The sequence below is a fragment of the Paracoccus sp. SJTW-4 genome, assembly GCF_047716885.1.
Lineage (GTDB): Bacteria > Pseudomonadota > Alphaproteobacteria > Rhodobacterales > Rhodobacteraceae > Paracoccus > Paracoccus solventivorans.
Genome location: NZ_CP136681.1, coordinates 2,061,647 through 2,116,859, shown reverse-complemented (window position 1 = coordinate 2,116,859; position 55,213 = coordinate 2,061,647). Strand labels below are relative to the sequence as shown.

General features: G+C 69.7%; 57 protein-coding genes (2 of these 57 cut by a window edge). 31 read left to right on the top strand and 26 right to left on the bottom strand.

Going from position 1 to position 55,213, the window contains the following annotated elements:
* Together ltnD and otnK are read left to right on the top strand one after the other, a co-directional pair.
* Positions 1-49, top strand: partial view of an L-threonate dehydrogenase gene (gene ltnD / locus RSP45_RS10325; RefSeq protein WP_415391875.1) — the 3' portion only. 881 nt of this gene lie to the left of the window's left edge; 49 of the gene's 930 nt are visible here — the last part of the coding sequence; the start codon falls outside the window, past its left edge; its stop codon occupies positions 47-49.
* Positions 46-1,305 (top strand): 3-oxo-tetronate kinase, encoded by a 1,260-nt coding sequence (gene otnK, locus RSP45_RS10320; protein WP_415391874.1) that lies wholly within the window; start codon positions 46-48, stop codon positions 1,303-1,305. The genes ltnD and otnK overlap by 4 nt, the downstream gene beginning before the upstream one ends.
* 557 nt (positions 1,306-1,862) lie before the next feature.
* On the opposite strand, the gene RSP45_RS10315 is transcribed toward otnK, so the two are convergent.
* The 5 genes from RSP45_RS10315 to RSP45_RS10295 form a co-directional block, all read right to left on the bottom strand.
* Positions 1,863-2,582 carry a sulfate/molybdate ABC transporter ATP-binding protein gene (locus RSP45_RS10315; RefSeq protein ID WP_415394045.1) on the bottom strand — a complete coding sequence of 240 codons (720 nt, stop codon included), beginning with the start codon at positions 2,580-2,582 and terminating at the stop codon, positions 1,863-1,865.
* Between the two features lie 11 nt (positions 2,583-2,593).
* Entirely contained in the window at positions 2,594-3,466 is an 873-nt protein-coding gene (gene cysW, locus RSP45_RS10310) for a sulfate ABC transporter permease subunit CysW (RefSeq protein ID WP_415391873.1), read from the bottom strand.
* Positions 3,459-4,295, bottom strand: a complete 837-nt coding sequence (gene cysT / locus RSP45_RS10305) for a sulfate ABC transporter permease subunit CysT (protein WP_415391872.1) — start codon at positions 4,293-4,295, stop codon at positions 3,459-3,461. Before cysT ends, cysW begins: the two co-directional genes overlap by 8 nt.
* Before the next feature lie 8 nt (positions 4,296-4,303).
* Complete coding sequence (locus RSP45_RS10300) at positions 4,304-5,353, bottom strand: sulfate ABC transporter substrate-binding protein (RefSeq protein ID WP_415391871.1); 1,050 nt, start codon at positions 5,351-5,353, stop codon at positions 4,304-4,306.
* 268 nt (positions 5,354-5,621) lie between these two features.
* On the bottom strand, positions 5,622-6,074 hold the full coding sequence (locus tag RSP45_RS10295) for an Rrf2 family transcriptional regulator (protein WP_303729624.1): 453 nt from the start codon (positions 6,072-6,074) through the stop codon (positions 5,622-5,624).
* 207 nt (positions 6,075-6,281) lie between these two features.
* Between RSP45_RS10295 and RSP45_RS10290 the strand changes: the two genes are divergently transcribed.
* A complete protein-coding gene (locus RSP45_RS10290; RefSeq protein ID WP_303729623.1) occupies positions 6,282-6,755 on the top strand; it encodes an Lrp/AsnC family transcriptional regulator in 474 nt (157 codons plus the stop codon).
* Positions 6,756-6,807: 52 nt separating this feature from the next.
* On the opposite strand, the gene RSP45_RS10285 is transcribed toward RSP45_RS10290, so the two are convergent.
* Entirely contained in the window at positions 6,808-7,380 is a 573-nt protein-coding gene (locus RSP45_RS10285; RefSeq protein WP_415391870.1) for an NADPH-dependent FMN reductase, read from the bottom strand.
* A 173-nt stretch (positions 7,381-7,553) separates the two neighbouring features.
* A complete protein-coding gene (locus tag RSP45_RS10280) occupies positions 7,554-9,029 on the bottom strand; it encodes an MFS transporter (protein WP_415391869.1) in 1,476 nt (491 codons plus the stop codon).
* Between the two features lie 112 nt (positions 9,030-9,141).
* Between RSP45_RS10280 and RSP45_RS10275 the strand changes: the two genes are divergently transcribed.
* From RSP45_RS10275 to RSP45_RS10240, 8 genes are all read left to right on the top strand, one after another.
* Entirely contained in the window at positions 9,142-9,822 is a 681-nt protein-coding gene (locus tag RSP45_RS10275; RefSeq protein ID WP_415391868.1) for a GntR family transcriptional regulator, read from the top strand.
* 22 nt (positions 9,823-9,844) lie between these two features.
* Entirely contained in the window at positions 9,845-10,831 is a 987-nt protein-coding gene (locus tag RSP45_RS10270; protein ID WP_415391867.1) for a TRAP transporter substrate-binding protein, read from the top strand.
* A gap of 65 nt (positions 10,832-10,896) precedes the next feature.
* Positions 10,897-11,403 (top strand): TRAP transporter small permease, encoded by a 507-nt coding sequence (locus RSP45_RS10265; RefSeq protein WP_415391866.1) that lies wholly within the window; start codon positions 10,897-10,899, stop codon positions 11,401-11,403.
* Positions 11,404-11,407: 4 nt separating this feature from the next.
* Entirely contained in the window at positions 11,408-12,688 is a 1,281-nt protein-coding gene (locus RSP45_RS10260; protein WP_415391865.1) for a TRAP transporter large permease, read from the top strand.
* Between the two features lie 3 nt (positions 12,689-12,691).
* A complete protein-coding gene (locus tag RSP45_RS10255) occupies positions 12,692-13,735 on the top strand; it encodes an L-idonate 5-dehydrogenase (protein WP_415391864.1) in 1,044 nt (347 codons plus the stop codon).
* A gap of 4 nt (positions 13,736-13,739) precedes the next feature.
* A complete protein-coding gene (locus RSP45_RS10250) occupies positions 13,740-14,897 on the top strand; it encodes an L-lactate dehydrogenase (protein ID WP_415391863.1) in 1,158 nt (385 codons plus the stop codon).
* Positions 14,898-14,917: 20 nt separating this feature from the next.
* Positions 14,918-16,126 carry a mannonate dehydratase gene (gene uxuA / locus RSP45_RS10245; protein ID WP_415391862.1) on the top strand — a complete coding sequence of 403 codons (1,209 nt, stop codon included), beginning with the start codon at positions 14,918-14,920 and terminating at the stop codon, positions 16,124-16,126.
* Positions 16,123-17,577, top strand: coding sequence for a mannitol dehydrogenase family protein (locus RSP45_RS10240; protein ID WP_415391861.1), 1,455 nt, complete (start codon positions 16,123-16,125; stop codon positions 17,575-17,577). The genes uxuA and RSP45_RS10240 overlap by 4 nt, the downstream gene beginning before the upstream one ends.
* Positions 17,578-17,655: 78 nt before the next feature.
* Here the strand turns inward: RSP45_RS10240 and RSP45_RS10235 are convergent, their stop codons facing one another.
* The 4 genes from RSP45_RS10235 to RSP45_RS10220 form a co-directional block, all read right to left on the bottom strand.
* Positions 17,656-18,429, bottom strand: coding sequence for a hydroxypyruvate isomerase family protein (locus RSP45_RS10235; protein WP_415391860.1), 774 nt, complete (start codon positions 18,427-18,429; stop codon positions 17,656-17,658).
* Positions 18,429-19,070, bottom strand: coding sequence for a 3-oxo-tetronate 4-phosphate decarboxylase (gene otnC / locus RSP45_RS10230; protein ID WP_415391859.1), 642 nt, complete (start codon positions 19,068-19,070; stop codon positions 18,429-18,431). The genes RSP45_RS10235 and otnC overlap by 1 nt, the downstream gene beginning before the upstream one ends.
* Positions 19,067-19,924, bottom strand: coding sequence for a fumarylacetoacetate hydrolase family protein (locus RSP45_RS10225; RefSeq protein ID WP_415391858.1), 858 nt, complete (start codon positions 19,922-19,924; stop codon positions 19,067-19,069). Before RSP45_RS10225 ends, otnC begins: the two co-directional genes overlap by 4 nt.
* Before the next feature lie 97 nt (positions 19,925-20,021).
* Positions 20,022-20,663 carry a carbonic anhydrase gene (locus tag RSP45_RS10220; RefSeq protein ID WP_415391857.1) on the bottom strand — a complete coding sequence of 214 codons (642 nt, stop codon included), beginning with the start codon at positions 20,661-20,663 and terminating at the stop codon, positions 20,022-20,024.
* Positions 20,664-20,819: 156 nt separating this feature from the next.
* Here RSP45_RS10220 and RSP45_RS10215 point away from each other — a divergent pair, with 156 nt between their 5' ends.
* On the top strand, positions 20,820-21,200 hold the full coding sequence (locus RSP45_RS10215) for a hypothetical protein (protein WP_415391856.1): 381 nt from the start codon (positions 20,820-20,822) through the stop codon (positions 21,198-21,200).
* Between the two features lie 9 nt (positions 21,201-21,209).
* Here RSP45_RS10215 and RSP45_RS10210 read toward each other — a convergent pair whose 3' ends face one another.
* The 4 genes from RSP45_RS10210 to RSP45_RS10195 form a co-directional block, all read right to left on the bottom strand.
* A complete protein-coding gene (locus RSP45_RS10210) occupies positions 21,210-21,824 on the bottom strand; it encodes a glycosyltransferase family 29 protein (RefSeq protein ID WP_415391855.1) in 615 nt (204 codons plus the stop codon).
* Entirely contained in the window at positions 21,821-22,870 is a 1,050-nt protein-coding gene (locus RSP45_RS10205; RefSeq protein ID WP_415391854.1) for a glycosyltransferase family 4 protein, read from the bottom strand. The genes RSP45_RS10210 and RSP45_RS10205 overlap by 4 nt, the downstream gene beginning before the upstream one ends.
* Complete coding sequence (locus RSP45_RS10200) at positions 22,863-24,050, bottom strand: MFS transporter (RefSeq protein WP_415391853.1); 1,188 nt, start codon at positions 24,048-24,050, stop codon at positions 22,863-22,865. Before RSP45_RS10200 ends, RSP45_RS10205 begins: the two co-directional genes overlap by 8 nt.
* Positions 24,051-24,127: 77 nt before the next feature.
* Positions 24,128-25,072 carry a glycosyltransferase gene (locus RSP45_RS10195; RefSeq protein WP_415391852.1) on the bottom strand — a complete coding sequence of 315 codons (945 nt, stop codon included), beginning with the start codon at positions 25,070-25,072 and terminating at the stop codon, positions 24,128-24,130.
* Between the two features lie 75 nt (positions 25,073-25,147).
* Here RSP45_RS10195 and RSP45_RS10190 point away from each other — a divergent pair, with 75 nt between their 5' ends.
* A complete protein-coding gene (locus tag RSP45_RS10190) occupies positions 25,148-26,053 on the top strand; it encodes an ornithine cyclodeaminase family protein (protein ID WP_415391851.1) in 906 nt (301 codons plus the stop codon).
* Between the two features lie 5 nt (positions 26,054-26,058).
* Here RSP45_RS10190 and RSP45_RS10185 read toward each other — a convergent pair whose 3' ends face one another.
* The 6 genes from RSP45_RS10185 to RSP45_RS10160 form a co-directional block, all read right to left on the bottom strand.
* Positions 26,059-27,315, bottom strand: a complete 1,257-nt coding sequence (locus RSP45_RS10185) for an MFS transporter (RefSeq protein WP_415391850.1) — start codon at positions 27,313-27,315, stop codon at positions 26,059-26,061.
* 84 nt (positions 27,316-27,399) lie between these two features.
* Positions 27,400-28,626: an NAD(P)/FAD-dependent oxidoreductase gene (locus RSP45_RS10180; RefSeq protein ID WP_415391849.1), complete on the bottom strand. Its 1,227-nt coding sequence runs from the start codon at positions 28,624-28,626 to the stop codon at positions 27,400-27,402.
* The gene (gene holA, locus RSP45_RS10175; RefSeq protein WP_415391848.1) at positions 28,623-29,651 is read right to left on the bottom strand and encodes a DNA polymerase III subunit delta; all 1,029 of its coding nucleotides are present in this window, start codon (positions 29,649-29,651) and stop codon (positions 28,623-28,625) included. Before holA ends, RSP45_RS10180 begins: the two co-directional genes overlap by 4 nt.
* A gap of 3 nt (positions 29,652-29,654) precedes the next feature.
* The gene (lptE, locus tag RSP45_RS10170) at positions 29,655-30,152 is read right to left on the bottom strand and encodes an LPS assembly lipoprotein LptE (RefSeq protein ID WP_415391847.1); all 498 of its coding nucleotides are present in this window, start codon (positions 30,150-30,152) and stop codon (positions 29,655-29,657) included.
* Complete coding sequence (gene leuS, locus RSP45_RS10165; RefSeq protein WP_415391846.1) at positions 30,139-32,676, bottom strand: leucine--tRNA ligase; 2,538 nt, start codon at positions 32,674-32,676, stop codon at positions 30,139-30,141. Before leuS ends, lptE begins: the two co-directional genes overlap by 14 nt.
* Before the next feature lie 129 nt (positions 32,677-32,805).
* The gene (locus RSP45_RS10160) at positions 32,806-33,273 is read right to left on the bottom strand and encodes a DUF3576 domain-containing protein (RefSeq protein ID WP_415391845.1); all 468 of its coding nucleotides are present in this window, start codon (positions 33,271-33,273) and stop codon (positions 32,806-32,808) included.
* A 300-nt stretch (positions 33,274-33,573) separates the two neighbouring features.
* On the opposite strand from RSP45_RS10160, the gene RSP45_RS10155 reads away from it, so the two are divergent.
* Positions 33,574-34,662: a porin gene (locus RSP45_RS10155; RefSeq protein WP_415391844.1), complete on the top strand. Its 1,089-nt coding sequence runs from the start codon at positions 33,574-33,576 to the stop codon at positions 34,660-34,662.
* Between the two features lie 83 nt (positions 34,663-34,745).
* Positions 34,746-35,405 carry a YggS family pyridoxal phosphate-dependent enzyme gene (locus tag RSP45_RS10150; protein ID WP_415391843.1) on the top strand — a complete coding sequence of 220 codons (660 nt, stop codon included), beginning with the start codon at positions 34,746-34,748 and terminating at the stop codon, positions 35,403-35,405.
* A gap of 771 nt (positions 35,406-36,176) precedes the next feature.
* On the opposite strand, the gene RSP45_RS10145 is transcribed toward RSP45_RS10150, so the two are convergent.
* Together RSP45_RS10145 and RSP45_RS10140 are read right to left on the bottom strand one after the other, a co-directional pair.
* The gene (locus RSP45_RS10145) at positions 36,177-37,763 is read right to left on the bottom strand and encodes a PAS-domain containing protein (RefSeq protein ID WP_415391842.1); all 1,587 of its coding nucleotides are present in this window, start codon (positions 37,761-37,763) and stop codon (positions 36,177-36,179) included.
* Positions 37,764-37,840: 77 nt separating this feature from the next.
* A complete protein-coding gene (locus RSP45_RS10140) occupies positions 37,841-39,214 on the bottom strand; it encodes an ActS/PrrB/RegB family redox-sensitive histidine kinase (RefSeq protein WP_415391841.1) in 1,374 nt (457 codons plus the stop codon).
* A gap of 72 nt (positions 39,215-39,286) precedes the next feature.
* Between RSP45_RS10140 and RSP45_RS10135 the strand changes: the two genes are divergently transcribed.
* From RSP45_RS10135 to RSP45_RS10125, 3 genes are all read left to right on the top strand, one after another.
* Positions 39,287-39,913, top strand: coding sequence for an SCO family protein (locus RSP45_RS10135; protein ID WP_415391840.1), 627 nt, complete (start codon positions 39,287-39,289; stop codon positions 39,911-39,913).
* 60 nt (positions 39,914-39,973) lie between these two features.
* Positions 39,974-40,558, top strand: a complete 585-nt coding sequence (locus RSP45_RS10130; RefSeq protein ID WP_415394044.1) for an ActR/PrrA/RegA family redox response regulator transcription factor — start codon at positions 39,974-39,976, stop codon at positions 40,556-40,558.
* A gap of 74 nt (positions 40,559-40,632) precedes the next feature.
* Positions 40,633-40,965: an H-NS family nucleoid-associated regulatory protein gene (locus RSP45_RS10125; protein ID WP_415391839.1), complete on the top strand. Its 333-nt coding sequence runs from the start codon at positions 40,633-40,635 to the stop codon at positions 40,963-40,965.
* A 38-nt stretch (positions 40,966-41,003) separates the two neighbouring features.
* On the opposite strand, the gene RSP45_RS10120 is transcribed toward RSP45_RS10125, so the two are convergent.
* The 3 genes from RSP45_RS10120 to RSP45_RS10110 all read right to left on the bottom strand — a co-directional run bounded on the left by RSP45_RS10120 (position 41,004) and on the right by RSP45_RS10110 (position 42,832).
* Complete coding sequence (locus RSP45_RS10120; protein WP_415391838.1) at positions 41,004-41,597, bottom strand: HD domain-containing protein; 594 nt, start codon at positions 41,595-41,597, stop codon at positions 41,004-41,006.
* A gap of 103 nt (positions 41,598-41,700) precedes the next feature.
* Positions 41,701-42,240, bottom strand: coding sequence for a protein-export chaperone SecB (secB, locus tag RSP45_RS10115; RefSeq protein WP_415391837.1), 540 nt, complete (start codon positions 42,238-42,240; stop codon positions 41,701-41,703).
* 55 nt (positions 42,241-42,295) lie between these two features.
* The gene (locus tag RSP45_RS10110) at positions 42,296-42,832 is read right to left on the bottom strand and encodes an FxsA family protein (RefSeq protein WP_415391836.1); all 537 of its coding nucleotides are present in this window, start codon (positions 42,830-42,832) and stop codon (positions 42,296-42,298) included.
* Positions 42,833-42,956: 124 nt separating this feature from the next.
* Here RSP45_RS10110 and RSP45_RS10105 point away from each other — a divergent pair, with 124 nt between their 5' ends.
* The 13 genes from RSP45_RS10105 to RSP45_RS10045 form a co-directional block, all read left to right on the top strand.
* Entirely contained in the window at positions 42,957-43,601 is a 645-nt protein-coding gene (locus RSP45_RS10105) for a Tim44/TimA family putative adaptor protein (protein WP_073065344.1), read from the top strand.
* Position 43,602: 1 nt separating this feature from the next.
* On the top strand, positions 43,603-44,226 hold the full coding sequence (locus tag RSP45_RS10100; RefSeq protein WP_415391835.1) for a Smr/MutS family protein: 624 nt from the start codon (positions 43,603-43,605) through the stop codon (positions 44,224-44,226).
* A gap of 116 nt (positions 44,227-44,342) precedes the next feature.
* Entirely contained in the window at positions 44,343-45,236 is an 894-nt protein-coding gene (locus RSP45_RS10095) for a calcium-binding protein (RefSeq protein ID WP_415391834.1), read from the top strand.
* Positions 45,237-45,383: 147 nt separating this feature from the next.
* Positions 45,384-45,653: a 30S ribosomal protein S15 gene (rpsO, locus tag RSP45_RS10090; protein WP_073065350.1), complete on the top strand. Its 270-nt coding sequence runs from the start codon at positions 45,384-45,386 to the stop codon at positions 45,651-45,653.
* Positions 45,654-45,817: 164 nt separating this feature from the next.
* Positions 45,818-46,315, top strand: a complete 498-nt coding sequence (locus RSP45_RS10085; protein ID WP_415391833.1) for a hypothetical protein — start codon at positions 45,818-45,820, stop codon at positions 46,313-46,315.
* 244 nt (positions 46,316-46,559) lie between these two features.
* Positions 46,560-48,704 carry a polyribonucleotide nucleotidyltransferase gene (gene pnp / locus RSP45_RS10080; protein ID WP_415391832.1) on the top strand — a complete coding sequence of 715 codons (2,145 nt, stop codon included), beginning with the start codon at positions 46,560-46,562 and terminating at the stop codon, positions 48,702-48,704.
* Positions 48,705-48,734: 30 nt separating this feature from the next.
* Positions 48,735-49,520, top strand: coding sequence for a glycosyltransferase family 25 protein (locus RSP45_RS10075; protein WP_415391831.1), 786 nt, complete (start codon positions 48,735-48,737; stop codon positions 49,518-49,520).
* Between the two features lies 1 nt (position 49,521).
* Positions 49,522-50,418: a hypothetical protein gene (locus RSP45_RS10070; protein WP_415391830.1), complete on the top strand. Its 897-nt coding sequence runs from the start codon at positions 49,522-49,524 to the stop codon at positions 50,416-50,418.
* Positions 50,419-50,446: 28 nt separating this feature from the next.
* The gene (locus RSP45_RS10065; protein ID WP_415391829.1) at positions 50,447-51,175 is read left to right on the top strand and encodes a hypothetical protein; all 729 of its coding nucleotides are present in this window, start codon (positions 50,447-50,449) and stop codon (positions 51,173-51,175) included.
* Positions 51,172-51,981, top strand: a complete 810-nt coding sequence (locus RSP45_RS10060; protein WP_415391828.1) for a glycosyltransferase family 2 protein — start codon at positions 51,172-51,174, stop codon at positions 51,979-51,981. The genes RSP45_RS10065 and RSP45_RS10060 overlap by 4 nt, the downstream gene beginning before the upstream one ends.
* 9 nt (positions 51,982-51,990) lie before the next feature.
* Positions 51,991-52,905 (top strand): ROK family protein, encoded by a 915-nt coding sequence (locus RSP45_RS10055; protein WP_415391827.1) that lies wholly within the window; start codon positions 51,991-51,993, stop codon positions 52,903-52,905.
* Positions 52,893-54,014, top strand: a complete 1,122-nt coding sequence (locus RSP45_RS10050) for an N-acetylglucosamine-6-phosphate deacetylase (RefSeq protein WP_415391826.1) — start codon at positions 52,893-52,895, stop codon at positions 54,012-54,014. The genes RSP45_RS10055 and RSP45_RS10050 overlap by 13 nt, the downstream gene beginning before the upstream one ends.
* A gap of 48 nt (positions 54,015-54,062) precedes the next feature.
* Positions 54,063-55,213, top strand: the 5' portion of a protein-coding gene (locus tag RSP45_RS10045; protein ID WP_415391825.1) for an efflux RND transporter periplasmic adaptor subunit. The gene runs 94 nt beyond the window's last position; 1,151 of the gene's 1,245 nt are visible here — the first part of the coding sequence; it begins with the start codon at positions 54,063-54,065; its stop codon lies off the right edge, out of view.

The window sequence follows — 55,213 nt, the reverse complement described above, 5'->3', positions numbered from 1 at the left end:
GGGCGTGACCCTGCCTGGCGCGCAGGCCGTGGAAGGAGAGGCGCAATGAGCCGCCTGGCCCTGGGCTGCATCGCCGACGACATCACCGGCGCCTCGGACCTTGCGGCGCTGGTGGCGCGCTCGGGCGCGGCGGTGTCGCTGCGGATCGGGCTGCCGGCCGCGGACCCCGACCCCGCCGAGCTGGCTGAGGTCGAGGTGATCGCGCTCAAGATCCGCTCGATTCCCGCGGATCAGGCGGTGGCCGCGGCGATGGCGGCGCGGGACTGGCTGATCCGCGCCGGGGCCGCACGGCTGTACTGGAAATACTGCTCGACCTTCGACAGCACCGCGCAGGGCAATATCGGCCCGGTGGCGCAGGCGCTGCTGGCGGCGGGAGCGGGCGCGCATACGCTGCACGCGCCGGGGTTTCCCGAGAACGGCCGGCGGGTGTTCATGGGCAATCTGTTCGTCGGCCGCCAGCCGCTGGCCGAAAGCCCGATGCGCGACCACCCGCTGAACCCGATGCGCGACAGCGACCTGACGCGGCTGCTGTCGGCGCAGCTGGGGCAGGCGGTGGGGCTGGTGGACTGGCCGACCATCGCCGCCGGGCCGGACGCCATCGCCGCGGCCATCGCCGCAGGTCCGGCGCATCTGATCGCCGACACCATCCGCGACGAGGATCTGGCGGCGCTGGCGCAGGCGGGGGCGGGGCTGCCCCTGCTGTGCGGCGGCAGCGCCTTTGCCGCGCAGCTGCCAGCGGTGCTGCGCGCGCGCGGCGAGCTGCCGCAAGCCAGCCCGGGCAACATCCCCGATCTGCCCGGCGGGCCGGCGCTGGTGCTGTCGGGCAGCTGCTCGGCGATGACCCGGCGTCAGGTTGCAGCATTCGCCCCGCTTGTGCCGACGCTGCGGCTGGACCCGCTGCGGCTGGCCGAGACCGGCCCGGCCGAGGCCGTCGCCTGGGTGCGCGCCCAGACCGGCACCGCGCTGGTCCACGCCGCGGCCGAGCCCGACCAGGTTGCCGCCGCCCAAGATGCGCTGGGGGTCGAGCGTGCCGGAAATCTGGTCGAAGAGGCGCTGTCCGCCGCCGCCGCGGCCGGTCGCGCCCGCGGCGTCACCCGCTTTGTGGTGGCGGGGGGCGAATCCTCGGGGGCGGTGGTGCAGGCGCTGGGGGTGTCCGGCTTGCAGATCGGCGCCGAGATCGCGCCCGGCGTGCCGTGGTGCGTCGCCCGCGACCGCGAAGGCCCCTTCGCCATCACCCTCAAATCCGGCAATTTCGGGGCCGAGGATTTCTTTGCCCGCGCCCTGCAACTCTCGGGCGGGCTGTAGCCGCAGCCCCGATTGCGGTGCTGTCTTGCGCCATGAGCCCCGCGACCTCGGACGGGGCATCGGCGTGGCGCCCGTTGTTCCGGGCTATGGGCCGGAGCAGATGCGGGCGGTAATTTCAGCCTCTCCGGCCCCTTTTTCGCGGCCGGGGCGCCGTTCCTGATGCCGCCGAACAGGGTTCCCACCACCGGCGAAATCATCCGCCGGGCGGACCGGAGCGATCCGCGTCGCGGGTGCCTGCACAGCGGCGGGGACAGACCCGCCCCAGCACTTGGCCTTCTCGCATCGCTGGGGCGGGCGTGCCTGCACCGGCCGTGGGCTCCCGCGCCGCCCCCGTGAACGGCAGCGGGCGGTGCTCGTCCAGCAATGCCTCGCGGCGATGCGGGCAAGGCGCCGTATTACGGTGGGCGTGGCTGCACCGGGGCCGTGGGCTCCCTCGCCGCCCCGTGAACGGCAGCGAGCGGTGTTCGTCCCAGCAGCGCCTCGGCGATGCGGGCAAGGCGCAGTGCCGCAGGGCGGTTGCGCCAGGCGATGCCGCAGCAACCGCCCGCCCCGCCTCCTCAGGCGCTGATGAAATCGCGCACGAACTCGGTGGCCGGACAGGCGCGGATGTCCTGCGGCTTGCCGATCTGCTCGATCCTGCCCATCGACATCACCACCACCAAGTCGGCCAGCTCCATCGCTTCTTCCTGGTCGTGGGTGACGAAGACGGTGGTCAGGCCGGTCTCGTCGTGGATATGGCGCAACCCCTGGCGCAGTTCCTTGCGGACCTTGGCGTCCAGTGCCCCGAAGGGTTCGTCCAGCAGCAGCATCCGCGGCTCGATCGCCAGCGCGCGGGCCAGCGCCACCCGCTGGCGCTGGCCGCCGGACAGCTGGCCGGGATAGCGGCGGCCGATGTCGGGCAGCTGGATCAGCTCGAGCAGCCGGCCGACGCGGCGGGCGATCTCGGCCCGGGGCGGGCGGCTGGCGCGGGGGCGGGCGCGCAGGCCATAGGCGATGTTTTCGAACACCGTCATGTGCCGGAACAGCGCATAGGACTGGAACACGAAACCCGCGCGGCGGTCCTGCACCGACATGCCGGTGGCGTCCTTGCCGTCGAACAGCACCCGCCCCGAGCTGGGGAACTCAAGCCCGCCGAGGATGCGCAGCAGCGTGGTCTTGCCCGACCCCGATGGTCCCAGCAGCGCCACCAGCGCCCCCGAGGGGATGGACAGCGACACCGGTTGCAGCGCCGCGGTGGTGCCGAAGGATTTGGCGATCTCGTCGATCTCGATGAACATGGGGGACCTCTTCATCGGTGGGATCTGGCGGCAAGCTGGTCGGCGTGGCACAGCTCCAGCGCGCCCTTGACCAGCAGGGTGGCGACGGCAAGCAGCGTCAGCAGCGCCGCCATGCTGAAGGCGGCGACCGACAGATATTCGTTGTAAAGCATCTCGATGGTGATCGGCATGGTCGCGGTCTGGCCGCGGATCTTGCCCGAGACGACCGCGACGGCGCCGAATTCGCCCATGGCGCGGGCGTTGCACAGCAGCACCCCGTAAAGCAACGCCCAGCGGATGTTGGGCAGCGTCACCGTCAGGAAGATGCGCCAGCCCGAGGCGCCCAGCGTCAGGGCGGCTTCCTCTTCGGCGCGGCCCTGTTCGATCATCACCGGGATCAGCTCGCGCGCGACAAAGGGGAAGGTGACGAACAGCGTCGCCAGCACGATGCCCGGCAGCGCAAAGACGATGGGCATTCCCTGCGCCACCAGCCAGCCCCCGACCAGCGAGTTGGCGCCGAACATCAGCACGATGCACAGCCCCGCCACCACCGGAGAGACCGAGAACGGCAGGTCGATCAGCGTGATCAGGAACGCCTTGCCGCGAAAGTCGAACTTGGTGATGAACCAGGCCGCCGCGATGCCGCAGGCGGCGTTCAGCGGCACCACGATCGCCGCGATCAGCAGCGTCAGCCGGATCGCCGCGCGCGCGTCATGGTTGGAAAGACTGCGGACCGCGGCAGCCCAGCCATCGGCCAGCGCCTCGATAAAGACCACGATCAGGGGTGCGGCGACAAGGATCCCCAGGCCCGCGACCGCAATCGCGATCAGGATGCGGCGGGCCAGGGGCGCTTCTTCGGTGGCGGCGCGATGACGGACGGCGGGGGCAAGGCTTGCGTCAGACATCACCGATCCTCCGCCGGCTCCAGACCTGGATGAGGTTGATGGCCAGCAGCATCGCAAAGCTGATCAGCAGCATGGCGATGCCGATGGCGGCTGCGGCGTCATGGTTGAACTCTTCAAGCTGGATCACGATCAGCAGCGGCGCGATTTCCGTCACCAGCGGGATGTTGCCGGCGATGAAGATGACCGAGCCGTATTCCCCGACCGCCCGCGCCAGCGCCAGCGCAAACCCGGTCAGCGCCGCCGGCATCAGCATCGGCAGGATGACATGGCGCAGCGTATGGGGGCGGCTGGCGCCGAGGGTGGCCGAGGCTTCCTCGACCTCGCGCTCGATCTCGTGGATGACCGGCTGCACGGTGCGGGTGACGAAGGGCAGCCCCACGAACACCAGCGCGATGAAGATGCCCCATTGCGTATAGGCGATGCGCCAGCCGATTTCGGCGGCCAGCGCCCCGAAGGCGCCATTGGGCGCGTAAAGCGCGGTCAGCGCGATGCCTGCGACCGCGGTCGGCAGCGCAAACGGCAGGTCCACCGCCACATCCATGACCCGGCGCCCGGGAAAGCGATAGCGCACCAGCACCCAGGCCAGCAGCACGCCGAACACCAGGTTGAACAGCGCCGCCAGCAGCGACAGCCGGAACGACAGCAGCAGCGCCGCCCAGACCCGTTCGCGGTTCACCGTCGCCCAGATGTTGCCCAGCCCGTAGCCGGCGCCCTGCAGGAACAGGGCGCCGATGGGCAGCAGCACGACGATGGACAGCATCGCCAGGGTGATCCCCATCGACAGGCCAAGGCCCGGCATCGGGGATCGGTAGATCAGGGGCCTGCCCATCGCCTGCCTCACTTCGCCACGTAAATCTGGTCGAAGATGCCGCCGTCGCCGAAATGCTCGGGCTGCGCCTTGGCCCAGCCGCCGAAATGGCCGATGTCCACCAGTTCAAGATCGGGGAAGCGCGCCACGTCCGCCGGGTCGGCGGCCGAGGGGTCCCAGGCGCGGTAGAAATGCTTGAAGGCCAGCGCCTGCCCCTCGGGCGAATAGAGATAGTCCAGATAGGCCGTCGCCAGCTCGCGGCTTTCCGGCGTCCTGATGTTGCCGTCGACCAGCGCCACCGGCGGTTCCGCCAGGATCGAGATCGACGGCACCACGATGTCGAACTTGTCCTCGCCCAGCTCTTTCAGCGCCAGATAAGCCTCGTTTTCCCAGGCCAGCAGCACGTCGCCGATGCCGCGCTGCGCAAAGGTGGTGGTCGATCCGCGCGCCCCGGAATCCAGCACCGGCACGTTGCGGAACAGCTTGCCCACGAATAGCTGCGGGTCCTGGCCGTTGCGCTCGGCCCAGGCCCAGGCGGCCAGATAGTTCCAGCGCGCCCCGCCCGAGGTCTTGGGGTTCGGGGTGATGACCTGAACGCCGTCCTTGACCAGATCGCCCCAGTCGGCCAGCCCCTTGGGGTTGCCCTCGCGCACCAGGAACACGATCGTCGAGGTATAGGGCGACGAGTTGTGCGGCAGCCGGGATTGCCAGTCGGTGGGCAGCTTGCCGGAATCGGCGATGCGGTCGATGTCGCTGGCCAGCGCCAGTGTGACCACCTGCGCCCCCAGCCCGTCGATCACCGCCCGCGCCTGCGAGCCCGAGCCGCCGTGGCTGGTCTCGATCTGGGGCGCCTCATGACCCTGCGCCTGCCAGTGCCGGGCGAAGGCCTCGTTGAACTCGCGATAGAGCTCGCGCGTCGGGTCGTAGCTGACGTTCAGCAGCGTTTCCGCCCCGGCCTGCGGCGCGGGGCCGAACCCGGCGAGCACAAGGGCCAGCGCCAGCGTGGCGCCCTTGAGGAGATGCGATGCCGGCCGGCCGGTCCGGCGGTCCGCCTGTGGGGCGGTGCAGGCTTGGGACATGCGCCGGACCCGGGGGAGTGGGGCGGGAACGAAGCCAGGTCGGGTGAGGGATTTGCCCATCTGCGGTTTCCTCTGTCCTTTCCGGGGGCAGATTGCCGCGCCGGTCGGATAAATAACGACTAGGAAGGTCGAGTATGGCAAGGGCAAATTATCGCCAAACTCGGTCGTGATTTTGGAAAATTATTCTCTGCCCGCCATGGCTTGTCGACGCGGGGATGCCGCCTGCGGGCGGGAAAACATGGGGGAAATCAACAGGACAGGTCGTGGCTTAAAAGCCGACGACCTGGTCCAGCACCTCGTCCGAGCGCAGCATGTCTTCCAGCGTCAGCGAGTCGATGATCAGCAGATAGGACCAGAACACCTCGGCAAACACCTTGCGAATGCGGCAGGTGGCCTCGTCGGTGCAGTCGGCGCAGCGCTGATAGGCGCTGCGCGACAGGCAGGGCAGGGGGGCGATGGGCCCGTCGATGCGGCGCAGCAGATCCGACAGGGAAATCTCGGCCGGAGGCTTGGCCAGCGTATAACCCCCGGCGCGGCCGCGGATCGAGGTGATCACCCCGGCGTTGCGCACCTCGAGCAGGATATGTTCCAGGAACCGCTTGGGCGTGCCGGCGCGGCGGGCGATCTCTTCGATCGTCAGCGGGCGCGGCTTGGCCTGCGCGGCCTCATCGGCCAGCACCAGCAGGGCCTTGAGGGCGTATTTCATCTTCTGGGTGATCATTGCCGATCAGCCTAGCAGGGAAAGCACGCGAATCAAGGTCGTGATTTCGCGGATTCCCAACCTGCTGCAACCGATTTCGCGCAACCTGTTGTAGCATAGGTATTCATCCGCCTGAAATAATGACGACAAACCTAATAGACATTCACCTTCCATCTGTCATGCTTCCCCAGCGCCCCGGGTTCGGGCGGCCAGAACGAGGAAGATCCGATGGATACGCTCGATCTCATCGACCGCAAGATCGTCGCCGAGCTGATGCGCGACGCCACCCTGCCCATCGCGCAGATCTGCGAACGGGTCGGCCTGTCGCAGACGCCGTGCTGGAAGCGGATCCAGAGGTTGCAGGACAGCGGCGTGCTGACCGGCCGCGTCGCGCTGGCCGATCCCGACCGGCTGGGCTTCGGCCTGACCGTGTTTGTCGGCGTCGAGGCCGTCGACCATTCCGCCGCCTGGCGCGAGGGCTTCGCCGCCGCCGTCGAGACCTTCCCCGAGATCATGGAGGTCTATCGCATGGCCGGAGAGATGGATTATCTGCTGCGCGTGGCCGTGCCCGACATGGCGGCCTTCGACAGTTTCTACAAGCGTCTGACCGAGGCGGTGCCGATCAAGAACCTGACCTCGCATTTCGCGATGGAGCGGATGAAGTTCACCACCGCTTATCCGGTGGATACCCGCAACCGCTAGGGCCGGCCCTGCCGGACGCTTTCGCCGGCAGGGCCGCGCGTGATTGCCGCGCCTACGCCGGGGCGCGCATCGGCTTCAGCGCCACGCTCCAGCGGTGCAGCTCGTCCAGCATGGTGGCGGCGGCAGTGTCGATCAGCGCGTTCGAGCCGAAGCGGCCCGCGTCGTCCAGCAGCGTGCCGACCATGGGGATCGCCACCCCCTCGACCATCGGCATCATCTTCAGCGTGGTGGCCTGCAGCTTGGCCGCCTGCACCGCGCGCAGCCCGCCCGACAGCCCGCCGTAGCTGACGAAGCCGCAGGGCTTGTAGTTCCATTCGCGGTACACATAGTCCCAGGCGTTCACCAGCGCCGGCGGCGGAAAGTAATTGTATTCCGGCATCACGAACACATAGGCGTCGGCCGCCGCCACGCTTTCGGACCAGCGCCTGGTGTGGTCGTGGCGATAGTCCTGGCGGGCGGGGTGCACCGGCTCGTCATAAAGCGGCAGGTCGAAATCCTGCAGGTCGACCAGCGCCACCTCGAACCCCTCATGGGCGCGGGCGAAGCCGGCGAACCACTCGGCGACCGAGGGGCCGACACGGCCGGGGCGGGTCGAGGCGATGATGACGTGAAGCGTGGGTTTCAAGGCGGGTTCTCCGGTTCTGGCGTCGAGGCTGCGCCCGCGGGTATTTGGGCCAGAAAGACGCCCCATGCGCCCCTGAACCGGGGTGGGGATTCTTTCTGGTCCAAATACCCATGCGGCCGCGCCCCGGGTGCGGTCCCGGGCATAGTCCGGGCGCGGCGGGGACGGAAGGGGGCTCAGCCCGCCGGGCGGCCGCGGTCGCGGGTGCGCTGGCGCTGGTCCTTGATGGCGACGACCAGCGCCGCCAGGATCACCAGCCCGATCAGCGTGAAGCCGACGGTGACCGCCACCGGCCAGCCCGACACCGCCAGCACCGCGAACACCGCCGCGGTGATCATCGCGATCCCGACCGAGGTGCCGATGCGCTGACCGGTCTGCATGACCGCGCCCGAGCTGCCGGCATAGTCCAGCGGTACCTCTTCCAGGGTCAGCGTCTGGTTGGGGCTGATCACCGCCCCCTGCGCCAGCCCGATCAGCGACAGCGTGACCAGCAGCCACCAGACGCTGAGCCCGTGGCGCTGCGCCGCCACCACCACCGCGATGCTGGCCGCCAGCCCGGCCAGCGCCAGCACCAGCCCCCAGATCACGATGGCGCGGCCCCAGCGCCCGACCCGCCGCCCGGCCCAGTTCGCCGCCCAGGCCGACAGCAGTGCCGCCGGGATCCCGACCAGCCCCGATTCAAAGGCGGATTTGCCCTCGCCCTGCTGCAGATACAGCGCCACCAGCACCCAGATGCTGGTCATCCCCAGGAAATACAGCGCCATCACCAGCGAGCCGTTGGTGAAGCTGCGGGTGCGGAAGATGCGCAGGTCGACCATCGGGCTGCGCCCCAGCCGCGCCTGCCGCCGTTCCCAGCGCACCCACAGCCACAGCAGCGCGCCCGCCACCGGCAGCAGCCCCCAGGTCCGCGCCGATCCGCCCGATTCCATGAACGGCCACAGCACCGCCAGGATCGCCAGCGCCAGCAGCACCGCCCCCACCGGGTCCAGCGCCCGCCACAGCCCGGCGGGGGCGGGGTGGAACAGCGGCCGGGGGAACCAGGCCATTCCCAGCAGCATCGCGCCGATGCCGATGGGGACGTTGACGAGGAATGTCAGCCTCCACCCCAGGTCGGGGCCGCCGAACTGGATCAGCACGCCGCCCAGCACCGGGCCGATGGCGACCGAGAACCCCACCGCCGTGCCCAGCAGGCCAAAGGCGCGGCCACGCTCGGCCCCGCGGAAATGCTGCTGGATCATCCCCAGCCCCTGCGGGTTCAGCAGCCCCGATCCGATCCCCTGCGCCAGCCGCGCCGCGTTCAGCCAATGCGCATCCGGCGCCAGCCCCGCCGCGACCGAGGCGGCGGTGAACACGCCGACCCCGACCAGGAAGAACCCGCCGCGTCCCAGGATGTCGCCCGCCCGCCCCGCGGCGACCAGGATCACCCCGAAGGTCAGCGCATAACCCGACAGCACCCATTGCATGTCCGAGCGCTCGGCGCCCAGGTCGTGCTGGATCGAGGGCAGCGCCACGTTCACGATGCTGACCCCGACCAGCGACATGAAGATCACCGCCAGCAGCACCGCCAGGATGCGCCCGCGATCCCGGTCGGAAAGTGGCCGGTCCGCTGCAAGTTCCGCGTCCGTTCCGCGTGAGGTGGGGGAGAAAGCCATTGCCGCCGGATATCATGGTGTTGCCGGACTGTCACGCGGGGTGGGGGCGGCAAGCGGGTTTACTGGCATACAAGTATGCGTTATCATGGTTGCCGTGGGAGCGAGGGAATCAATGCAGGCCGATCCGAGCATCGACTTTACGCAGCCGACCGTGCCGCAGCTGCATGAATGGCTGCGCGGCGCCATCATCCGCGGCGAGCTGCCCCCCGCCGCGCGGCTGAGCGAGACCGAGATCGGCAACCGCCTGGGCGTCAGCCGCCAGCCGGTGCGCGAAGCCTTCATCCGCCTGACCGCCGAGGGGCTGACCGAGGTCCGCCCCCAGCGCGGCACCTATGTCAGCCCGATTTCCCTGTCCGCCGTGCTGTCGGCGCGGCTGATCCGCGAGGCGGTGGAAAGCGACCTGGTGCGGATGCTGGCCGAGACCGCGGACGATGCGCTGCTGGATCGGCTGGATGCCGAGATCGACCAGCAGCGCGCCGCCGTCTCCCGCCAGGATGTTGCCGGCTTCGTGGCGCTGGACGACCGTTTCCACCGCCTGCTGGCCGAGGCCGCCGGGCACGAGGCCGTGTGGCAGGTGCTCGAGGGGCTGAAATCCCAGATGAACCGGCTGCGCCATATCTCGGCGCGCGCCTTCGACACCGGCAAGCTGATCGCCCAGCACCAGGCCATCGTGCAGGGGCTGCGCGCCCGCGATCCCGCGCAGGCCGAGGCGGCGATGCGCCGCCACCTGCGCGAGCTGCTGATCGACATGCCCGAGATCACCAGCGCGCATCCCGAAATCTTTGCCCCCTGAATCGGTCAACCCGGAGGAGACCATGACCAGACTGAACCGCCGCCAATTCGCCGCCCTCGCCGGTACCGCCGTGCTGGCCGCGCCCTTCATCGGCCGCGCCCATGCCGCCGCCGATGTCACGCTGAAGCTGGGCCACCTGGCGAACGAACAGAACTCGTGGCACAAGGGCTCGCTGAAATTCGCCGAGGAAGTCGCCGCCCTGACCGAGGGCCGGGTCGCCGTCGAGGTGTTCCCCAACGATTCGCTGGGGCGCGAGATGGACCTGATCAACGGGATGCAGCTGGGCACCGTCGAGATGACCATCACCGGCGAAAGCCTGCAGAACTGGGCGCCGATGGCGGCGCTGCTGGCAGTGCCCTACGCCTATCGCTCGCTTGAACAGATGGACGCGGTGGCCAGCGGCGACATCGGCAAGCAGATCGAGGCCCAGATCATCGAGCGCGCCCAGGTCCGCCCGATCGGCTATTTCGCCCGCGGCCCGCGCAACCTGACCGCGAACCGCGCCATTACCACCCCCGCCGAGCTGAACCGGATGCGGCTGCGGGTGCCGAACGTGCCGCTGTTCGTCGACACCTGGACCGCGCTGGGCGCGCAGCCGACGCCGATGGCGTTTTCCGAGGTGTTCACCTCGTTGCAGAACGGCACCATCGACGGGCAGGAAAACCCGCTGGCGCTGATCCAGTCCGCCTCGCTGAACGAGGTGCAGAGCCATGTGAACATGACCGAGCATGTGCGCTCGTGGATCTATATCGCCATTGCCGAGCAGGTCTGGCAGCGCCTCCCTGAGGCCGACCGCGAGCATGTGCTGGAAGCCGCCCGCCGCGCGCAGGAGTTCGAGCGCGCCCAGTTCCTGCAGGACGAGGACGCGATCCGCGCCGACCTGGAAGCCAAGGGCATGACCTTTGTCGAGGTCGACCAGGCCGCCTTTGCCGCAGGCTCGCGCGATGCGGTGATCGCCAGCGTCGGCGACGAGCTGCGCCCGATCGTGGAAGAGCTGCTCAACAACTGATCTTGCCGGCTGCGGCGCCGCCGATGCGTGCGGCGCCGCAACCGCCCATGAGGGGACGGGAACCGATGCAAACCCTTGCCAAGCTGCAACACGCCGTGTCCGCGCTGTGCCGCGTCGCGATGGCGGCGGTGTTCTTTGCGCTGATCGCGGTGGTGACGATCCAGATCACCACCCGCACCTTTGGCCTGTATTCGCCGGTCTGGACCGAAGAGCTGTCGCGCTACCTGCTGCTTTACATGACCGCGTTCGGCATCGGCCTGTCGCTGCTGTCGGGCGATCTGGTCAACGTCGACCTGCTGCAGGAATCGGTGCCAGAAAGCCTGGCCTGGTGGCTGCGGCTGCTCGCGGCCGCGGCGACGGCGGTGATGGGCGCGGTGATGATCCTGCCCGCGTGGAAGTTCACCGCCATCGGGGCGCTGCAACGCGCGCCCAGCCTGCGGATCCCGATGCATTACGTGCACGCCTCGATCCTGCTGCTGGCGGTGCTGCTGTTCCTGTTCGCCCTGCTGCGGGTGATCGGCATGATTGCCGGCACCCAGGACGGGCGCCCCCATTTCGACGAAGAGGGCTGATCTCGTGGATCTTTTCCTGCTGCTGACCACATTCGCCGTCACGCTGGCCGTGGGCGTGCCGGTCGCGATCTGCCTGGGCCTGTCGTCGCTGGCCTATATCCTGGCCGCCGGGCTGCCGGTGGTCACCATCCCGCAGCGGATGTTCGCGGGCATGGACGTGTTCGTGCTGCTGTGCATCCCCGGCTTCATCCTGGCCGGCAACCTGATGAACTTTGGCGGCATCACCGAGCGGATCATCCGGCTGGCCAATGCGCTGGTCGGCTGGATGCGCGGCGGGCTGGCCATGGCCAACGTCGCGGATTCGATGATGTTCGGCGGCATTTCCGGGACCGCGGTCGCCGATGTCGCGGCCACCGGGGGGGTGATGATCCCGGGGATGAAGAAATCCGGCTATCCGGGCGATTTCGCCGCCGCGATCACCGCCGCCTCGTCCACGGTGGGGCCGATGATCCCGCCCAGCGTGCCGATGATCATCGTCGGCGCGCTGTCGGGGATTTCCGTCGGCAAGCTGTTCCTGGCCGGGGCGGTGCCCGGGGTGCTGATGGGCATCGCCATGGGGATCACCTGCTATATCCTGGCCGTGCGCCGCAACTATCCCCGGCAGGAATGGCAAGGCTTCGGCGAGCTGTTCCTGGCCTTTCTGGGGGCGTTCTGGGCGCTGGCGATGACCGGGCTGATCATCGGCGGGCTGCTGACCGGCATCGCCACCCCGACCGAGACCGCCATCGTCGCCTGCATCTACGCCTTTGTCGTGGGCGCCTTCGTCTATCGCGAGCTGCCGGTGCGCGCAGTGCCGCGGATCGTGGCGACCAGCGCCGTCACCTCGGCCGGGATCCTGGCGCTGGTGGGGTTCGCCAACGTCTTCGGCTCGATCCTCGCCTCCGAGCGGATCCCGCAGCTGCTGGTCAGCAGCGTGCTGGCGATCACCGACAACCCGATCCTGGTGATCCTGCTGATCAACATGCTGCTGCTGGTCGTCGGCATGTTCATGGAAACCATCGCCGCGCTGATCATCCTGTTCGTGCCGCTGCTGGGCCTTGCGACCAGCGTCGGGATCGAGCCGCTGCATTTCGCCACCTTTGCGGTTCTGAACCTGATGATCGGCCTGACGACGCCGCCGGTGGGGGTCTGCCTGTTCGTCGCCTGCAACATCGCGCGCGAGCCGCTGGCCAAGGTGATCAGCGCGGTGATCCCGTTCCTGATCTCGAACATCATCGTGCTGCTGCTGGTGTCCTATTACCCGCCGTTTGCAACCTGGCTGCCCAATACGCTGATGGGGAACTGACCGATGACCCAAGAGCTTGCCTGCCGGCTTCACGCCGCCCACGACCTGCGCATCGAGCCGCTGCCCGACCCCGTGCCGGAACCCGGCGCGGCCCTGATCCGGGTGGCGCGGGGCGGGATCTGCGGATCCGACCTGCATTACTATCACGACGGCGGCTTCGGCCCGGTGCGGGTGCGCCAGCCGATCATCCTGGGCCACGAGGCCACGGGGGTGGTCGAGGCCGCCCCCGAGGGCTCGGGGCTGGTGCCGGGGCAGCTGGTGGCGCTGTCGCCCTCGCGCCCCTGCGGGACCTGCGAATACTGCCGCGCGGGGATCGAGCGGCATTGCCTCGAGATGCGGTTCAACGGCTCGGCCATGCGGCTGCCGCATGAGGATGGGTTCTTCCGCCATCGCCTCTATCATCCGGCCAGCCAGTGCCTGCCGCTGCCCGCGGGGGCCAGCGCCGCCGATGCAGCGGGCGCCGAGCCGCTGGCCGTCTGCCTGCACGCGCTGAGCAAGGCCCCCGAGCTGGCCGGCCAGCGGGTGCTGGTTACCGGCGCCGGTCCAATCGGCGCGATCTGCACCGCGCTGGCCCGACTGCACGGCGCGGCCGAGATCGTGGTGACGGATGTGCAGGACTTCACGCTGGGGATCGCCCGCCGCATGGGCGCCGACCGCTGTGTGAACGTGGCCGAAAACCCCGAGGGGCTGGCCGATTACGCGCAGGGCAAGGGCCGCATCGACGTGGTGCTGGAATGCTCGGCCAACCCGCACGCCATCGCCCAGGCGATCGCGGTGGCGCGGCCGCAGGCAACCATGGTGCAGATCGGCGTCGGCGGCGTGACCCCGGTGCCGTTGAACCTGATCGTCGGGCGAGAGCTGCATCTGGTCGGCACCCACCGCTTCGATGTCGAGTTCGCGCAGGCCGTGGCCATGATCGGCGCGGGCCGGATCGACCTGTCGCCGATGGTCACCCAGGTGCTGCCCGCGGCCGAGGCGCAGTGCGCCTTCGACCTGGCCGGCGACCGGACGCAGGCGGTCAAGGTGCAGCTGGATTTCGGGGCCTGAGCCCATGCCGGTGATCACCGAGATCGAGGACCTGCGGCGCCTGCACCGGCGCCGGGTCCCGCGCATGTTCTACGACTATGTGGATGTCGGCGCCTGGACCGGCGGCACCTATCGCGCCAACCGCGCCGATTTCGAGCGCATCTGCTTTCGCCAGCGCGTCGCCCGCAATATCGAATCGCGCAGCTTGGCCACCACCATGCTGGGGCAGCCGGTCTCGATGCCCTTGGCGCTGGCCCCGGTCGGGCTGCTGGGAATGCAGCACCCCGACGGCGAGATCCACGCCGCCCGCGCGGCCGTGGCGGCGGGCGTCCCCTTCACCCTGTCCACCATGTCGATGTGCTCGCTGGAAGACATCGCGCAAGCGACCGGCGCGCCCTTCTGGTTCCAGCTCTACACGCTGCGGGACGAGGAGTTCCTGGACAACGTGCTCGAGCGTGCCCGCCGCGCCGGGGTGACGGTGCTGGTGCTGACGCTGGACCTGACCATCCAGGGCCAGCGCCACAAGGACCTGAAGAACGCCATGACCGCGCCGCCGCGACTGACGCTGGGCAACCTGCTGAACATCGCCCTGCATCCGCGCTGGGCGCTGGGGATGCTGGGCACCCGCCGGCGCAGCTTTGGCAATATCGTCGGCCATGCCCGCGGCGTGGACAGTCTGGGCGACCTGATGGACTGGACCTCGCGCCAGTTCGACCAGCGGCTGGACTGGGCGCGGGTGGAACGGATCATCCGCAAATGGGGCGGGCCGGTGATCCTGAAGGGCATCAACGACCCCGAGGATGCGCGCCGGGCGCTGGACACCGGCGCCGACGCGATCCTGGTCTCGAACCACGGCGGCCGGCAGCTGGACGGCGCGCCCTCGACCATCCGGGCGCTGCCGGCGATCCGCCGCGCGGTGGGGCCGGATTTCCCGCTGTATCTCGACAGCGGCATCCAGTCCGGGCAAGAGGCGCTGAAAGCCATCGCCACCGGCGCCACCGGCGTCTTTGTCGGCCGCGCCTTTACCTATGGGCTGGGGGCGATGGGGCAAAAGGGCGTGGAGACCGCGCTTGAGATCCTGCGCCGCGAGATGGACCTGACCATGGCGCTTTGCGGCATCAACGACATCGGCGATTTCGGCCCCGATTGCCTGTGGTCGGACGACCTCGGGCTTGCGGCCTGACAGACAAGGACACTGACTTAATGCGACATACCTGGCGCTGGTTCGGCCCCAAGGATCGGGTTTCGATCGACGACATGATGCAGGCGGGGGTGCAGGGCGTCGTGACCGCCCTGCACCACGTCCCCACCGGGACGGTCTGGACCCCGGCGGAGATCGCCCGCCGCCAGGCCGAGATCGCTGCGATGGCCGACGGCGCACCCTCGGGGCTGAAGTGGGAGGTGGTCGAAAGCCTGCCGGTCAGCGAAGCGATCAAGACCCAGACCGGCGACTGGCGCGAGCATATTGCCAACTGGATCACCTCGATGCGCCACCTGCGCGACGCTGGCATCGAGGTGCTGTGCTACAACTTCATGCCGGTGCTGGACTGGACCCGCACCGACCTGGCGTGGCGGCGCCCCAACGGCGCGCGCTGCATGCGCTTCGACTTCACCGATTTCGCCGCCTTCGACATCCATATCCTGCAGCGCAAGGGCGCGGCCGAGGACTTCCCCGAGGAGATCCGCGACGAGGCCGCCCGCCGCTTTGCCGCCATGGACGACGCAAGGCGCGAAGAGCTGGCCGGCAACGTGGTCTTCGGTCTGCCCGGCGCGGCCGAGCATTTCACGCTCGAGGACGTGCGGGCGCTGCTGGACAGCTATGCCCCCGTCACCGACGCGGTGCTGCGCCGCAATTTCCACGACTTCCTGGAACAGGTGGCCCCGGTCGCGCAGGACATCGGGATGCGGCTGTGCTGCCACCCCGACGACCCGCCCTTCCCGCTGCTGGGCCTGCCCCGCGTCATGTCGACCGAGGCCGATTACGCCGAGCGCATGGCCGCGGTGGACCTGCCCGCGAACGGGATCACGCTGTGCTCGGGCTCGCTGGGGGCGCGACCGGACAACGACCTGCCGGGCATGATGGAGCGGCTGGGTGACCGCGTGCATTTCCTGCACCTGCGCAACGTCCGCCGCGACAGCGACGCGATCCGCGGCTCGTTCTTCGAGGATGAGCATCTGGCCGGCCAGACCGACATGGTGGCGCTGGTCGCCGCCGTCCTGCGCGAGGAAAAGCGCCGTCGCGAGGCGGGCCGCGCCGACTGGAACATTCCCATGCGCCCCGACCACGGGCAGGACATCCTGGACGACATCGGCCGCGGCGGCCAGCCCGGCTATCCCGCCATCGGGCGGCTGAAGGGGCTGGCCGAGCTGCGCGGGGTGGAAATGGCGCTGGCCCACGGGGCGCGGGTATGAGCCCGCGCCTGACGCGGCTCGACGACCTGCCGCCGGGGGTGGCCCGCCCCGGCTATGACCGCGCGGCGCATGGGTTCGGCATCCTGCATCTGGGTCTCGGCGCATTCCACCGCGCCCATCAGGCGGTCTATACCGACGACGCGCTGGCGGCCGAGGGCGGCGATTGGCGCATCCTTGGCGCCAACCTTCGCAGTCGCGACATCGCGCAGGCGCTGAACGCGCAGGACGGGCTGTACACGGTGCTGGAACGCGGCCCCCAGAACCGTGCGCGGGTGATCGGCGCCCATGGCCCCGCGATCGGCGGCGACCCCGCGACGATCCTGCGCGCCGCCTGCGACCCCGCGATCCGCATCCTGTCGCTGACCGTCTCGGAAAAGGCCTATGGCATCGACCGCGCCGCGATGGACGCGGACCCGGCGCATCACGCGGTGGCACATGACCTGGCGCAGCCGCAGGCGCCGCAGGGGGTGCTGGGGATCATCACCGCCGCGCTGGCCGCGCGATTGGCGGCGGGGGTGGCGCCGTTCACCGTGCTGTGCTGCGACAACCTGCCCGACAACGGGGCGCTGCTGCGCGCGGGCGTGCTGGGCTTTGCCCGCCGCCGCGACCCGGACCTTGCGGCCCGCATTGCCGATCTCGTGGCCTTTCCCGCCACCATGGTCGACCGCATCACCCCGGCGGTGACCCGGCAAACCCTGGCCGACGTGCAGGCGCTGACCGGCCACCGCGATCTTGCCTGCGTCGAGACCGAGCCCTTCAGCCAATGGGTGATCGAGGATCACTTCCCCCAGGGCCGCCCCGCGTGGGAGGCCGGCGGCGCCCAACTGGTCACCGACGTGCGCGCGCATGAGGCGATGAAGCTGCGGATGCTGAACGGCGCCCATTCGCTGATCGCCTATGCCGGGCAGCTGCTGGACCTGCCGCATGTGCGCGAGGCGGTGGCCGACCCGGAGCTGGCGCCGCTGATCCGCCGCCACATGCAGGCCGCGGGCGCGACGCTGCCCCGCGGCGCCGGGCTCGACCCCGCGGCCTATGCACGGGCACTGATGGCGCGTTTTGCCAACCCCGCCATCGCCCACCAGACCCGCCAGATCGCCATGGACGGGACCGAGAAACTGCCGCAGCGCTGGTTCGCCCCCGCCGCCGAGGCGCTGTCTGCGGGCGCTGACCCGCGCCCGTTTGCCTTTGCCACCGCCGTCTGGCTGGCGTGGCTGGTGCAGCTGGCGACCGCGGGCCAGACCCCCGACGACCCCCGCGGCGCGGCGCTGCTGGATCTGGCGCAGCGGGCCGGGGCGGATGACGGCGCGCTGGTCGCCTCGGTGCTGGCGCTGCCCGGGTTGGCGCCCGCGGCGCTGACCGGCAACCGCGGCTTCAACGACACCACCCGCGACCTGCTGGGAACCATCCGCCGCGATGGCCTCCGCGTCGCCCTGGCCGCGGAACCGCGCTAGCAGCCCTCAACCCGACAGGGACTTCTTTCTGGCCCAAATACCCGCCTTGGGGCCCAGCCCGACCGCCTGCGCGACGGCTCACACCGCGCGCAGCGCCGCCAGCCAGCCCAGGCTGTCCCCGGTCGGCCCCGGGGGCCGGTATTCCGCCCCCAGCGGCCGGTCCCAGCCCAGCCCGTCCAGCAGCGCGCAGACATGGCGGTAGTCCAGCTCGCCATGGTCGGGCGGGCCGCGGTCGGGGACCGAGGCGATCTGCACATGGCCGATCACCGGCAACAGCCGCTGCAAGCGGCGCGAGATGTCGCCCTCCATCACCTGCAGGTGGTAGCAGTCGAACATCAGCCGCAGGTTGTCGTGGCCCAGCTGCGCGATCAGCGCTGCCGCCTGATCCGAGCGGTTGAGGAAATATCCCGGCGCGTCGTAATGGTTCAGCGGCTCGATCAGCACCAACGCCCCCTGCGCCGCGGCGGCGCGGCAGGCGTAGTCGAGGTTGTCGCGGAACGCCGCCTCGGCCTGTGCACCTTGCGCAAACCCGGCCATCACATGCACGGCGCGGCAGCCGATGCCGGCGGCGAACGCCAGTGCGCGGTCGATCTCGGCCCGCGCCTCGGCCTCGCGCCCGGGCAGGGCGGACAGGCCGTTCTCGCCCGGATCGCCGCGCAGGGTGTTCAGGCCCAGCATTTCCAGCCCGGTCTCGGCCAGCGCCGCGCGGATCGCGGCCGGGTCGGCCGCCGGGTCGGCATGGGGCCAGTGGCATTCCACCGCGTCGAAGCCGGCGCGGGCGGCGGCGCGGATCGCGTCGGGCAGCGGCAGTTCCGTCCACAGGAAGCCCAGATTGGCCGAAAACCGCGCCATCAGCCCGTATCCCCGCGCGCGGCCAGCAGCTCGGCCACCTGCGCCGAGGTCAGCCCGCGCGCGGGCAGCCCGTGCAGCATCAGCGCCAGCCTTGCGGTGGCCTCCAGCTCTTCGATGGCGTCGCAGGCGGCCTCGACGCTGCGGCCGGCGACAACGGGGCCGTGGTTGGCCAGCATCACCGCCGCGTGGCGCCCGCCCAGCTCGCGCACCGCATCCCCCATCGCCGGGTCGCCGGGGCGGAAATAGGGCAGCAGCCGCACCCGCCCCAGCTGCATCACGGCATAGGGGGTCAGCGGCGGCAGGAAATCCCCGGGGTCGGCCACCGGCAGCGCCGACAGCGCGACCGAGTGGCAGGAGTGCAGATGCACCACCGCCCCCGCCCCCTCGCGAGTGTCGTAAAAGGCGCGGTGCAGCGGCATTTCCTTGGTCGGCCTGTCGCCGCCGATGTGTCGCCCGGCCGCGTCGAACCGCGCCAGCCGCGCCGGGTCCAGCCGTCCGAAGCTGGTGCCGGTGGGCGAGACCAGCAGCCCGCCATCCGCCGTCCGCGCCGAGATGTTCCCGGTCGAGCCATGCGTCAGCCCGCGCGCGAACAGCGAGGCGGCCAGCTCGCACAGGGTCTCGCGCAGCCGGGCCTCGGTCATCTGGGCGCCACGACCCGCTGCGTCTGCCGGCCCAGCCCCTCGATCCCCAGGGTGACGGTCTCGCCGCCCTTCAGATAGACCGGCGGCGTCTGCCCCATGCCGACGCCCGGGGGCGTGCCGGTGGTGATGATGTCGCCCGGCATCAGCGTCATCAGCCGCGAGCAATAGCTGACCAGCGCCGCCACCCCGAACACCATGGTCGCGGTCGAGCCGTCCTGAAAGCGCCGCCCGTCCACCTCGAGCCACATTGCCAGCGCCTGCGGGTCGGCGATCTCGTCGGCGGTGACCATCCAGGGACCGATGGGGCCGAAGCTGTCGAAGCCCTTGCCCTTGTCCCAGGTGGCGCCGCGTTCCAGCTGCCAGTGGCGCTCGCTGACGTCGTTGACCACGCAATAGCCGGCGACATGGGCCATGGCCTCGGCCTCGGACACGTCGCTGGCCGGGGCCCCGATGACCACGCCCAGCTCGACCTCCCAATCGGTCTTTTCCGAGCCGCGGGGGATGCGGATGTCGTCGTCGGGGCCGGTGATGCAGCTGGACCACTTGTTGAACACCACCGGCTCGTCCGGGACCGGCATCCCCGATTCGGCGGCGTGGTCGGCGTAGTTCAGCCCGATGGCGATGAACTTGCGCACCAGCCCGACGCAGGGGCCCAGCCGCAGCTCCTGCTGCGGCGTGCCCGCGACCAGCGGCAGCGCCTGCGGGTCCAGCGCGCGCAGCCGCGCCAGCCCCTGCGGGGTCAACACCTCGTCCGCGATGTCGGCGACATGCCCCGACAGGTCGCGCACCTGCCCCTGATCATCCAGCATCCCCGGCTTTTCCCGGCCCGCCGGTCCATAGCGCAGCAGTTTCACGAAACACCTCTTGCCCGTTGTCCGGCGAACCCTAGCGCGGCCCGGGACAACGCGCAATCTGGCATACCAGATTTGCGGCAGAGAGGATGCGGGTGCCTCAGACCGGCACGAAGCGCCCGTCCTCGCCGATCATGGTCAGCTGGCCGGTGCGGATGTCGTGCAGCAGCCCGTGCAGCGACAGTTCGCGCGCCTCGACCGCCGCGGCGACAAAGGGAAAGGTCAGCAGGTTTTCCAGCGACACCCGCACCGCCACCTGTTCCAGCGCCGGGATCTGCTCCTCGGGCGGCAGGTTGGCCACGCGTTCGTAGCCGGGGCGCAGGATGTCCATCCAGCGGCCGACGAAGCTGGTGGCCTCGTCCAGCTCGGGCGCCTGTCCCGAACACATCGCATGGCAGCCGGCGATGCCGCCGCACTGGCTGTGGCCCATCACGATCAGATGCGACACATGCAGCTCGCGCACCGCATATTCCACCGCCGCCGAGGTGCCGTGCTGTTCGCCGTCCGGCGCATAGGGCGGCACCAGGTTGGCGATGTTGCGGTGGATGAAGAACTCGCCCGTGTCCGCCCCGAAGATCGAGGTGACATGCACCCGCGAATCGCAGCAGGAAATCACCATCGCCCGCGGGCGCTGCCCCTCGTCCGCCAGTCGCCGGTACCATGCGCTGTTGTCGGCATAGGTGGTGGCGTGCCAGCCATGGTAGCGCTGGACGAGGTATTGGGGCAGCGGACGGATCGTCATGGGGGCCTCGTTTTGCTTGTCGCGGTTCTGGATAGTGTCCCGATCCCTAAACTGCGAGCGATTTCTGCCGGTTCCGGTAAGGATTTCTTGAGGCACCCGCGCCTAGTCTGCCCGGACGTGTGGGGACACGGGGCGCAAGGATTGGCGGGGTGGGCGATGGCGGAGCTGACGGTTCTGACCATGACGGAAAAGGTGCAGATCGATTCGCGCCGGCTGGCCGAGATCGTGGACGAGCTGGGCGAGACCGCGGCGCATGACGTGCTGACGCTGGCGCTGGAACAGCTGGCGCGAGGGCTGCAGGACCTGCGCGCGGCGGCGGCGGCGGGCGATGCGGCGGCGCTGGCGATGCGGGCCGAGATGCTGGCGCGGCTGGCCTGGCAGCTGGGAATGACCTCGCTGGCCGGGGTGGCGGTGGACGTGGCGGTCTGCGCCGAGCGGCGCGACGACATCGGGCTGGCCGCGACGCTGGGGCGGCTGATGCGGATCGGCAACCGCTCGCTGACCGAGATCTGGGACGAGGACCCGGGGCCGGGATGATCCCGCGGATCAGGCGATCCGCAGCTGCGGGTCGGCGGCGGCGCGGGCGCGGACCCATTCAGCCTCGGCCGCGAAATCATGGGGCACCTGCGCGGCATTGCGCGACCCCGACAGCGATTTTGAGGCGAAGAAGTCGAACCCGTACAGCGTCAGCCGTGCGGGCTGGGCGCGCAGCAGCAGCTCGATCGCCATGATCCCGGTGCTGGGCGGGGCGCCCAGTTCCGCCGCCAGCGCCCGGTAATCCGCCAGCGGGTGCAGGTAGAACCCCTTGCTGCGCGCGGTGCGCCAGTCCAGCCGCTTGCGCTTGGGCGACATCCACAGGATGCGACCGGGGTGCAGCCGCTGGCGATCCGCATCCGGCAGGCGCACGGCCAGCGCCAGCCAGTCGGTGCGGCTGCCGTGGCTTTCCGGCGCGGGCATCGGAGCGCGGTTGATCCGCATCACCAGCCCCGAGGCGTCGATGGCGGCGCCGTGGCGCTGCCCGGACAGCGAGCGGGCGTTGCCGACCAGCGCGATGTCGCGCCCCGCCGCCGCCGCCAGCAGCTCTGTCTGCGGCACCGACAGCGCGGCCAGTGCGGCCTCGTCCCGCAGGGTGCGCGCCAGCAGGAAGCGCAGCCGGTTCATGGCCGGTCCCCCAGCAGCTGCCGATAGACGCCGACGATGGCGCTTGCCTCGTCCTCGATGGCGTGATGCGCCTCGACATGGGCGCGGGCGGCGCGGCCTGCGGCCTCGCGGCCGGCGTCGTCGGACAGCCAGCGGTCCAGCGCCGCGGCCAGCGCCCCGGCATCGTCGCGGGGGATCAGGGTGCCGGTCTCGCCGTCGCGGATCAGCGTTTCATAGGCGCCGACGCGGGCGGCGATCACCGGCACGCCGCTGGCCATCGCCTCGAGCGGGGTCAGGCCGAAGCCCTCCCACCGCGCCGGGGCCGCGAACAGGTCCAGCGTGCGATAGAGCTGCACGACGCGGTCCCACGGGATTTCGCCCAGAAAGCGGATGCGGTCGCCCAGCCCGGCGGCGTTGGCGCGGGCGATCAGCGCATCGGCAAAGCCGCGGTTGTCGGGGGTGATGCGGCCGCTGAACAGCAACTGCGCGCGCGGGTGCCGGGGGAACACTTGCAAGGCGGCCTCGACCAGCAGGTCCACACCCTTTTGCGCCCGCACCCGCCCGAAACAGCCGATCAGCACCGCATCGGGGTCCAGCCCCAGCTCGCGCCGCAGGGCGGCGCGGTCGGCGGCGGGGTGGAACACCGCGGTATCGACCCCGTGCAGGATCACCGTCGCTGGACGCTCCAGATAGGACGCGGCCTGCGGCGAGGTGGCGATCAGCGCCTCTTGCCGGCGGATCAGCCAACGGGTGAAGCCGGTATGGCGCCGCTGCGCCGCGCTGGTGAACAGCAGCCGATAGCGCCGCCGCAGCAGGTGGCGCAGGATCAGCCCCAGCGCCATTTCGGTGTTGCGGCGCGCGTGCCAGACCCGCCAGCGGTCGCGGGGCAGGGTGGCGGCGCGGGCCAACGGGATATGCGGCAGTTCGGGCGGCAGCCCCGGCCCGGTCGCGACGATGCCGATCATCCGCGCCTGCACCGGGATCAGCCGCACCACCGTGGCGGTGACCCCCGACAGCCGCCGCTTGAGGTTGGGGGCGACGACCTCGATCCGGTCCGGTTCAATCATGGCTCGCCTCGGGGGTGGTCATGTAGAGCAGGGTTCCCAGCGCCATCGGCAGCAGGAAGAACAGGAACAGCACCATATACGGCGCCGCCCCCGCCAGCCCCTGCGCCGACTGATACAGCGGGCGCGAGGCGAACTGCATGATCCCCGCCCCGCCGATCGAGATCATGTTGAGGAAGGTCACCCCCCGCCCCACCAGATGTTGCGGCAGATGCAGCCGCGCATCGGCCATCAGCATGGAATAATTCGCCCCCACCAGCCCGATCAGCCCCAGAAGCGCCACCGACAGCGCGACGCTGTGCCCGGGCATCAGGCACAGCAGCCCCAGCGAGGCCAGCGCCACCGCATGTCCCGCCAGCGCCGCGCGCCGGGCCGAGCCGAACACCCGGATCCCGATCCCCAGCGCCAGATTGCCGATCACCATCGCGATCCCCATCACCAGCGTCGCGCGGCCGATGGCGATGTCGTCGGCGCCGAACACGTCCTGCAGATAGGGCGCGGCCCACAGCCCCCGGATTGCGGCCGAGGCGGCATAGCTGGTCGCGAACAGCGGCAGCATCAGCCACAGCACCCGCAGCCGCAGGATGTCGAGGATGCTGCCGCGGGGCGGCGTGCCTTCGTGGCGTGGATCGCGCACCACCACCCATTCCATCGCCGCCACCAGCAGCGTGACCGCCGCCAGCAGCCACAGCGACTGCCGCCAGCCGACGGCGTGGATCAGCTCGACCAGCGGCGCCGCGCCCAGGATATTGCCCAGTGAGCCCAGCCCGATCATCATCCCGGTCAGCGCGGCAAACACGTGGCGCGGATAGTCGTGGGCGATGATGTAATAGGCCGCCATCAGCGCCGGCGCGCAGCCCGCGCCGATCAGCCCCATCGCCAGATGCAGGTGCCAGGGTTGCGTGGCCAGCGCGAACACCGCCGCGCCGCCGCCTCCCCCCAGCGCCAGCGCCGCGGCCGCCGTGCGCCGCGGCCCGATCCGGTCCAGCGCCCAGCCCACCGGCAGCTGCATCAGCGCGAAGGCGATGAACCACATGCCCGATGACAGCGCCAGATCGCCGGGGCTCGCGCCCAGCTCGGCCTCGAGCGTGGGGCTGAGCACGGCGAGGAAGGCGCGATAGAACTGGCTGAGCGTATAGCCGAGCGTCAGTGCGATCAGCCCGGGGTTGAGGAAAAGCTGCATGAAATCTCCGGTCGGGACGGCGCGGAGGCTGGGGCAGCGCCCGGGCGGTTGCAAGCCCCTCTGTGCCGACCCCCGCCCTATACCCGCCCCAGCGCCGCCGCCAGCCACAGCAGCGCCTGCGAAGGCGCGTCGCGGCGGTGAAAACCCCCGCGCCGCAGCGCCCGCAGCCGCGCCCCCGCGCCGGGGCCGCACAGCGCGGCGAAATCATCCAGCACCGCGCGGTGTTCCGGGGTCAGCAGCGGGCGCAGGCGCTGCATCTCGTGCAGGGTGGCAAGGCTCCAGTCCCGGTGACGGCCCAAGAGCATCCGCCGGACGCTGGCCAGCCGCGCACGCAGCCCGGCATTGGCGCCGACCACGTTGCCCCCGTGCTGGCGATACAGCAGCGAGGGGTGCGGGTCCCAGATCACCCGCCCGCCCGCACCGCTGACAAGCTGGTAAAGCCACCAGTCATGCATGACCACCGCGCGGACCCCGTCCCCGGCCCCCGCCCCCTGCGCCGCCTGCCGCGCCAGCGCGGCCGCGGCCGGGTTCAGCACCGCAGTGTTGCCCTGCACCAGGTTCTGCACCAGCGCGTGCCGGAACGAGGGTGGGTGCCGGGGCGCCGGCGTCAATCCCAGCGGGCGCAGCCCGGCATCGCAGATGGTGGCGCGGGAACAATACAGCGCGGGTGCCTCACCCGCCGCGTGCAAGGCGGCCAGCGCCCGCGACAGCTTGCCCGCCAGCCACACGTCGTCCTGATCCGACAGCGCCACGAACCCCGGCTGCGCGGGCAGTGCCGCCAGCATGGACAGGAAATTCGCCGCCGCCCCCCGCCCCGGTCCCGCGTGCAGCTCGACCCGCCCCTGATGCGCAGCGGCAAAGCGGCGCACGATCGCAGCGCCCGCGTCGGGATGATCGTCGCTGACCACCAGCCGCCAATCGGCGTCCTGTGCTGCGATGCTGTCCAGCTGCGCCGGCAGGAACGCCGCGCCCCGATACAGCGCCAGCAGCACCGTGACCTGCCCGTGGTTCATCGGGTCCATCCGCTTCTTCCTGTCGCAGGCTCTGGCACGCGCAGCGTGTTGCGTCTAGACCTGCGCACGCAGGCGGAGAGACATATGCAGATCATCGGCCCCGAAATCGAACCAAGGCTGGACTGGCTGGCGCTGACCGACGCGCTGGCCCAGGGCCACGAGCTGCCGCGCGCGGAAATTGCTGACAGCTTCCTGCATCGCGGCGAGGATACGCTGCTGACCCGCAGCGCATGGATCGACGGGATGGGCATGGCAATCAAGCCCGCCACGATCTTTCCCGGCAACCGCGACCATGGGGTGCCGGTGGTCAACGGGGTGGTGAACCTGCTGGATGATGCCACCGGGCAGCTGCGGGCGCTGGTCGATTTCCACCTTGTCACCAAGTGGAAGACCGCCGGCGACAGCCTGCTGTCGGCGCGCCGGCTGGCGCGGCCTGATGCGCGGCGGGTGCTGGTGATCGGCGCGGGCGCTGTCGCGGAAAGCATGGTCCACGCCTATCGCGCCCTGATCCCCGACGCGCAGGTCTGCATCTGGAACCGCTCGCCCGCCGGGGCCGAGGCGCTGGCGCAGCGGGTCTCGGCCACAGCGGTGCGCGATCTGGAACCGGCGGTGCGCGACGCGGAAATCATCGCCACCGCCACCATGGCGACCCAGCCGGTGCTGCGCGGCGAGTGGCTGTCCCCCGGCACCCACGTCGACCTGATCGGCGCCTTTCGCCCGGACATGCGCGAGGGTGACGATGATCTGCTGAAGAATGCCCGGCTGTTCGTCGACAGCCGCGCCACCACCCTGGGCCATATCGGGGAAATCCAGATCCCGATCGACGCGGGCGCGATCCGCGAAAGCGACATCCTCGCCGATTTCTACGACCTGCCGGCGGGGGCCTATTCGCGCCGCTCGGACCACGAGATCACCGTCGCCAAGAACGGCGGCGGCGCGCATCTGGACCTGATGACCGCCGCCTGGATCCTGTCGGTGGCCGAGGGCTGATCACCTCACTGGGCGGGGGCGGTGCTGCGGGTCAATCCCGCCGGCGCCTCGCGCACCGGCAGGTGGATCAGCGCCGAAAACGCGCCGACGCCCACGCCCACCCACCAGACCACCGTGTAGTCGCCATAGACGTCATACAGCCAGCCGCCCAGCCACACCCCCAGGAACGACCCCAGCTGGTGCGACAGGAACACGAAACCGTACAGCGTCCCCATGTAGCGCAGCCCGTAGATATAGGCGACCAGCCCCGAGGTCAGCGGCACCGTCGCCAGCCACAGCGCCCCCATTCCCAGCGAGAACACCACCACCGTGGCGGGGGTAATCGGGGTCAGGATGAACCAGGCCGCGATGATGGTGCGCAGCGTGTAGATGCCGGCCAGCAGGTATTTGCGGCTGTATTTCTTGCCCAGCCAGCCGGCCATGATCGACCCGCCGATATTGGCGATGCCGATCAACGCCAGTGACGCCGCCCCCAGCGCCGAAGTCGTGCCGATCCCCAGCGCCGCCAGCCCGCCATCGGGCGAGATCGGGCCGCACATCTCGGTGATCATGGCGGGGAAATGCGCGGTGATGAAGGCCAGCTGATAGCCGCAGGAAAAGAATCCGGCAAAGATCATCAGGAAGCTGGGGTCGACCATGGCGCGCTTGAGCACGCTGCCCATGCTTTCTTCCAGCTCGTGTTTCGGCGCGGGCCTGGTGTTGCCCAGCATCGGCAGGAACAGCAGCACCGTCAGCACCAGCGCGGCAAAGACCATGAACACCTGCTGCCAGGGCAGGACCGCCAGCAGCCCCTGCGCCAGCGGTGCCCCCACCACCTGCCCGGCCGAACCCGCGGCGGTGGCGATCCCCAGCGCGAGGCTGCGGTTCTCGTCGCTGCTCGCGCGCCCGATCACCGCCAGCACCACGCCGAAGCCGGTGCCGGCGATGCCGAAGCCGACCGCGACCTCCCACAGCTGCATGGCCTCGGGGGTGGTGGCGACGGCGGTCATCAGCAGCCCCAGCGCGTAGAGGAATGCGCCCAGGATGATCGCCCAGCGGTCGCCCCAGCGTTCCCCCAGCGCCCCGAACAGCGGCTGCCCGAAGCCCCAGGCGAGGTTCTGGATGGCGATCGCCAGGCTGAACTCGGCCCGCGGCCAGCCGAAGGTTTCGGCGACGGGGATCTGGAAGACGCCGAAACTCGCCCGCATGGCAAAGTTGATCAGCAGGATCATGCAGCCGCCGATCAGGATCGGGGTGAACAGCCGGGACTGGGAAGGGGACATGGGTCAACGCTCCTGACGGACCGGCGCACCAGACACCCGCGGCCGCAGCGCGTCAAGCGGTCGCAGCCGGGGGCCGGAACAAGGTCAGGGGCCACCCAGCCGCCGCGCCGCCGCCAGCCCGGCGTGGCGGCCGGTGGCCAGGCAGGTGGTCAGCAGATAGCCGCCGGTCGGGGCCTCCCAATCCAGCATCTCGCCGGCGGCGAAGGTGCCGGGACGGGCGCGCAGTTCCAGCGCCGGGGTCAGCGCCTCCAGCCGCACCCCGCCGGCCGAGGAGATCGCGCGGTCGAGGCCCGCCGGACCGGACACACGCAGCGGCAGCGCCTTGGTCAGTGCGGCCAGTGCCGCCGGGTCGCCCGGCAGCGGCCGGCCCCATTCCAGCAGCAGCGCCACCTTGACCGGATCGCGCAGCACCCGGCGCAGCCAGTTGCCGACCGACAGCCGCCCGCGCGGCCGCGCCAGCCGGGCCGCCAGGGTTTCGGCATCCAGATCGGGCGCGAGATCGACCACACCCGCCGCCCCGTCGCGCAGCGCGGCCGAGATCTCGTAGACCGCGCCGCCCTCGATCCCCTGCCGCGTCAGCACCCACTCGCCGCGGCTGGACAGGGCGCCCGCGGACAGCCGCGCCCCTTTCACCGCCGCACCGAAATGCGGCGCCATCGCCGGCGACCAGCCGACAAGGAACCCCATGTTCGCCGGTCGGAACGGCGCCACCGCGACGCCCATTTCACGCAGCCAGCCGACCCACGCCGCATCCGAGCCCAGCCGAGGCCAACTCGCACCCCCCAGCGCCAGCACGGTCACCCGAGGCCGCAGCAGCCGCTCGCCCCCGGGCGTGTCGAACCGCAGCGCCTCCCCCGAAAACCCCTGCCAGCGCCAGCGGGTCCGCAGCTCGACCCCCTGCGCCGCCAGCCGCCGCAGCCATGCGCGCAGCAGCGGCGAGGCTTTCATGCCCACCGGAAACACCCGCAAGGTCGAGCCGGTGAACAGCTCGACCCCCAGCCCACGCGCCCAGGCACTCACCTCTGCCGGCCCGAACCCGGCGACGATCGCGCGCAGTTCTTCATCATGCAAATATCCCGGGGGGGCGCGCAGCGCGGGGGCAGAGCCCCCCTGCACCCGCGACGCAAACACCGCCGCATCCTCGTCCCGGGTCAGGTTCAGCCCGGATTTCCCGGCCATCAGGAACTTGCGCGCCGGGCTGGGCAGCGCCTCGGCGACCGCCACCGGGTGACCGGCGGACGCCAGCGCCTCGGCCGCCATCAGCCCCGCCGGACCGGCGCCGATCACCAGCGCCGGCAGCTCCTCGGTCATCGCCGCCCCCGCGGCATCATCGCCAGCCGGATCAGCGCCCGTTCCATCACCGCCGCCGCCGGCGCGCGCGAGGATGAGCGCAGCGCCAGATCGGTGTCGACCAGATGGCGCAGCGCGTCTTCCAATGCCCGCATCCCCCAGGCCTGCGCCTGCCGGGTCATCCGGTCCCGCCGCGGCCCCCAGACCGGCGGGCGCAACCGCCCCACCCCCGCCGCGGGCCCGCCGGGGTCGGCGGCGGCCATGTGCAGCGCCCGGAAATGCCGCAGCGCCGCGATGCAGATCGTCACCGGCAGGATGCCCTGCGTCGCCACCCGCTGCATCAGCGGCGCCAAGGCATCGGCGCGCCCGTCGGCCACCGCGTCGATCAAGCTGTCCACGTCGCCCTCGACCGTGGCGGGGGCGAGTGCGGCGATTTCCTCGGAGCTCAGGGGTGAATCGTCGCCGTATTTATACAGCCCGATCTTTTCCAGAACCTGCCGGAAATCGCCCGGTTCAATGGCGCGGGCCAGCGCCAGCAGGTCGCGCATCGCCGCAGGGGGCACGGCGCGCAGCCCCGCCGCGTCCAGCAGCCGCGCGATCTCGTCCTCGCCCATCGGGTCGTCGTAGATCGGTGCGACCACGGCGGCCTTGTGCGCCTCGAACAGCTTGCGCAGCGCCGAGGACTTGGCCAGCGCCCCCGCCGTGACCACGATCACCGCGTCGCCCGGCGTCCAGTCCTCCAGCGCCGCGGCGATGGCGGGGGCGGCGGTGTCGCCCGCATCCTCGACCAGCACTACCCGCGGGCCGGGAAAGAACCCGACCGCCTTGATCTCGTCCAGCAGCGAGGCGCCGTCCTTGCGCAGATCGGCGCCGGAGAGGCGGGTCAGGCGCATTTCTTCATCCGCCCCCGGACCGGTCAGCGCGGCCACCGCCTCGGCCCGCTTCAGCGCCACCCGCATCGGGTCCTGCCCGTAGATCAGCAGCGCGGGCCTTGTCGGGTCGGGGCGCGCCAGATAGCGCGCGATCTCGGCGCCCTTGAGGATCATGCCCTAGGGCACCATCGCCAGCAGCCGCGTCACCACCTGGTCGGCCAGCATCACCGCCAGCCGGTCGCGGGCGTCCTGTTCGGCGGCGGTGGTCGCGATGATGCTGCCCGCGGCCGAATGGCTTGAGAAATTGCTGACCTCGCCCTGCGCCACCACCGCGCCGGTGGCGCTGTCGGTCAGGGTGAATGCGGCGGTGCCGTTCAGCGAATAGCGGGTCGTCACCTCGTCCGCGGTGATCCCCTGCCCGACCGAGGCGATCCGCAGCGTATAGGCCAGATCATAGGAGGGGGACTGGTCAGGCCCCAGCCGTTCGGTCAGGCGGCGCAGGAAGGCATAATCGTCGCGGGTCCGCGGCTCGGCGATGCGGACGCGCCCGTGCAGCCTGGTCCCCGCCCCGCCCGGGCCATAGACCGGCTGGAACCCGCAGGAGGGGACCGCCGCCAGTGCGGCCAGCCCGCCCAGCCGTGCCAGAAACAGGCGCCGAGGCTCAGACGACCACATTGACGATCCGCCCCGGCACCACGATCAGCTTTTTCACCGCCTGCCCGGCCAGGTGGCGCTGGACGGATTCGTCGGCCAGCACCGCGGCCTCGACCGCGTCCTTGTCCATGCCGGCGGGCACGGTGATTTCCCCGCGGCGCTTGCCGTTGATCTGGATCGGCAGGGTGATGCTGTCGACCACCAGCGCCGCCGGGTCGGCCTTGGGCCAGGGCGCATCGACCAGCAGCCCCTCGCCCCCGGCCAGCGCCCAGACATCCTCGGCCAGATGCGGCACCATCGGCCCCATCAGCTGCGCCATCAGCCGCAGCACCGCGCGCTTCGGCTCGCCCGAGGCCGGGGATTTCGCCAGCGTGTTGGCGAGCTCATAGATCTTGGCCACCGCCTTGTTGAAGGCGAATCCATCGATCGCCCGCGTCACCTCGTCGATGGCGCGATGGGCGGCGCGGGTCAGGCCCGGGTCGTGGCGGTCCTCGGCGCCGGAATCCTCGGCCAGCCGATGGACGCGGGCCAGGAACTTGGCCGCCGCCTCGGCCCCCGAGGCGGTCCATTCCACGTCGCGTTCGGGGGGACTGTCCGACAGCATGAACCAGCGCGCGGTGTCGGCGCCGAAATTGGCGACGATATCCACCGGGTCCACGACGTTCTTTTTCGACTTGGACATCTTGGCCGAGGGGATGATCTGGACCGGAGTGCCGTCGGCCAGTTTCCCGTCGGTCACATCCTCGGGCAGATGATAGACCGGGCGGCCGCGCTCGTCGCGGGTCATGTAGATCTCATGCGTGACCATGCCCTGAGTGAACAGCGCGTCGAAGGGCTCGCGTGCGGTCTCGGGCAGGTGGCCGGTCTTGATCATCGCCCGCGCGAAAAAGCGCGAATACAGCAGATGCAGGATCGCGTGCTCGATGCCGCCGATATACTGGTCGACGTTCATCCAGTAGGCCGCATCCTCGGCCACGGTCGGCGTCGTCGCATGGGGCGCGGTAAAGCGCGCGTAATACCAGGACGAATCGACGAATGTGTCCATGGTGTCGGTTTCCCGCCGCGCCGGCCCGCCGCATTTCGGGCAGGTCGCCCGCGCCCAGCTGGGATGCCGGTCCAGCGGGTTGCCCGGGCGGTCGAAGCTGACGTCGCGCGGCAGCAGCACCGGCAGCTTGTCCTTGGCCTCGGGCACCACGCCGCAGCTGTCGCAATGCACCACCGGGATCGGGCAGCCCCAATAGCGCTGGCGCGAGATCCCCCAGTCGCGCAGGCGGAACTTGGTCACGCCCTCGCCCCAGCCGGCGGCTTCGGCATGGGCGATGGCGGCGTCCACCGCATCCTCGCCGGTCTGATCGCGCTGGCCTGCAAAGCCGCGCACATAGGTCACCGGGTCGGTCTTGGCGGGCACGAACGGCTCGGCCGCGACCAGCGCGTCGGCCTCGGCCTCGGTCATTCCCGGCCGGCCAAAAGTCGCGCGGATGGGCAGAGCGTATTTCACCGCGAAATCGTGGTCGCGCTGGTCATGGGCGGGGCTGCCGAACAGTGCGCCGGTGCCGTAGTCCATCAGCACGAAATTGGCGACCCACACCGGCAATTCCCACAAGGGATCAAGCGGATGGCGCACCCGCACCCCGGTGTCCAGCCCGCGCTTTTCCGCGGTCTCGATCGCCTCTTCGGTGGTGCCGCCCTTGTGGAACTCGGCCGCGAACTCGGCCAGCGCCGGGTTGGTTTCCGCCAACGCCTTGGCCAGCGGATGGTCGGGCGAAATTGCCACGAAGGACGCCCCCAGCAGCGTGTCGGGCCGCGTGGTGTAGACCTCGATCTGCGGGAAATCCGGGCGCTCCACGGTGTCGAACCGGAACTGCAACCCGCGCGAACGCCCGATCCAGTTCGCCTGCATCAGCCGGACCTTTTCCGGCCAGCCGTCCAGCCCGTCGATCGCCTCAAGCAATTCCTCGGCGTAATCCGAGATGCGGAAGAACCATTGCGTCAGTTCGCGCCGTTCCACCGGAGCGTTCGAGCGCCAGCCCTTGCCGTCGATCACCTGCTCGTTGGCCAGCACGGTCATGTCCACCGGGTCCCAGTTGACCACCGCGGCCTTGCGATAGATCAGCCCGGCGTCCAGCATGTCCAGAAACAGCGCCTGCTGTTGCGCCACGTAATCGTCGTCGCAGGTGGCGAACTCGCGGCTCCAGTCGATGCTCAGCCCCAGCGGCTTCAGCTGCCCGCGCATGGTGGCGATATTGCCATAGGTCCAGTCGCGCGGATGCCCGCCCTGTTCCATCGCCGCGTTTTCCGCCGGCATCCCGAAGGCGTCCCAGCCCATCGGGTGCAGCACCGAAAACCCCTGCGCGCGCTTATACCGCGCTACCACGTCGCCCATGGTGTAGTTGCGCACATGCCCCATGTGGATGCGCCCGGACGGATAGGGGAACATCTCGAGCACGTAATACTTGGGCCGCTGGTCGCGCACGGCGCGGAAACTGCCCGCCTTTTCCCACGCGTCTTGCCAGCGCTTTTCGCTAGAGGCGGGATCATAGGGCATGGGACGAACTCCGGGGCAGGGGTGGCGGGAAATGCCCCGCGGGTTTAGCCGCCCGCCCCCCGCGCGTCCAGCGCCAGCTTGGCCCGCGCCTCAGGCGCCACCTTGCCCGCGTCCAGCGCCAGCTGAAACCTACAGCCGCCCGTCGCGCACCCGCAGCTGCCGCGCCCGGGTCAGGATCGCGTCTTCCACCGCGCGCACCGTGTCGGGCGCCACCGCCGTTCCCCCCGGCCCCTGCAGCGACAGCCGCAGCGAGCGCGCGTCCAGCGCCGGATCGGTCACCTGCACCGTGGCCCGATAGGCCCGCCCGCCACCCGGAGGCGTGCCATACCCCGTCACGATCACCCCGGTGAACGGGTCGATCGACTGCACCGGCAGGAAGTTCAGCACCTCGAGAGAGGCGTTCCAAAGGTAGCGGTTCACCGCCACCGCCTCGTTCGGGCTGCGGCGGCTGCCGAAAATATCCCAGATCGTGCCGCTTTCATTGCGCATGTCGGGATCGACGCGCTCGGTCCTGGGGCGCTGGTCGCCGCTGCACGCGGAGAGAGCCGCGCAAAGCGCCACTGCACCCGCCAGAGTCGCGGCTTTTGCGATGTTCATGCGGTCCCTCATCCTTGACCCCGGTCTTGCCCGGCCCGCGGGCCGGACCCTTGCGCCTGCTTTAGCGCGGATCGAGGCATCCCGACAAGCGGCCAGTCGCAGCGCTCCCACGTCCCAGATCACGGGTGCCGCATTGGTTCCATCAAAAAACTGTGGCCCCGCTGCATCACAACCGTGCCGAAAAGCTGCGGTCCGGGGCGCAAGCGTTGCATCGTGGCGGGGGACGGGCGAATTAATGCCTCATACCCAAGGCGGTAAAGCCGGTTTGGGCATCAGAGAGAGACAAGAGGGAACTTGATCATGAAAAAGGCTCTTCTCGCCACGACCGCCCTGGTGCTGTCCGCTGGCGTCGCCGCCGCCGACGTGACCATCTCGGGTTACGGCCGGACCGGTATCATCTACTACGAAGACGGCTATCCCCTTGGCGGTGGCGTGGTCGCAGATAAAGACACTCAGGTCATCTCGCGGCTGCGGATGAACGTTGACGCCACCACTGAGACCGACGCCGGTGTCGAGTTCGGTGGTCGTCTGCGCTTCCAGTGGGACCAGAACGCAGGTTCGGGTCGGGATGCCCTTCGCGAGCAGGCCGGCAAGCTGTGGATCAGCGCCCAAGGCCTGACCGTCGAGATCGGTAACATCGAAACCGCGATCGACTCGTCCAGCCTGATCTACGCGACCGAACTGGGCGCCTTTGACCGTTCCGTCGGGTTCTCGGACGTGACCGGCAACTTCTTTGCTTACACCGACGGCTATGCCAACGCTGGCCGTGTCGGCGTGGGCGCCGCTTACACCTTTGGCGATCTGACTGTGCGGGCCTCCTATATCAATCCCGACCAGACCCGTGATCTGATCGTGGGCGAAGAGAAAGAAATCGGCCTGCTCGCCGAATACACTTGGAACGACCAACTGGAACTGTCGGCTGCTTACACTCAGAATGGCGCTGGCATCGACGACAACGACATCTTCTTTGTTGGCGCTCGTTTTGCCGTCATGGAGAACGCCCGTATCGGCCTGAACTATGTCGATGCTGGTGAGGGTGTGCTGCGGCCGGGGACTGAGGCTGTTCCCGGGACCGACCCCACGCTCATCTATGATGAAGACGGCACTACTATTATTGGCATCGAGCCCGGCACTCCCGCGGTGGCAGCCACTGCGCCCGTCATCGGTGACGGTAAAACCTTCGCGCTGTATGGCGACTACACTCTCGCCGACGGCCTGACCAACATCGAAGCCTATGTTGCTCGTAACGATCAGGACTGGCGTGCGACCAAAACCGCCTATGGTATCGGCGTGAACTACGACCTCGGCGGCGCGCGTCTGGGCGCCTCGGTCCAGCGCGACTACGACGAACTGGTCACCGCCGACATGGGTGTCCGCTTCAACTTCTGATCCGCGGATCGGTTGCAAGATCGGAAAGAGCGGGCCAAGCGCCCGCTCTTTTTCTTTTCCGCCTGTCGGGTTAGGGGGACACCATGGGACTGACCGAAATCCGCCAGCAGATCGACCGCGCCTGTGCCGCCGCCGGGCGCGATCCGGCCGAGGTGACGCTGATCGCCGTCAGCAAGCTGCAGCCCGACGACCGCGTGACCGCCGCGCTTGACGCCGGCCAGCGCGTGTTCGGCGAAAACTACGTGCAAGAGGCGCAGCGCAAATGGCCCGCGCTGCGCGACCGCTGGGGCCAGGTCGAGCTGCACCTGATCGGCCCGCTGCAGACCAACAAGGCCCGCGCCGCGGTCGAGCTGTTCGACGCGATCCACAGCCTCGACCGCCCCTCGCTCGCGCAGCGGCTGGCGCGGATCGTGCAGGACACCGGCCGCGCGCCGCAGCTGTTCGTGCAGGTCAACACCGGGGACGAGCCGCAAAAGGCCGGCATTGCCCCCGCGCAGGCCGACGGCTTCATCGCCGAATGCCGCGCGCTGGACCTGCCCGTCACCGGCTGCATGTGCATCCCCCCGGACGCCCAGGACCCCCGCCCGCATTTCCGCCTGCTGCGCGAGATCGCCACAAGGAACGGCCTGCCCGCCCTGTCCATGGGCATGAGCGCCGATTTCGAGACCGCGATCTCCGAAGGAGCCACCCACATCCGCATCGGCAGCGCCATCTTCGGCGCGCGGCCTAAGGCGGGGGCGTAACTGCTACGTCGAAGGGCGCCATTATCGGCGCTTGCGATGTTGCGGGGGAGATAGGCTGGTGACCGCGCCTGCCTCGCTGCTCCGAGGCGAGGCTCCTGGACCGGCCAGAATGACCAGCTCCCGCGGCGGGGGGCTTGCGTCGCCCCTTGCCGTATGGGCCGCCATCTCGGCGTCGTAGCCGTCCCTCCGGGCCGGGACGCCATGACCGACGCTTGGGGCGTCGCAGGGATTCGGCCCTGCACCCGGAGGTGTTCCGCCGCCCAGTGGCACGGTTTACGGCCGCCAGGTGGAATAACCAGCTTCGCGGCTACGGGCTTCTTTCAGTCCTTGCCGTATTGGTAGCGTCATCTTCGACGGCCGACCCGCGACGGAGCCGTAGCCGTTCCGCCGGGCCGGGACGCCATAACCGGCACTTGGGGTAGGATTCAGCCCGGCAACCGACCGCGTTTCACGGTCCCCAGGTGCGACCTCCGGCCTCTGGCCGGAATAACCGGCTTTGCGGCCTCACGGGGATTCGGTCCGCTACCCGTATCTGCTTCGCAGTCGCATGGGGAAGTTCCCGGGCCCGCGAGGTCCTGGACCCGGGCGGAATGGTGATCCTGCAGCGTGGCGAAGGATTTGGCGGGGACAACCGCTCCCGCCCTGCCGTCCCAACGCGCGACTCCTTGACCTGCGCGGAGTAACCGGCCCGGTGGTCACATAGCGGGCTCGCCTGGCACCGCGCTCGTCTCGCTGCCCAACGCGCGGTTCCCGCCGCTGAAGCCCCCGCCCTCAGCGCCCGGCTGCCGTCTTCCCCGGCAGATGCGCTGCGTCGCTGTCGGCTCGGGTCTGCGGGCTTGGCTCGGCCCCTGCCGGCGCCCCCGCGCCAGAGATTGCCGCGGTGAAGCTGACCATGCGGCGGCCGCCAGAGAGGGGGCGGACTCGCCACCACAGCAGCCGCTGTTCCGGGCCGGCGATCGCGCCCTGCAGGGGGGCGTCGCCGCGGTCGGCCGCCAGGGCGCGGCGCAGGTTCTGGAAGCCGGGGCTGTCCGCGGCGGTGCTGCGCCACAGCTCGAGATAGCCGCGCAGGCTTTGGGCCGCCTCGGGTCCCCAGGTGTCGTCAAAGGCGCGGTTGGCGCCCAGCACCCGCCCCTCGCCGTCGAAGATCGCCACCGCCGCGTCGATCCCGTCCAGGATCTCGGCCCCCAGCGACAGCTCGGCGCGAAAGCGGCGGGTCAGCGCGATCTCGCTGGAGATATCCTCGAACAGAAAGGCGATGGCGCCGTCCGGGTGCGGGCGGCCGGTGACCCGATAGGTCTGGCCGCCCGGCAGGTTCCAGGTTTCCACATGCAGCCCCGACGCCGCCCCCGCCTCGAGCGAGGCCATGGAGTTGCGCCAGCCGTTGTAATCCTTGGGCTCGGGGACCATCCGCAGCTCTCGCAGCCCGTCCAGCAGCGCAAACAGCGTCGGCCGTGCCGCCAGGAAGCCGATGTTGAGCCGGGTGAGGTCGATCAGCGCCGGGTTGAACAGCTGCAACCTGCGGTCGCGGTCGAAGATCGCCAGCCCGATCGGCAGGTCGGCAAAGGTCTTGGTCAGCGTCTGCACGAAATCGCGCAGGCTGCGTTCGGCCCGCACCGCGTCGTCGGCGGGCACCGCGAACACCGCGCGCTGGTCCCCGGAGGGCTGCAGGTGGCAGTCGAACCAGCGCACCCGGTCGTCGCTGCGCAGCTCGGCGCGGGGCGTGCCCTCGGCGTCAGTGGGCAGGGCGATCAGCCGGGGCAGGGGCCAGCTGGTCCGGTCGGGGTGGCGGGCCTCGGCTTCCTGCAGATAGGCGGCGTTGGCCCAGGTCACGCGGCCGTCGCCATCCTCGCGCCAGATCAGCACCGGGGCGCGGTCGACCGATTCGCGCAGCACCGCGAGCTCATCCTCCATCGCCGCCAGCGCATGTGCGTTCACCACGATTCCGGCCTGTTCCAGCGAGGGGTCGACCAGCTGCACCCGCAGGAGCCCGTGCCCCGCATCCTCGATATCCAGCCGCAACCCCGAGAGGCCGGGCCCGGCGCGCAGGCTGGCCGCGCCCTCGATCGCGGCAAGCTCCAGCAGCGACTGCGGCGACTCGAAGCGCTGCGCCAGCCAGCCCCACAGCCGCGCCCAGTCGTCGTCGCCCGGCAGCGCCTCGAGCAGCGAGCGTGCGGGCGCGGTGGCGTCGACCAGCCGCCGGTCCCGGAACAGCAGCGCTACCGGCTCTGCCATCGGCCGGGCGGCCAGCGTCGAACCGGGAAGGGGGGCGCGGAACAGGCGGTGCGCCAGCGCCAGTCCCAGCAGGACCGAGACCACTCCCGCGAAGATCGCGGCCGCCACAGTGTAACCGTCCGTCATCGCCCGCCTTTCCGCGTTGCACCCGGAAAGAATGATAGCACCCTTCGCCTTAAGGAATGGTTAATCGGCGCCGGCGGTCAACCGGAGATTGTCGGGTTCGGCCCCAGCGCCACCCGGTCGTCGGCCAGCAGCGCCGCCATCGGCCAGGTCACCAGCGCGGTGGCGCCGTCGCGGTTGACGAACTTCACCGTGCCGCCGCTGCGTTCCAGCAGGGTGCGGGCGATGAACAGCCCCAGCCCCATGCCTTCGTAGGAATCGCCCTGGGTGCCGGCCTTGCGGGTGGTCAGATAGGGCTCGCCCAGCCGGGCCAGCAGATGCGGCGGATAGCCCGGGCCGTCGTCGTGGATGGCGATGCGGATGCGGCCGTCGCCGTGGCTGGCCTGCACCTCGACGGTGTCGGCGGCGAAATCCACGGCGTTCTGCACCAGGTTACGCAGCGCGTGGATCAGCCCGGCCTCGCGCCGCACGATCAGCGCGCCGGTCTCGCCGAGGTTCATGCGGATATGCGCGCCGCGCTGCTGGTGGGGGGCGGCGGCCTCGGCCAGCAGGTCCGACAGCGGCGCCGAGTGCAGCAGCAGGTCGTCCTTGCCGGCCTTGCCCATGCTGCGCATGATGTCGCGGCAGCGGTCGGCGGACCGGCGCAGCTCGGCCAGGTCGTCGGCCACGTCGGGGCGGTCGCCCAGATCCTCGGCCAGCTCGGCGGCGATCAGCTTGATGGTGGCCAGCGGCGTGCCCATTTCATGGGCGGCGGCGGCGACGACCCCGCCCAGGTGCTGAAGGCGCTGTTCGCGTTCCAGCCCCATCTGGGTGGCCGCCAGCGCCGCCGAGGTCGCCATCAGGTCGGCCGACACCCGATAGACGAAGGCCGCGAAAAAGGCTCCGCCGATGAACAGCTCGAGCACCCGCCCGACATACAGCGCCAGCTCTGGTCGCAGCGGCGTGTCGGGCAGGAAGCTCAGCGGCACCGAGACGGTGGTCATCAGCACCAGCATCACCGCGGTGGACCCCGCCAGCATCAGGATATGGCGCAGCGGCAGCACGCTGGCGCCGATGGTCAGCGGCGCCAGCACGAACAGCGCGAACGGGTTCATGATGCCGCCGGTCAGGGTCAGCACCATCCCGGTCTGCACCGTGTCGAAGGCCAGCTGCGCCAGCGCCCGGTCGGTATCCGCGCGCCGCGCCCGCTGCGCCAGCCGCAGGTTCAGCACCACCGCGATGCCCATCACCGCCATCACCGGGATCAGCGGGAACCGCGCCCCCAGCGCCCAGGCCCCCGCCACCACCGACGCCTGCCCCGCCAGCGCGATCCATCGCGAGGCGATCAGCGTGCGCGGCCGGATCGGCCCGCGCCAGGCCATCCGGGGCAGGGCCACCGGCCGGGCCGCCCGCTGCGCGGGGTCCGGCGGTGGTGTAGCGCTGCCGTCACGGCGCGGGGAAGTCTGTGGCATCATTACGGTCTCGCCTAATCTGCTGAAAATTGATACCCGGCCCCAGCGGGTCACGGCAATGCTGAGGAACGGAAAATGACGGAACGCCGATTGATGCTTCTGGGGGTGCTGGCGACGCTGCTGGTGCTGGTCACGGGCTGGATGTGGCTGCGGCCGGCGGACGGGGACCAATTCGCGCAATGCCGCCGCTCGACCGTGGCCGGGGGAACCGAGGCGCTGGGCGGCAGCTTTACCCTGACCGACGAAAACGGGCAGCGGGTAACCGATCAGCAGGTCTTCGACCGGCCGACGATCCTTTACATGGGCTATACCTATTGCCCCGATGTCTGCCCGATGGATACCGCGCGCAATGCCGCGGCGGTCGATGTGCTTGCGGAACGCGGTATCTCGGTCAAGCCGGTATTCGTTTCGGTCGATCCGGCCCGCGATACGCCGGAACAGCTGCGCTTCTTTACCGATGCGATCCACCCCGAAATGCTGGGGCTGACCGGCAGTATCGAGGAAGTGACCGCGGTCAGCCAGGCCTGGCGCGGCTATTTCCGCATCAATGATTCCGAGGACAAGGAGAACTATCTGGTCGATCATACGACCAACAGTTTCCTGGTGTTGCCCGGCCACGGCACGGTCGAGTTCTTCACCAGGGAGGTCAGCCCCGAAGAGATGGCGGACCGCGTCGCCTGCTTCGTCGAGGCCGCTGGATAAGTGGCAAATTGACGCGGGCGCGATTTGCGCGATAATGGAAAGACGACAAGCGAGAATGGCATGACAGCAGATAACTCCACGCTTCCGGGGGATGCAGGGAAAGAACCTCTGCCCATTGGCGACGACCCCAGCCTGCTGCTTGTTGACGATGACGAGGTATTCGTGAACCGGCTGGCACGGGCCATGGAACGCCGCGGCTTCGCCCCGCGGATCGCCACCAGCGTCGCCGCCGCGCGCGAAACCCTGGCGCAGGGGGCGCCGGCCTATGCGGTGGTGGACCTGCGGCTGGAAGATGGCAGCGGCCTGGATGTCGTCGACGTGCTGCGGGCGCAGCGCGAGAATTGCCGCATTGTCGTGCTGACCGGATATGGCGCAATTGCCACCGCGGTGGCGGCGGTCAAGGCCGGGGCTGCCGATTACCTGCCCAAGCCCGCCGATGCCGACGAAGTGACGAATGCATTGCTGGCGCAGGTCTCGCGTTTCCCGCCGCCGCCGGAAAATCCGATGTCGGCCGATCGCGTGCGCTGGGAACATATCCAGCGGGTCTATGAACAATGCGACCGCAATGTCAGCGAAACCGCGCGGCGCCTGCATATGCATCGCCGGACATTGCAGCGGATATTGGCCAAACGCGGTCCTCGGTGATATCTGCCCTTGCGGGATAGTGCGGAATTTGTCATTCGCTGGTCATTAATGATTTCCCGCGAAAGGAATGATCCGTGGAAATTGATATCGACAACATGTCGCTGGATGATCTGCGCGCGCTGAAGACGCGCGTTGATCGCGCCATTGCCTCGTTCGACGCCCGCCGCCGGAAAGAGGCGCTGGCCGCGGCCGAGCGTGCGGCGCGCGAACTTGGCTTCAACCTGTCCGAACTGACCGGGACCGGCCGCGGCCGCCGCAATGCGGGCGGTGCCGCCGGGGGCGAGCGGGCGGCGAAATACGTCCACCCCGCCGACGCGACCCAGACCTGGTCCGGCCGCGGCCGTCGCCCGCGCTGGGTGACCGAGCAGCTGGAAGCCGGGCGCAGCCTGGACGATCTTCTGGCCTGAGGCTGCCGGGGCGGCGGACGCCGGGCCTTGCCTGAGGCTCAGCCGTCCAGCCGCGCCATCAGCGCCTCAAAGCGCGCAAGGAACGCCGCGCGGGTTTCGGCCGGCGGGCGCAGCCGCAGGCTCAGCCCCTCGGTGCTGACGCCGCGGGGCAGGGGGAACAGCCGCTCGGCCTCGGCCGGGGTGAAGCCGGCGATCCCCACCGCCTCGAGCCGGGCCGAGATGCGGTCGGCGCGCTTGATCTGCGTGCGCACCGCCGCCGGAATGACCGCGGGCAGGCCAAAGCGGCGGTGCACCGCCGCAGCGATCCGCGCGTCCATGTCCTGATATTCCCGCCCCAGCGCCGCCTTGACCGGCGAGATCATGTCCCCGATCACATATTCGGGCGCATCATGCAGCAGCGCCGCGAGCTGCCAGCGCGGATGCGTGCCGGGGTCCAGCCGGGTCAGGATTTCCTCGACCAGCAGGGAATGTTCGGCGACGGTATAGGCCCAGTCGCCGCGGGTCTGCCCGTTCCAGCGCGCCACGAACGCCAGCCCGTGGGCGATGTCCTCGATCTCGATATCCATCGGCGTGGGGTCCAGCAGGTCCAGCCTGCGTCCCGACAGCATCCGCTGCCATGCCCGTTTCGCCATCACGCGGCCCCTTTGCTGCGGGTTGTGCCGAGGCAGGGAAAAAAGGCCGCCCGGCGGGGCGGCCTGATCTGCGCGGTGCCGGCCACTGCCGGGGCCGCCATGGTCAGGACAGGGGCTGGCCTTCGGGGCGGCCGCCCTGCGCCTGCTGGGCGCGGCGGGCGAGTTCCTGGCGATACAGCGCCACGAAGTCGATCGGGTCCATGTTGAACGGCGGGAAACCCCCGTCGCGGATGATGTCCGCCAGCACCCGGCGCACAAAGGGAAACAGCATCCGCGGGCATTCGATCATCAGGAACGGATGCAGCTGATCCTCGGGGACGCCCTCGATCTGGAACACGCCGGCGTAATCCAGCTCGCACAGGAACATGGTGGATTTGTCGTTCGAGTTCACCGAATTGACCCGGTATTTGCAGATCACCTCATATTGGTGATCGGCCGGGCGCTTGCGGGCGTCCAGGCTGACCTGCACCTGCATTTCCGGGGCAACCTCACCGCCGATGCCCTTTTGCGCCACGATGTTTTCAAAGGACAGGTCGCGGATATATTGCGCGAGGATGTTCATCCGCACCGCGGGCGGCTGCGCCTGCTGCCCGTCTGCGGGCTGCGCGCCCGCGGGGGCGCCGTTGGTGGTGTCGTCGGTCATGTCGATCCTCGCGTCAGCGTTTCGCCCCGGGTGTTACCACCCCGGGCCCGCGCGCTCAATGCCGGGTCCAGCCCGAAGGCGGGCCGCGGCGGCCGCCCGGGCCCTGCGGCGGCGTCGGCCCCGCATCGGGGTGGTCGTAATCCGGGGGCGGGACATCCTCGTCGGTTTCCTCGACCACCACATATTCCGCGTCGATCACCGGCGGGCGGTGCGGCTGTTCCGGCGGCCAGCCCGGGCGGGTGCCGCGGGCACTGGCGGCGGCCGAGGCCCGCACCCGCCGCCCCAGCAACCCCAGCAGCGCCGAGCGCACCGGCGGGATCAGCAGCAGGATCCCCAGCGCATCGGTGAAGAATCCCGGCAGCACCAGCAGCCCGCCGCCGATCATCGCCAGCGCCCCGTGCGCCAAGGGCCGGCCGGGGTCGCGGAAATCCTCGACCGCGCGCTGCAGGTCGACCATGGCCGCCATGCCCTGCAGCCGCATCGCCCAGATCCCGATCATCGCCGACAGCACCACCCACAGGATGGTGGCGGCGACGCCGATCTCCGAGCCGATCTCGATGAACAGCGCGATCTCGACGATCGGCCAGAGCACGAGCAATATCAGTAACCACATCGTTGAACCCCGCAGTAGGGCCGCAACTGGACTCGCGGCCTGCTGCCACCTACATAGTCAGGCATCGCCGTCACGCCAGACCAATCGCCCGAGGCCCCGCCCCATGTCCAATTCGATGCTTCAGATTCTGGTCCTGGCGGCCATCGCGGTGTTCCTGATCCTGCGGCTGCGCAACGTGCTGGGCACGCGCGAGGGGTTCGAGCCGCCGCGCCAGCCCACGCCGCTGTCGCGCCCCACGCTGCGGACCGTGACCGCCGAGCCTGAAAGCGACATCCTGGACCACGTCGAGGCCGGCACCCCCGAGGCCGAGGCCCTGGCCGCCATGCACCGGGTCGAGCCGCAATTCGCCGTCGGCCCGTTCCTGTCGGGCGCGAAACAGGCGTATGAGATGATCCTGACCGGGTTCGAGCGCGGCGAGATCGAGGAGATCCGCCCGTTCCTGTCCCCCGCCGTGGCCGAGGCCTTCGACGCGGTGATCGCCGACCGCACCGCCCGCGGCATCACCACCCAGATGCAGTATCTGGGCACCCGCGAAACCGCCGTGCAGGGCGCCAGCTTCGATCCGGCGACCGGGGTGGCGACGGTCTCGGTCCGCTTCGTGGGCGAGCTGATCGCGGCGCATCGCGATGCCTCGGGCGAGGTGATCGAGGGCGACCCCAAGGCCGCCCGCAAGCAGCGCGACATCTGGACCTTTGAGCGCCGGATGGGTCAGGACGACCCGAACTGGCAGCTGGTCGCCACCGCCTGACATGGCCCGCCGCCGCAACCGGGGCGGGCTGTCGGACGAGGACCGGGCACTCTGGGCGCAGGTCGCGCGCAGCATCACCCCCATGGCGGAACGCCAGCGCCGCAAGATCGAGACCCCGCCGCCCGCACCCACACCCCCGGCCCCCGCAGCGGCGCCAGCCCCTGCATCGCGCCCGCTGCCGCCCGGCTTTGGCATCGGTCGCAGCGCCGCGCCCCTGCCGGTGCATGTGGCGCGGGTCCTTTCGCCTGCCCAGCGGCTGGCCGAACAGCCGCTGCAGATGGATGCGCGCACCCACCGCTCGCTGACCCGCGGCAAGCTGCGCCCGGATGCGCGGCTGGACCTGCACGGGATGACGCTTTCCGTCGCCAAGGCCGAGCTGACCGGCTTTGTCCTGCGCGCGCAGGCGGCGGGGCAGCGGCTGGTGCTGGTGATCACCGGCAAGGGCGAACGCGGCAGCGACGACCGCGGCCCGCTGCCGGTCCGCAACGGGGCGCTGCGCCACGAGGTGCCGCACTGGCTGGCGATGGCGCCGCTGTCGCGGGCGGTGCTGCAGGTGGTGCCCGCCCATGTCCGCCACGGCGGCGGCGGCGCCTATTACGTCTGGCTGCGGCGTCCTCGGGGCTAACCCGTTAATCCTTAACGGACATTCCGGGTGATCGCAGGCGGGTTCGGGGCTAGAACCGAGTCGTGGCGTCTGCGCCGCCTGTTGCCGAGGTCGTGATTATGCTAGTGCTGCTCGGGTTGACCAGCTTGGTGATGCTGGCCGTGGCTTTCGATTTCATGTCGGACGACGACATGGACGAAAGCCAGCCCGGCGGATTGGACCCCGAGGACCCTGACGACACCGAAACTCCGGGGCAGCTGATCGAGGGCGGCGACGACGGCGTGTGGCTGGACGGCACCGCCGGCAACGACACCATCCTGGCGGGGTCAGGCCCCGACGACATCCGCGCCGGCGCCGGGGATGACTGGGTGCACGGCGGCGCCGGCGACGACGTGATCCATGGCGACTGGACCACCACCGGCTTTGGCAACGACACGCTGCTGGGCGGCGCCGGCGACGACCTGATCTCTGGCGAGGGCGGCGACGACAGCATCGAGGGCGGATCGGGCAACGACACGCTGTTCGGGGGCGAGGGTGACGACCAGCTTGACGGCGGCGCCGGCGACGACTGGCTGCACGGCGGCCCGGGCAACGACACGCTGCGCGCCGGTCCCGGCAGCGACGACCTGGAGGGGGCCGAGGGCGACGACCTGCTGATCGCCGACGAGGACGACCTGTTCCGCGACTGGCTGCATGGGGGCGAGGGCGACGACACGCTGGTCGGGAATGCGGATGACTGGCTGGAAGGCGGGCCGGGCAGCGACCTGTTCCAGCTGCCCGCCGGTGCGGCGCCCGAGCGTCCGCCCGCCACCATCGCCGATTTCGACGCCGCCGAGGACCGGATCGAGCTGCTGCTGGCGCCCGAAGACCTGTCCGCCGCGGTGGTGGCAATCGAGCAGCAGCCCGACGGCTCGGCGCTGATCCGGCTGAACGGCTCGCCGGTCGCGCATGTGCAGACCGCTGCCGGGCTGACTCCCGCGCATGTGACGCTGGCGCTGGCCCTGCCTGCGGCCCAGCCGGCCCCCGGCTGACCGGGCTTGCTGACCGGGCTTTCCTTTCGGCCCTGCCTGCCCTATACGCGCCCGATCCATCCAAACCGAATCGGGCGGATCACTCCACGGGCCTGCGCTGGACGACATCCCGGCCTGTGCCATCACCCTTTTGTTCAGGAGACCACGATGTCGATCACCGTCGAAGAAAAAGCCCGCGTCATGGGCGAATACGCCACCAAGAAAGGCGACACCGGCTCGCCCGAGGTGCAGGTGGCGATCCTCAGCTCGCGCATTGCGACGCTGACCGAGCATTTCAAGACCCACAAGAAGGACAACCACTCGCGTCGTGGCCTTCTGATGATGGTCGCGCAGCGCCGCAAGCTGCTGGACTACCTCAAGCGCAAGGACGAGCAGCGCTATACCGACCTGATCGCGCGGCTGGGCCTGCGCCGCTGATCGCATCAGGCGCATCGGTTCTGGAACGCCCGCGGCAATTGCCGCGGGCGTTTTTCATTGCGGCGCCCCGGGCGGCGATATCCGTTAAAATGCCGTTAATTCGAATCTGGATTCCGGGGGGCGGCGCCCTAATGCTCGGTCCGTAGTCAGTCGGAGTATACGTCATGTTGATCAACACGACCCTCAAGACCGTCGGATCGCTGCTGGGCATCGGCGCGACCACCCCCGCCGCTTCTGCCACCGGTCGGGCCGCCACCCCGCCGGGCCCGCCCGCCGCTGCCTCGCCGCCGCAGACGGCCGCGGCGACGCCGCTGCCCCCGCTGGGCGAGGCGGCGCGGTTCGACATTTCGCCCGAGGGGTTGCAGGCCGCGCAGCAACCCGCCGCTGCCGGTGCTGCGGCCGCCAGTGCTGGGGCTGCCAGTGCTGGGGCTGCGACCGCGGCCAGCCCGGCAGCAACCTCCGCCCGCCCCGCCGTCCCGGTTCCAGACGACGAGGCCGCCGCCCGCGCCTGGGCCATCCGCGCGCAGGCCGGCGAAAGCAGCCTCGATATGCTCACCCGCATCGCCAGGCTGGCCGAGCGCCCTTGGCCCACCGACAAGGCCGTGGACACCGCTCGCCAGGCCGACGAGGCTGCCGAACGCAAGACTCTCGCCATCGCCTGACCCTCGCTTTCCTCGCGGCGCCGGAGGTGTGCGGGCGGCAGCCTTGGCGGTTTGCCGCCCGCCCCCATTCCGCCCGCCCGCGCCGATGTCGAATCCCTTTCCTTGCGCCGCATTTTCCGCTATGGCCCGCCAATCTGTGACGTGCGGCCAGCCCCCGGCCGCGTGCAAAGGATAGGGGGCGGCGGCAATGGGGCCGCCACATGACACGGGCGGCCGGAGGGCCGGCGCGCCCAGAGGAAATCATATGTTCGACGAAGTGAAGAAATCGATCCAGTGGGGCCAGGAAACCCTGACGCTGGAAACGGGCAAGGTTGCCCGCCAGGCCGACGGCTCGGTCATCGCCACGCTGGGCGAGACCTCGGTCATGGCCAACGTGACGTTCGCGAAAGAGCCGAAGCCGGGGCAGGACTTCTTCCCCCTGACCGTGCATTACCAGGAAAAATACTACGCGGCCGGCAAGATCCCCGGCGGGTTCTTCAAGCGCGAGGCGCGGCCCACCGAAAAGGAAACCCTGACCGCGCGTCTGATCGACCGTCCGATCCGCCCGCTGTTCGCCCCCGGCTTCAAGCACGAAGTGCTGGTGATGTGCACGGTGCTGTCGCATGATCTGGTCAACGACCCCGATATCGTCGCGATGATCGCCGCCTCGGCCGCGCTGACCCTGTCGGGCGTGCCCTTCATGGGCCCGATCGCCGGCGCCCGCGTCGGTTTCGCCAACGGCGAATACGTGCTGAACCCCGAGGTCGCCGACATGGACCGCCTGCGCTCGAACCCCGAGCAGCGGCTGGACCTGGTGGTCGCCGGCACCCGCGATGCGGTGATGATGGTCGAATCCGAAGCCTATGAGCTGACCGAAGAGGAAATGCTCGGCGCGGTGAAGTTCGGGCACGAGCAGATGCAGCCGGTGATCGACCTGATCGTCGAGCTGGCCGAAGCCGCCGCGAAAGAGCCCTTCCCCTTCCAGTCGCCGGATTATTCCGCGCTGTACGAGCGGGTGCGGGCGCTGGGCGAGGCTGACATGCGCGCCGCCTATGGCATCTTCAACAAGGCCGAGCGCCGCGACGCCATCGAGGCCGCGCAGCTCAAGATCAAGGACGGCCTGACCGAGGATGAACTCGCCGACCCGAACCTGGGCTCGGCGCTGAAAAAGCTGGAATCGGGCATCCTGCGCGGCGACATCATCCGCGGCGGCGCCCGGATCGACGGCCGCGACAACCGCACCGTCCGCGCCATCCGCTCGGAAGTCGGGATCCTGCCGCGCACCCACGGTTCGGCGCTGTTCACCCGCGGCGAGACCCAGGCGCTGGTCGTCACCACGCTGGGCACCGGCGATGACGAACAGATCATCGACGCGCTGCACGGCAATTTCCGCGAAAACTTCCTGCTGCACTACAACTTCCCGCCCTATTCCGTGGGCGAGGTCGGCCGTGTCGGCAGCCCCGGCCGGCGCGAGATCGGCCACGGCAAGCTGGCCTGGCGCGCGCTGCAGGCGGTGCTGCCCAGCCCGACCGACTTCCCCTATACCATCCGCGTGGTGTCCGAGATCACCGAATCCAACGGCTCGTCGTCGATGGCTTCGGTCTGCGGCGGCTCGCTGTCGATGATGGACGCGGGCGTGCCGCTGAAGGCGCCGGTCGCGGGCGTGGCCATGGGCCTGGTGCTGGAAGACGCCGACAACTGGGCGGTGCTGACCGACATCCTGGGCGATGAGGATCACCTGGGCGACATGGACTTCAAGGTCGCCGGGACCGAGAACGGCATCACCAGCCTGCAGATGGACATCAAGGTCCAGGGCATCACCCCGGCGATCATGGAACAGGCGCTGGCGCAGGCGAAAGACGGCCGGATGCACATCCTGGCCGAGATGGGCAAGGCCCTGACCGAAGGCCGGCGCGAGTTTTCCGCCCACGCCCCGCGGATCGAGACCATGACCATCCCCACCGACAAGATCCGCGAAGTGATCGGCTCGGGCGGCAAGGTCATCCGCGAGATCGTCGAGGTCTCGGGCGCCAAGGTCGACATCAACGACGACGGCACCATCAAGATCGCCTCGGCCAACGCCGATGCCATCAAGAAGGCCTACGACATGATCCACTCGATCGTGGCCGAGCCCGAAGAGGGCCAGATCTACACCGGCAAGGTGGTGAAGCTGGTCGATTTCGGCGCCTTCGTGAACTTCTTCGGCAAGCGCGACGGCCTGGTCCACGTCTCCCAGATCGCCAGCCGCCGCCTGACCCACCCCAACGAGCTGCTGAAAGAGGGGCAAGAGGTCAAGGTCAAGCTGCTGGGCTTCGACGACCGCGGCAAGGTGCGCCTGGGCATGAAGATGGTCGACCAGGAAACCGGCGAGGAGATCTCGGCGGAGAAGCGGGATGAGTCGGCCGAGTGAGCCGCGGTTTGATTGATTGGAGCCCCGGCGATGCCGGGGCTCCTTTATTATCTGCTTGAGGTTACCACGGTGCAGACGGATTGGCCGGTTTTCGTGTTGACGCTGGAGGGCGACGAGGAACGCCGCCAGCCATTGCTGGATCAGCTCAAGGAAATGGGCTTGCAATGGCGGCTGATATTTGGCGTTGATGGGCGTAAGGGGTTGCCTGCTGAGTATGAAGCGATGATCGATCGCGAAGCTGCCCATGTCAAATTAAAGCGTCCGATGACGGACTCCGAATTTGCCTGTGCTTTGTCGCACCGTCGAATTTACAATATTATTACGGACGAGGAACTTGCTGGAGCAGTCGTGCTTGAGGATGATGCGATCCTGACGCCGGACTTTCCAGACTTTATACGGGCAGGACACCATTTGACGGATACATTGGCCTTGCTTTACCATTATTCTGGGCGCGCACTGCCTTGGCAGCGACAAAATGTTGGGCGGTGGGTGATGCATCGTCCGACAAGGCGAGCCTCAGGTTGCACCGGTTACACATTATCCCTGATTATGGCCCGCGAACTTCTACGTGCGACAACTCCTGTCAGCTGCGTTTCTGACTGGCCCGTGGACCTGTATCATTCGCGGGCTTGGTTGGTCGCCCCCCGCATTGTACATCATGCCCCTCCCGGGCAGGGGCCATCGCATTTGGAAGGGGAGCGGGCTGCCGCAGAAATGCTGCTGCAACGTGGAAAAAAGAACCCTGCCCGCTTTTTTAAAGTAAATTATTACCGCGGCCTTCTCCGGCGCAGGCTAGCGCGCCGAGTGGAATCCTAGAATGACTCCATCAGACTATATAGCGCGTGCCGGCCTATCGTTGCGGCCGCTACCGGAGGCGCTGACCGGTCCGCGCGAAAGGATCGTTGCGCACCTGCGCCGCCCAGAGGGCGTCGATCTGACCTGCACGGCCGATCTCAAGCAAGAGATCGCGCTTTACGAAAGCCCGCAAGGCGAGCCGCCGCTTTTCGTTTCCTATTACACCACCGATACACCCTACGAGGCGCTCGCGGCCGATCTGCGAGCTTCGCTCGACCGCCATGGGCTGCCGCACCGGATCGCGCCTGTGGCCTCGAAAGGTTCCTGGGTCGCCAATACCGGCCTGAAGGCGCGCGTGATCGAAGCGGCCTGGCGCGAAAGCGGCCGTCCGATCTGCTGGATTGACGCCGATGCGGCGATCCTGCGCCCGCCCACCTTCCTGATGGGCAACCCTTTCGATATCGCGTTCGTCCGCCGTGCCGGATGGGAAGATATTTCCTATCTCATTTACCTCAATGCCACCGAAGCGGCAGGCAAGGTGCTGGAGGAATGGGTGCGGCTTTGCGACGAGCATCCAAATATCTGGGATCAGGTTCTTTTCAGTCTGGCCTGGTTTCGGACCGCCCGCGATACGGCGTTGGCAACCCAGTGGTTGAATGGTGGCGTGTCTCGCATTCCCCGCCCCAAGATCCGGGACTTGCGGGACCAGATCCTCTACTATCCGTTCGGACGCAAGATCAGGCCCTTCATCGACCAGAAACAGGCATCACGCCGGCTCAAGGCTTATATGAACGCTTCGGCACGCCCCAAGGACGAAATTGGCAGCGACGATCTGAGCCCCGGCTATCGGGCGGCGCTGGCAGAGTGTGATTTCAGTTTCGATCCGCAACTCCACGCGGTCGTTGCGCGGCGGTCATAGGCACATGGTCCGGCGCAGGAAAACCCGGTTGGAGCGTCTGCTGTCGCTCAACCAGCACCGCAAGCGCTGGGGCGCGCGGCGGCATGTGGTCGCGGACCCTGATCTGGCGGCGATGCGCGAGCGGGTCATCGACGCGGGCGAGGCGGTGCAGACGCGGGGGTCGGAAAAATCGCTCGACCGGCATCTGGCGAACCTGCGCTGCGAGTTTTCCGGTCAGTCAGAACTACTTTTCCACCACGCGGCGCTGATCGTCCTTATCCGGCGCGAAGTCCGTTCGGCCGAGAATGTGGAGCGGTTCATCACGCTCTGGACGCAAGAGGCAGGGTTCCTGTGCCGGAATCTGAACCTGCGCTGGCTGATCTCGGCCGCAGACACTTTTGCCGAGCACGCCCCGGACCCGCAGGCCTGCGCAATCGGAATGATGGCCTCGCTTCTGGGCAATACCGTCAAGGTCGGCGAATCCGACCGTTATATCCGCGGAGCCGAGGCGCTGGCGCCATTGCCGGGCCGGATCGAGACGCTGCAGACCGAACTGGTCCCGCTGTTCGAGGGAATGTCGGTGTTTACGGTCGGCACCGATGATACGCTACGCAACATGTATTGGCGGTTGGAGCCGTTTTTCGCCTATGGCCCCGCCGGGATGATATTCAAGACAGTTTACGACCGGATGCAGGTGAATGACACGGCTTTCGCCCGACTGCGCGCGCTGCATCACCGCGCCCGCACCGGCTGGTGGAACGAAGGGACGGATGAATGATCCTGCCGGTTTCTGCATTCGTGGTCTGTCAGAACGAAGAGCGCGTCATCGAGAATTGCATCCGCAGCGTCTCGTTTTGTGCCGAAATCGTCGTGGTCGATTCCGGTTCCACCGACGCTACCCTGAAGATATTGCAGCGGCTCCAGGATGAAGGGCTGCCGCTGAAGATCCTGCACGAGAAATGGCGCGGATTTGGTGCGCAGAAACAATTCGCGCTGGACCAGTGCACGCAGGACTGGTGCCTCAGCATCGACAGCGACGAGAGGGTCAGCCCCAAGCTGGCCGCCGCTCTGCCCGCGCTGCTGCAGCAACCCGAGGTCGATGGCTGGCGGCTGACCCGATATGACTATCTGCCCGGCTACGGTTTCGTGCCGCCCGCCGCGCATGAACGCTATCATAACCGATTGTTTCGGCGGGGGAGCGGGCGATTCGATCCCACCGACCTAGTGCACGAGGGCATCAGGATCGACGGCGACGTCCGCAAGGCGTCCCCCGGGGGGCTGCTGCATTTCAGCCCGCTGACTCTGGGCGAGCAAATCGAAAAGAAGAACAAGTATTCGTCGCTCAAGGCGGAAATGAAGGCGCTGCGCGGCGCCGCACCCAGCCCCCTGAAAATGCTGGTCAGCCCGCCCATGTTCTTCCTGAAATGGTATTTCGGCCATGGAATGTGGCGCTGCGGCTGGCTGGGCTTCATTCACGCCATGCAGGGCGCGATCTACTCCTTCCTCACCGAGGCGAAGCGTTATGAGAACGCGGCGATCCGGCGGGTGCCGCCGGTCGAGCCGGCGGATGTCTCGAGATACTAGCGAGGGACCATGATCTGCGGCGGGCTCGACATCGGCGGCACCAAGATCGAGGCGCGGCTGTTCGGGCCGGGGATGGAACCGGGCGGCAGCCGGCGGGTGGAAACGCCGCGCAGTGACGCGGAGGCGTTCTTTGCGGCGCTGGCGGCGCAGGTGGCGTGGCTGCGCGGGCAAGGCGGGACCGGGCTGCCCATCGGCATCGCCATGTCGGGGGTGGTTCAGCCGGACAGCGGCCTCGTCCACGCCGCCAACCTGCCGATTGGCGGCGAGCATATGGCAAGCCGCCTGCGCGAGATCGCCGGGCGGGCGCTGCCGGTGATGAACGACGCCATGGCGCTGGCGTTTTCGGAAGCGAACGGCGGCGCGGGCAGTGCCACGGGGGCCTCGGTCGGGCTGGTGCTGGGCACGGGGCTGGCGGCGGGGCTGTGTCTCGACGGCCGGCCGGCGCCGCGCCACGGCGGCATCGCGGTCGAGCTTGGCCATTGCGGGATGCCGGCGCGGGCCTTGGCGCGGCACGGGCTGGGGCTGTGGCCCTGCGGCTGCGGGCGGCAGGGCTGCATTGAAAGCTATGTCGCGGGGCCCGGGCTGGCGCGGCTGGCCGATGGAATGGGGATCCCCGGCGGCGCCAGGGCGCTGGCAGACGCGCCCGGCGCCGAGGCGGTGCTGGACATCTGGGCCGATCTCGCCGCCGAGGCGCTGGAGGTGCTGCAGATGACCCTCGCCCCGCCGGTGGTGGTGCTGGGCGGCGGGTTGTCGCGGATGCCGGGGGTGGTGGCGCGGCTGGAACGCGCGCTGGCCCCGCGGCTGATGGCGGGGGTGCCGCCGCCGGCGCTGCGGCTGGCGCGGTTCGGGGATGCCAGCGGCGTGCGCGGCGCGGCGCTGCTGGCGCTGCGCGAGGCCGAGGAGGGCGCGGCATGGACGCGCTGATCGCCCCGGCGCTGACCTGGGTGGAGGGTGCGCTGCGCCCCGGGCTGGGGCTGCGCATCCGCGGCGGGCGCATCGAATCGGTGGCGCCGCTGGCGGGGGCGACGCCGGACCTGCGCGTGCATCTGGCGATGCCGGGGCCGACCGACCTGCAGGTGAACGGCGGCGGGGGCGTGCTGTTCAACGCGGACCCCTCGGCCGCGGGCATCGCCGCCATCCGCGCCGCGCATCGCCGCCTTGGCACCCACGCGATCCTGCCCACCGTGATCACCGACGCCCCCGAGGTGCTGGACGCCGCCGCCGATGCGGTGATCGCCGCGCGCGGCCAGCCGGGCATCGAGGGCATTCATATCGAGGGCCCCCACATCGCCCCCGAGCGCCGCGGCACCCACGACCCAAGCCATATCCGGCCGCTGGACGTGCGCACGCTGGCGGTGCTGGAACGGCTGCGCGCGGCGGGGGTGCCGGTATTGCTGACGCTGGCGCCGGAACTCGCCGATCCCGCGCTGCTGGCGCGGGCGCGGGCGCTGGGGGTGGTGCTGTCGGCCGGGCATTCCTCGGCCAGCGCCGATGAGGCCGGGGCGGCATTTGGCCGCGGCATCACCATGGCCACGCATCTGTTCAACGCCATGCCGCCCCTGCACCACCGCGCCCCGGGGCTGGCGGCGGCGGCGATCCTGTCGGACGCGTGGCTGGGGATGATCGCCGACGGGCTGCATGTGGACTGGCCGATGCTGCGGCTGGCGATCGCGGCGCGGCCGCAGCGGGAACAGGGGCCGGGGCGCTGCTTCCTGGTTTCGGACGCGATGCCCACCGTGGGCGGGCCGGATCAGTTCACCCTGTATGGCAAGCGGATCCGGCTGGAAAACGGGCGTCTGGTCAACGATCAGGGTGCGCTGGCCGGGGCGCATCTGGACATGATGACGGCGCTGGCCCGGCTGCATCTTCTGGGCGGCGTGGCGCTAAAGGACTGCATCGCCATGGCGACCGATGCCCCGCGCGCGGCGATGGGGCTGGCGCCGCTGCGCATCGCCCCCGGCACCCCCGCCGGCGCGGTGGCGGTGCTGGACGCGGGGCTGGGGTTCGCCGGCTGGCTCGACGCGCCGGGTTGACGCATTCGTGTGCTTGCCCGGGCCCGGCGCGCCTGCGATGTTGCGCGCATGACCGACCGGACGCGCTTTCGCCACCTCATGTCGATCCGCCGCGGCGCTTTTCCGATGCTGGCCACCGTGCTGGCGCTGGGCGCCGGGCCAGCCGCGGCGCAGGTCCCCGGTCCCGCCCCGGGACCCGGCGCGCAGGCCCCGCGCGAGGTCGGGGTGATGCCGCTTGGCCGCGCCACCGTGCCGGTCACCGTCACCCTGCCCGGCCGCGCCGTCGCCTATCAGGAAACCGCCATCCGCCCGCAGGTCGGCGGCGAGATCGTCGAGATCGCCTATCAGCCCGGCCGCCAGGTCAAGGCCGGCACCGTGCTGTTCCGGCTGGATGCCGACCAGCTGTCCGCCACGCTGTCGGCGGCGGAAGCCGCCGTGACCAGCGCCGAGGCCGCGGTCGAGGGCGCCAGCGCCACCGTCGCCCGCTATGACCGGCTGTCGGGCACCGGGGTCAGCCGGGCCGAACTGGAATCGGCGCAGGTAGCGCTGGCCAATGCCCGCGCCGCGCTGTCGCGGGCCGAGGCGGAACGCGAGCTGGCGCAGCTGGCGGTGGACCGCACCGCCATCCGCAGCCCCATCGACGGAATCGCCGATATCGCCCGGGTCTCGGTCGGGGATCTGGTGACCGCGAGCCAGGCCGATCCGCTGACCACCGTTACCCAGCTGGACCCGATCTATGTCGATGTCACGGAATCGCGCGCCACCGTGCTGCGCAACCGCGAGCGTCACGTCCAGGGCACGCTGATCCGTTCCACGGGGCCCGAGGCGCAGCTGATCCTCGAGACCGGGCAGGTCCATCCGCAGCCGGGGCAGATCGTGGCGCCGGGGCGGCAGGTGTCGCCCACCACCGGCACTGTGCCCTTTCGCTGGCAGTTCCCCAACCCCGACCGGCTGATCCTGCCCGGGCAGTTCATCCGCGTGCGCATGACCATCGGCCAGGTGGAAGGGGTGCTGGTCCCGCAGGGCCCGACCCGGCGCGCCGCCACCGGGCAGCTGACCGCCTTCTTCGCCCGCGACGGCGTGGCCGAGGAGGTGGTGCTGACCGAGGTCGGCACCCATGAGGGCAACTGGATCGTGACCGAGGGCGCGGCCGAGGGCGACCTGCTGATCCTCGACGGGCTGACCAATCTCAACCACGGGCAGGCGATCACCACCATTCC

What these genes read in the sequence shown, in the direction of transcription:
- RSP45_RS10315 (WP_415394045.1), bottom strand. Translation starts at nt 2,582, where the DNA reads ATGTTCATCGAGATCGACGAGATCGCCAAATCCTTCGGCACCACCGCG.
- RSP45_RS10075 (WP_415391831.1), top strand. Translation starts at nt 48,735, where the DNA reads ATGCCGGGGCTCCTTTATTATCTGCTTGAGGTTACCACGGTGCAGACG.
- RSP45_RS10060 (WP_415391828.1), top strand. Translation starts at nt 51,172, where the DNA reads ATGATCCTGCCGGTTTCTGCATTCGTGGTCTGTCAGAACGAAGAGCGC.
- RSP45_RS10055 (WP_415391827.1), top strand. Translation starts at nt 51,991, where the DNA reads ATGATCTGCGGCGGGCTCGACATCGGCGGCACCAAGATCGAGGCGCGG.
- uxuA (WP_415391862.1), top strand. Translation starts at nt 14,918, where the DNA reads ATGCGACATACCTGGCGCTGGTTCGGCCCCAAGGATCGGGTTTCGATC.
- RSP45_RS10275 (WP_415391868.1), top strand. Translation starts at nt 9,142, where the DNA reads ATGCAGGCCGATCCGAGCATCGACTTTACGCAGCCGACCGTGCCGCAG.
- RSP45_RS10255 (WP_415391864.1), top strand. Translation starts at nt 12,692, where the DNA reads ATGACCCAAGAGCTTGCCTGCCGGCTTCACGCCGCCCACGACCTGCGC.
- RSP45_RS10180 (WP_415391849.1), bottom strand. Translation starts at nt 28,626, where the DNA reads ATGACCGAGGAGCTGCCGGCGCTGGTGATCGGCGCCGGTCCGGCGGGG.
- RSP45_RS10150 (WP_415391843.1), top strand. Translation starts at nt 34,746, where the DNA reads ATGGGACTGACCGAAATCCGCCAGCAGATCGACCGCGCCTGTGCCGCC.
- RSP45_RS10270 (WP_415391867.1), top strand. Translation starts at nt 9,845, where the DNA reads ATGACCAGACTGAACCGCCGCCAATTCGCCGCCCTCGCCGGTACCGCC.
- RSP45_RS10130 (WP_415394044.1), top strand. Translation starts at nt 39,974, where the DNA reads ATGACAGCAGATAACTCCACGCTTCCGGGGGATGCAGGGAAAGAACCT.
- RSP45_RS10185 (WP_415391850.1), bottom strand. Translation starts at nt 27,315, where the DNA reads ATGTCCCCTTCCCAGTCCCGGCTGTTCACCCCGATCCTGATCGGCGGC.
- leuS (WP_415391846.1), bottom strand. Translation starts at nt 32,676, where the DNA reads ATGCCCTATGATCCCGCCTCTAGCGAAAAGCGCTGGCAAGACGCGTGG.
- pnp (WP_415391832.1), top strand. Translation starts at nt 46,560, where the DNA reads ATGTTCGACGAAGTGAAGAAATCGATCCAGTGGGGCCAGGAAACCCTG.
- RSP45_RS10050 (WP_415391826.1), top strand. Translation starts at nt 52,893, where the DNA reads ATGGACGCGCTGATCGCCCCGGCGCTGACCTGGGTGGAGGGTGCGCTG.
- RSP45_RS10205 (WP_415391854.1), bottom strand. Translation starts at nt 22,870, where the DNA reads ATGATTGAACCGGACCGGATCGAGGTCGTCGCCCCCAACCTCAAGCGG.
- otnK (WP_415391874.1), top strand. Translation starts at nt 46, where the DNA reads ATGAGCCGCCTGGCCCTGGGCTGCATCGCCGACGACATCACCGGCGCC.
- RSP45_RS10190 (WP_415391851.1), top strand. Translation starts at nt 25,148, where the DNA reads ATGCAGATCATCGGCCCCGAAATCGAACCAAGGCTGGACTGGCTGGCG.
- RSP45_RS10300 (WP_415391871.1), bottom strand. Translation starts at nt 5,353, where the DNA reads ATGTCCCAAGCCTGCACCGCCCCACAGGCGGACCGCCGGACCGGCCGG.
- otnC (WP_415391859.1), bottom strand. Translation starts at nt 19,070, where the DNA reads ATGACCGAGGCCCGGCTGCGCGAGACCCTGTGCGAGCTGGCCGCCTCG.
- RSP45_RS10290 (WP_303729623.1), top strand. Translation starts at nt 6,282, where the DNA reads ATGGATACGCTCGATCTCATCGACCGCAAGATCGTCGCCGAGCTGATG.
- RSP45_RS10105 (WP_073065344.1), top strand. Translation starts at nt 42,957, where the DNA reads ATGTCCAATTCGATGCTTCAGATTCTGGTCCTGGCGGCCATCGCGGTG.
- RSP45_RS10295 (WP_303729624.1), bottom strand. Translation starts at nt 6,074, where the DNA reads ATGATCACCCAGAAGATGAAATACGCCCTCAAGGCCCTGCTGGTGCTG.
- holA (WP_415391848.1), bottom strand. Translation starts at nt 29,651, where the DNA reads ATGATCCTCAAGGGCGCCGAGATCGCGCGCTATCTGGCGCGCCCCGAC.
- RSP45_RS10140 (WP_415391841.1), bottom strand. Translation starts at nt 39,214, where the DNA reads ATGATGCCACAGACTTCCCCGCGCCGTGACGGCAGCGCTACACCACCG.
- RSP45_RS10135 (WP_415391840.1), top strand. Translation starts at nt 39,287, where the DNA reads ATGACGGAACGCCGATTGATGCTTCTGGGGGTGCTGGCGACGCTGCTG.
- RSP45_RS10195 (WP_415391852.1), bottom strand. Translation starts at nt 25,072, where the DNA reads ATGGACCCGATGAACCACGGGCAGGTCACGGTGCTGCTGGCGCTGTAT.
- RSP45_RS10120 (WP_415391838.1), bottom strand. Translation starts at nt 41,597, where the DNA reads ATGGCGAAACGGGCATGGCAGCGGATGCTGTCGGGACGCAGGCTGGAC.
- RSP45_RS10265 (WP_415391866.1), top strand. Translation starts at nt 10,897, where the DNA reads ATGCAAACCCTTGCCAAGCTGCAACACGCCGTGTCCGCGCTGTGCCGC.
- RSP45_RS10210 (WP_415391855.1), bottom strand. Translation starts at nt 21,824, where the DNA reads ATGAACCGGCTGCGCTTCCTGCTGGCGCGCACCCTGCGGGACGAGGCC.
- lptE (WP_415391847.1), bottom strand. Translation starts at nt 30,152, where the DNA reads ATGTGGTCGTCTGAGCCTCGGCGCCTGTTTCTGGCACGGCTGGGCGGG.
- RSP45_RS10280 (WP_415391869.1), bottom strand. Translation starts at nt 9,029, where the DNA reads ATGGCTTTCTCCCCCACCTCACGCGGAACGGACGCGGAACTTGCAGCG.
- RSP45_RS10220 (WP_415391857.1), bottom strand. Translation starts at nt 20,663, where the DNA reads ATGACGATCCGTCCGCTGCCCCAATACCTCGTCCAGCGCTACCATGGC.
- RSP45_RS10070 (WP_415391830.1), top strand. Translation starts at nt 49,522, where the DNA reads ATGACTCCATCAGACTATATAGCGCGTGCCGGCCTATCGTTGCGGCCG.
- RSP45_RS10100 (WP_415391835.1), top strand. Translation starts at nt 43,603, where the DNA reads ATGGCCCGCCGCCGCAACCGGGGCGGGCTGTCGGACGAGGACCGGGCA.
- RSP45_RS10160 (WP_415391845.1), bottom strand. Translation starts at nt 33,273, where the DNA reads ATGAACATCGCAAAAGCCGCGACTCTGGCGGGTGCAGTGGCGCTTTGC.
- cysW (WP_415391873.1), bottom strand. Translation starts at nt 3,466, where the DNA reads ATGTCTGACGCAAGCCTTGCCCCCGCCGTCCGTCATCGCGCCGCCACC.
- RSP45_RS10235 (WP_415391860.1), bottom strand. Translation starts at nt 18,429, where the DNA reads ATGGCGCGGTTTTCGGCCAATCTGGGCTTCCTGTGGACGGAACTGCCG.
- RSP45_RS10155 (WP_415391844.1), top strand. Translation starts at nt 33,574, where the DNA reads ATGAAAAAGGCTCTTCTCGCCACGACCGCCCTGGTGCTGTCCGCTGGC.
- cysT (WP_415391872.1), bottom strand. Translation starts at nt 4,295, where the DNA reads ATGGGCAGGCCCCTGATCTACCGATCCCCGATGCCGGGCCTTGGCCTG.
- RSP45_RS10085 (WP_415391833.1), top strand. Translation starts at nt 45,818, where the DNA reads ATGTTGATCAACACGACCCTCAAGACCGTCGGATCGCTGCTGGGCATC.
- rpsO (WP_073065350.1), top strand. Translation starts at nt 45,384, where the DNA reads ATGTCGATCACCGTCGAAGAAAAAGCCCGCGTCATGGGCGAATACGCC.
- RSP45_RS10240 (WP_415391861.1), top strand. Translation starts at nt 16,123, where the DNA reads ATGAGCCCGCGCCTGACGCGGCTCGACGACCTGCCGCCGGGGGTGGCC.
- RSP45_RS10200 (WP_415391853.1), bottom strand. Translation starts at nt 24,050, where the DNA reads ATGCAGCTTTTCCTCAACCCCGGGCTGATCGCACTGACGCTCGGCTAT.
- RSP45_RS10250 (WP_415391863.1), top strand. Translation starts at nt 13,740, where the DNA reads ATGCCGGTGATCACCGAGATCGAGGACCTGCGGCGCCTGCACCGGCGC.
- RSP45_RS10215 (WP_415391856.1), top strand. Translation starts at nt 20,820, where the DNA reads ATGGCGGAGCTGACGGTTCTGACCATGACGGAAAAGGTGCAGATCGAT.
- secB (WP_415391837.1), bottom strand. Translation starts at nt 42,240, where the DNA reads ATGACCGACGACACCACCAACGGCGCCCCCGCGGGCGCGCAGCCCGCA.
- RSP45_RS10145 (WP_415391842.1), bottom strand. Translation starts at nt 37,763, where the DNA reads ATGACGGACGGTTACACTGTGGCGGCCGCGATCTTCGCGGGAGTGGTC.